Annotated in this window: 54 protein-coding genes, 1 tRNA gene and 3 pseudogenes (2 of these 58 running past the window's edge); 22 read left to right on the top strand and 36 right to left on the bottom strand. The window is 61.3% G+C overall.

Annotated elements, in window-relative coordinates:
- Both ggt and N1937_RS10295 read left to right on the top strand, forming a co-directional pair.
- A protein-coding gene (gene ggt, locus N1937_RS10290) for a gamma-glutamyltransferase (RefSeq protein WP_222291162.1) crosses the window boundary here: on the top strand, positions 1–169 show its final stretch. It extends 1,424 nt beyond the left edge of the window; only the last 169 of its 1,593 coding nucleotides appear in the window; its start codon lies beyond the left edge, outside the window; it ends in the stop codon at positions 167–169.
- 17 nt (positions 170–186) lie between these two features.
- Complete coding sequence (locus tag N1937_RS10295) at positions 187–1,623, top strand: NAD-dependent succinate-semialdehyde dehydrogenase (protein WP_222291164.1); 1,437 nt, start codon at positions 187–189, stop codon at positions 1,621–1,623.
- A gap of 182 nt (positions 1,624–1,805) precedes the next feature.
- On the opposite strand, the gene ilvB is transcribed toward N1937_RS10295, so the two are convergent.
- Both ilvB and N1937_RS10305 read right to left on the bottom strand, forming a co-directional pair.
- Positions 1,806–3,512, bottom strand: a complete 1,707-nt coding sequence (gene ilvB, locus N1937_RS10300; RefSeq protein WP_222291167.1) for a biosynthetic-type acetolactate synthase large subunit — start codon at positions 3,510–3,512, stop codon at positions 1,806–1,808.
- A 425-nt stretch (positions 3,513–3,937) separates the two neighbouring features.
- Positions 3,938–5,026 (bottom strand): LacI family DNA-binding transcriptional regulator, encoded by a 1,089-nt coding sequence (locus tag N1937_RS10305; protein WP_222291170.1) that lies wholly within the window; start codon positions 5,024–5,026, stop codon positions 3,938–3,940.
- Between the two features lie 348 nt (positions 5,027–5,374).
- Between N1937_RS10305 and N1937_RS10310 the strand changes: the two genes are divergently transcribed.
- The 5 genes and pseudogenes from N1937_RS10310 to N1937_RS10330 all read left to right on the top strand — a co-directional run.
- Positions 5,375–6,337 (top strand): sugar-binding protein, encoded by a 963-nt coding sequence (locus tag N1937_RS10310; RefSeq protein ID WP_017964330.1) that lies wholly within the window; start codon positions 5,375–5,377, stop codon positions 6,335–6,337.
- Between the two features lie 79 nt (positions 6,338–6,416).
- Positions 6,417–7,958 carry a sugar ABC transporter ATP-binding protein gene (locus N1937_RS10315; RefSeq protein WP_162117160.1) on the top strand — a complete coding sequence of 514 codons (1,542 nt, stop codon included), beginning with the start codon at positions 6,417–6,419 and terminating at the stop codon, positions 7,956–7,958.
- Between the two features lie 42 nt (positions 7,959–8,000).
- Positions 8,001–9,026, top strand: a complete 1,026-nt coding sequence (locus tag N1937_RS10320) for an ABC transporter permease (RefSeq protein ID WP_162117159.1) — start codon at positions 8,001–8,003, stop codon at positions 9,024–9,026.
- Positions 9,027–9,169: 143 nt separating this feature from the next.
- Positions 9,170–9,532: a hypothetical protein gene (locus tag N1937_RS10325; RefSeq protein ID WP_162117033.1), complete on the top strand. Its 363-nt coding sequence runs from the start codon at positions 9,170–9,172 to the stop codon at positions 9,530–9,532.
- Positions 9,533–9,550: 18 nt separating this feature from the next.
- Positions 9,551–9,862 (top strand): annotated as a pseudogene (locus N1937_RS10330) (OB-fold nucleic acid binding domain-containing protein); the annotation flags it as partial.
- Between the two features lie 60 nt (positions 9,863–9,922).
- Here the strand turns inward: N1937_RS10330 and N1937_RS10335 are convergent.
- The 8 genes and pseudogenes from N1937_RS10335 to N1937_RS10370 all read right to left on the bottom strand — a co-directional run.
- Positions 9,923–10,090 (bottom strand): annotated as a pseudogene (locus tag N1937_RS10335) (ISNCY family transposase); the annotation flags it as partial.
- Between the two features lie 438 nt (positions 10,091–10,528).
- On the bottom strand, positions 10,529–11,902 hold the full coding sequence (locus N1937_RS10340; RefSeq protein ID WP_260058593.1) for an ISNCY family transposase: 1,374 nt from the start codon (positions 11,900–11,902) through the stop codon (positions 10,529–10,531).
- A gap of 366 nt (positions 11,903–12,268) precedes the next feature.
- Entirely contained in the window at positions 12,269–14,419 is a 2,151-nt protein-coding gene (locus N1937_RS10345) for a mechanosensitive ion channel family protein (protein WP_260058595.1), read from the bottom strand.
- Positions 14,420–14,522: 103 nt separating this feature from the next.
- A pseudogene (locus N1937_RS10350) lies at positions 14,523–14,690 on the bottom strand (DUF599 family protein); the annotation flags it as partial.
- Between the two features lie 56 nt (positions 14,691–14,746).
- Positions 14,747–15,703 (bottom strand): biotin-dependent carboxyltransferase family protein, encoded by a 957-nt coding sequence (locus N1937_RS10355; RefSeq protein WP_222279488.1) that lies wholly within the window; start codon positions 15,701–15,703, stop codon positions 14,747–14,749.
- On the bottom strand, positions 15,691–16,398 hold the full coding sequence (locus N1937_RS10360) for a 5-oxoprolinase subunit B family protein (RefSeq protein WP_260058597.1): 708 nt from the start codon (positions 16,396–16,398) through the stop codon (positions 15,691–15,693). Before N1937_RS10360 ends, N1937_RS10355 begins: the two co-directional genes overlap by 13 nt.
- Before the next feature lies 1 nt (position 16,399).
- On the bottom strand, positions 16,400–16,510 hold the full coding sequence (locus N1937_RS10365; protein ID WP_260058599.1) for a DUF1330 domain-containing protein: 111 nt from the start codon (positions 16,508–16,510) through the stop codon (positions 16,400–16,402).
- Entirely contained in the window at positions 16,510–17,289 is a 780-nt protein-coding gene (locus N1937_RS10370; RefSeq protein ID WP_260058601.1) for a LamB/YcsF family protein, read from the bottom strand. Before N1937_RS10370 ends, N1937_RS10365 begins: the two co-directional genes overlap by 1 nt.
- 367 nt (positions 17,290–17,656) lie before the next feature.
- Here N1937_RS10370 and N1937_RS10375 point away from each other — a divergent pair, with 367 nt between their 5' ends.
- Positions 17,657–18,178 (top strand): PAS domain-containing protein, encoded by a 522-nt coding sequence (locus N1937_RS10375; RefSeq protein WP_222385034.1) that lies wholly within the window; start codon positions 17,657–17,659, stop codon positions 18,176–18,178.
- Between the two features lie 76 nt (positions 18,179–18,254).
- On the opposite strand, the gene N1937_RS10380 is transcribed toward N1937_RS10375, so the two are convergent.
- Both N1937_RS10380 and N1937_RS10385 read right to left on the bottom strand, forming a co-directional pair.
- Complete coding sequence (locus N1937_RS10380) at positions 18,255–18,632, bottom strand: hypothetical protein (RefSeq protein WP_222385035.1); 378 nt, start codon at positions 18,630–18,632, stop codon at positions 18,255–18,257.
- A 64-nt stretch (positions 18,633–18,696) separates the two neighbouring features.
- Positions 18,697–19,362, bottom strand: a complete 666-nt coding sequence (locus tag N1937_RS10385; protein WP_222385036.1) for a hypothetical protein — start codon at positions 19,360–19,362, stop codon at positions 18,697–18,699.
- A 281-nt stretch (positions 19,363–19,643) separates the two neighbouring features.
- Between N1937_RS10385 and N1937_RS10390 the strand changes: the two genes are divergently transcribed.
- On the top strand, positions 19,644–20,252 hold the full coding sequence (locus N1937_RS10390; protein ID WP_017964345.1) for a TerC family protein: 609 nt from the start codon (positions 19,644–19,646) through the stop codon (positions 20,250–20,252).
- Between the two features lie 21 nt (positions 20,253–20,273).
- Here N1937_RS10390 and N1937_RS10395 read toward each other — a convergent pair whose 3' ends face one another.
- From N1937_RS10395 to metG, 3 genes are read right to left on the bottom strand one after another with little or no spacing between them, the layout of a single operon-like run.
- On the bottom strand, positions 20,274–21,098 hold the full coding sequence (locus N1937_RS10395) for an MBL fold metallo-hydrolase (RefSeq protein ID WP_260058604.1): 825 nt from the start codon (positions 21,096–21,098) through the stop codon (positions 20,274–20,276).
- Between the two features lie 4 nt (positions 21,099–21,102).
- Complete coding sequence (locus N1937_RS10400; RefSeq protein ID WP_017964347.1) at positions 21,103–21,885, bottom strand: TatD family hydrolase; 783 nt, start codon at positions 21,883–21,885, stop codon at positions 21,103–21,105.
- Between the two features lie 4 nt (positions 21,886–21,889).
- Positions 21,890–23,440 (bottom strand): methionine--tRNA ligase, encoded by a 1,551-nt coding sequence (gene metG / locus N1937_RS10405; protein ID WP_017964348.1) that lies wholly within the window; start codon positions 23,438–23,440, stop codon positions 21,890–21,892.
- Between the two features lie 234 nt (positions 23,441–23,674).
- On the opposite strand from metG, the gene N1937_RS10410 reads away from it, so the two are divergent.
- Entirely contained in the window at positions 23,675–24,463 is a 789-nt protein-coding gene (locus N1937_RS10410; protein WP_017964350.1) for a sulfite exporter TauE/SafE family protein, read from the top strand.
- A gap of 80 nt (positions 24,464–24,543) precedes the next feature.
- On the opposite strand, the gene N1937_RS10415 is transcribed toward N1937_RS10410, so the two are convergent.
- From N1937_RS10415 to N1937_RS10430, 4 genes are all read right to left on the bottom strand, one after another.
- Positions 24,544–25,569, bottom strand: a complete 1,026-nt coding sequence (locus N1937_RS10415; RefSeq protein WP_260058605.1) for a DNA polymerase III subunit delta' — start codon at positions 25,567–25,569, stop codon at positions 24,544–24,546.
- 8 nt (positions 25,570–25,577) lie between these two features.
- Positions 25,578–26,258 carry a dTMP kinase gene (tmk, locus tag N1937_RS10420; RefSeq protein WP_170263107.1) on the bottom strand — a complete coding sequence of 227 codons (681 nt, stop codon included), beginning with the start codon at positions 26,256–26,258 and terminating at the stop codon, positions 25,578–25,580.
- Positions 26,259–26,390: 132 nt separating this feature from the next.
- Entirely contained in the window at positions 26,391–27,584 is a 1,194-nt protein-coding gene (locus tag N1937_RS10425) for a D-alanyl-D-alanine carboxypeptidase family protein (protein WP_162117147.1), read from the bottom strand.
- Between the two features lie 71 nt (positions 27,585–27,655).
- Positions 27,656–28,738 (bottom strand): septal ring lytic transglycosylase RlpA family protein, encoded by a 1,083-nt coding sequence (locus N1937_RS10430; RefSeq protein WP_162117146.1) that lies wholly within the window; start codon positions 28,736–28,738, stop codon positions 27,656–27,658.
- Between the two features lie 405 nt (positions 28,739–29,143).
- Between N1937_RS10430 and N1937_RS10435 the strand changes: the two genes are divergently transcribed.
- Positions 29,144–29,653 (top strand): hypothetical protein, encoded by a 510-nt coding sequence (locus tag N1937_RS10435; protein WP_162117145.1) that lies wholly within the window; start codon positions 29,144–29,146, stop codon positions 29,651–29,653.
- Positions 29,654–29,768: 115 nt separating this feature from the next.
- A complete protein-coding gene (locus N1937_RS10440) occupies positions 29,769–29,972 on the top strand; it encodes a hypothetical protein (protein ID WP_017964356.1) in 204 nt (67 codons plus the stop codon).
- 107 nt (positions 29,973–30,079) lie between these two features.
- On the opposite strand, the gene N1937_RS10445 is transcribed toward N1937_RS10440, so the two are convergent.
- Complete coding sequence (locus tag N1937_RS10445) at positions 30,080–30,406, bottom strand: GYD domain-containing protein (RefSeq protein WP_260058608.1); 327 nt, start codon at positions 30,404–30,406, stop codon at positions 30,080–30,082.
- Between the two features lie 271 nt (positions 30,407–30,677).
- Here N1937_RS10445 and N1937_RS10450 point away from each other — a divergent pair.
- A tRNA-Ser gene (locus tag N1937_RS10450) sits at positions 30,678–30,767 on the top strand.
- A 506-nt stretch (positions 30,768–31,273) separates the two neighbouring features.
- On the opposite strand, the gene N1937_RS10455 is transcribed toward N1937_RS10450, so the two are convergent.
- On the bottom strand, positions 31,274–31,588 hold the full coding sequence (locus N1937_RS10455; RefSeq protein WP_017964360.1) for a hypothetical protein: 315 nt from the start codon (positions 31,586–31,588) through the stop codon (positions 31,274–31,276).
- Between the two features lie 335 nt (positions 31,589–31,923).
- Entirely contained in the window at positions 31,924–32,577 is a 654-nt protein-coding gene (locus N1937_RS10460; protein WP_260058610.1) for a hydrolase, read from the bottom strand.
- A gap of 153 nt (positions 32,578–32,730) precedes the next feature.
- Between N1937_RS10460 and N1937_RS10465 the strand changes: the two genes are divergently transcribed.
- On the top strand, positions 32,731–33,627 hold the full coding sequence (locus tag N1937_RS10465) for a LysR family transcriptional regulator (protein ID WP_260058611.1): 897 nt from the start codon (positions 32,731–32,733) through the stop codon (positions 33,625–33,627).
- Positions 33,628–34,102: 475 nt separating this feature from the next.
- Here the strand turns inward: N1937_RS10465 and N1937_RS10470 are convergent, their stop codons facing one another.
- Both N1937_RS10470 and N1937_RS10475 read right to left on the bottom strand, forming a co-directional pair.
- Positions 34,103–35,245 carry a hypothetical protein gene (locus N1937_RS10470; RefSeq protein WP_260058612.1) on the bottom strand — a complete coding sequence of 381 codons (1,143 nt, stop codon included), beginning with the start codon at positions 35,243–35,245 and terminating at the stop codon, positions 34,103–34,105.
- 67 nt (positions 35,246–35,312) lie between these two features.
- Positions 35,313–35,720 (bottom strand): DUF3024 domain-containing protein, encoded by a 408-nt coding sequence (locus tag N1937_RS10475; RefSeq protein ID WP_260058613.1) that lies wholly within the window; start codon positions 35,718–35,720, stop codon positions 35,313–35,315.
- Positions 35,721–35,812: 92 nt separating this feature from the next.
- Between N1937_RS10475 and N1937_RS10480 the strand changes: the two genes are divergently transcribed.
- Positions 35,813–36,202 carry a hypothetical protein gene (locus N1937_RS10480; protein ID WP_260058614.1) on the top strand — a complete coding sequence of 130 codons (390 nt, stop codon included), beginning with the start codon at positions 35,813–35,815 and terminating at the stop codon, positions 36,200–36,202.
- A gap of 120 nt (positions 36,203–36,322) precedes the next feature.
- Here N1937_RS10480 and N1937_RS10485 read toward each other — a convergent pair whose 3' ends face one another.
- The 3 genes from N1937_RS10485 to N1937_RS10495 form a co-directional block, all read right to left on the bottom strand.
- Positions 36,323–37,150 carry a transglutaminase-like domain-containing protein gene (locus N1937_RS10485; RefSeq protein ID WP_170255853.1) on the bottom strand — a complete coding sequence of 276 codons (828 nt, stop codon included), beginning with the start codon at positions 37,148–37,150 and terminating at the stop codon, positions 36,323–36,325.
- Between the two features lie 98 nt (positions 37,151–37,248).
- Positions 37,249–38,130, bottom strand: a complete 882-nt coding sequence (locus N1937_RS10490) for a transglutaminase family protein (protein ID WP_026154157.1) — start codon at positions 38,128–38,130, stop codon at positions 37,249–37,251.
- A 515-nt stretch (positions 38,131–38,645) separates the two neighbouring features.
- Complete coding sequence (locus tag N1937_RS10495; protein ID WP_017964370.1) at positions 38,646–38,801, bottom strand: hypothetical protein; 156 nt, start codon at positions 38,799–38,801, stop codon at positions 38,646–38,648.
- An 888-nt stretch (positions 38,802–39,689) separates the two neighbouring features.
- Here N1937_RS10495 and N1937_RS10500 point away from each other — a divergent pair.
- Positions 39,690–39,944, top strand: coding sequence for a GlsB/YeaQ/YmgE family stress response membrane protein (locus tag N1937_RS10500; protein WP_162117140.1), 255 nt, complete (start codon positions 39,690–39,692; stop codon positions 39,942–39,944).
- 100 nt (positions 39,945–40,044) lie between these two features.
- Here the strand turns inward: N1937_RS10500 and N1937_RS10505 are convergent, their stop codons facing one another.
- Positions 40,045–40,326 carry a hypothetical protein gene (locus tag N1937_RS10505; RefSeq protein ID WP_026154158.1) on the bottom strand — a complete coding sequence of 94 codons (282 nt, stop codon included), beginning with the start codon at positions 40,324–40,326 and terminating at the stop codon, positions 40,045–40,047.
- 219 nt (positions 40,327–40,545) lie between these two features.
- Between N1937_RS10505 and N1937_RS10510 the strand changes: the two genes are divergently transcribed.
- From N1937_RS10510 to N1937_RS10530, 5 genes are read left to right on the top strand one after another with little or no spacing between them, the layout of a single operon-like run.
- Positions 40,546–42,438, top strand: coding sequence for a peptidylprolyl isomerase (locus tag N1937_RS10510; protein ID WP_260058616.1), 1,893 nt, complete (start codon positions 40,546–40,548; stop codon positions 42,436–42,438).
- An 8-nt stretch (positions 42,439–42,446) separates the two neighbouring features.
- The gene (trpD, locus tag N1937_RS10515; protein WP_162117138.1) at positions 42,447–43,463 is read left to right on the top strand and encodes an anthranilate phosphoribosyltransferase; all 1,017 of its coding nucleotides are present in this window, start codon (positions 42,447–42,449) and stop codon (positions 43,461–43,463) included.
- Positions 43,464–43,472: 9 nt separating this feature from the next.
- The gene (trpC, locus tag N1937_RS10520) at positions 43,473–44,285 is read left to right on the top strand and encodes an indole-3-glycerol phosphate synthase TrpC (RefSeq protein ID WP_260058618.1); all 813 of its coding nucleotides are present in this window, start codon (positions 43,473–43,475) and stop codon (positions 44,283–44,285) included.
- 1 nt (position 44,286) lies between these two features.
- Positions 44,287–44,784, top strand: a complete 498-nt coding sequence (gene moaC, locus N1937_RS10525) for a cyclic pyranopterin monophosphate synthase MoaC (RefSeq protein WP_260058619.1) — start codon at positions 44,287–44,289, stop codon at positions 44,782–44,784.
- Positions 44,781–46,004 (top strand): molybdopterin molybdotransferase MoeA, encoded by a 1,224-nt coding sequence (locus N1937_RS10530; RefSeq protein ID WP_260058621.1) that lies wholly within the window; start codon positions 44,781–44,783, stop codon positions 46,002–46,004. Before moaC ends, N1937_RS10530 begins: the two co-directional genes overlap by 4 nt.
- On the opposite strand, the gene N1937_RS10535 is transcribed toward N1937_RS10530, so the two are convergent.
- From N1937_RS10535 to N1937_RS10560, 6 genes are all read right to left on the bottom strand, one after another.
- Positions 45,973–46,680, bottom strand: coding sequence for a class I SAM-dependent methyltransferase (locus N1937_RS10535; RefSeq protein WP_260058622.1), 708 nt, complete (start codon positions 46,678–46,680; stop codon positions 45,973–45,975). The two genes, N1937_RS10530 and N1937_RS10535, sit on opposite strands and share 32 nt — an antisense overlap.
- A 25-nt stretch (positions 46,681–46,705) precedes the next feature.
- Positions 46,706–47,140: a GNAT family N-acetyltransferase gene (locus N1937_RS10540; protein ID WP_017964381.1), complete on the bottom strand. Its 435-nt coding sequence runs from the start codon at positions 47,138–47,140 to the stop codon at positions 46,706–46,708.
- Between the two features lie 65 nt (positions 47,141–47,205).
- Positions 47,206–49,176, bottom strand: coding sequence for a DEAD/DEAH box helicase (locus N1937_RS10545; RefSeq protein ID WP_260058625.1), 1,971 nt, complete (start codon positions 49,174–49,176; stop codon positions 47,206–47,208).
- A gap of 99 nt (positions 49,177–49,275) precedes the next feature.
- A complete protein-coding gene (locus tag N1937_RS10550) occupies positions 49,276–51,132 on the bottom strand; it encodes a CHASE2 domain-containing protein (RefSeq protein WP_260058626.1) in 1,857 nt (618 codons plus the stop codon).
- 5 nt (positions 51,133–51,137) lie between these two features.
- The gene (locus N1937_RS10555) at positions 51,138–51,656 is read right to left on the bottom strand and encodes a FecR domain-containing protein (RefSeq protein ID WP_260058627.1); all 519 of its coding nucleotides are present in this window, start codon (positions 51,654–51,656) and stop codon (positions 51,138–51,140) included.
- A gap of 138 nt (positions 51,657–51,794) precedes the next feature.
- Positions 51,795–52,940, bottom strand: coding sequence for a citrate synthase (locus N1937_RS10560; protein WP_017964385.1), 1,146 nt, complete (start codon positions 52,938–52,940; stop codon positions 51,795–51,797).
- Positions 52,941–53,023: 83 nt separating this feature from the next.
- Between N1937_RS10560 and N1937_RS10565 the strand changes: the two genes are divergently transcribed.
- Complete coding sequence (locus N1937_RS10565; protein ID WP_260058628.1) at positions 53,024–54,112, top strand: citrate synthase/methylcitrate synthase; 1,089 nt, start codon at positions 53,024–53,026, stop codon at positions 54,110–54,112.
- A 42-nt stretch (positions 54,113–54,154) separates the two neighbouring features.
- Here the strand turns inward: N1937_RS10565 and N1937_RS10570 are convergent, their stop codons facing one another.
- Entirely contained in the window at positions 54,155–54,625 is a 471-nt protein-coding gene (locus tag N1937_RS10570) for an SRPBCC family protein (RefSeq protein WP_170278047.1), read from the bottom strand.
- Between the two features lie 71 nt (positions 54,626–54,696).
- A protein-coding gene (locus N1937_RS10575; RefSeq protein ID WP_017964388.1) for a CTP synthase crosses the window boundary here: on the bottom strand, positions 54,697–56,253 show its 3' portion. It continues 72 nt past the right edge of the window; 1,557 of the gene's 1,629 nt are visible here — the last part of the coding sequence; its start codon lies off the right edge, out of view; its stop codon occupies positions 54,697–54,699.

Consider the following 56,253-nt stretch of genomic DNA (forward strand, 5'->3'; position numbering starts at 1 on the left):
AGCACGTCTTCGCACCTCGATCGGCGATGATCTCGAAGCACGCGGCTTCAAGGTTGTCGCTCCGAACTGGGCGATTGGCGGTGCCCAGGCGATCTGGATTGACGATCAACACCACACGCTGTTGGGCGCTTCTGATCATCGAAAAGATGGTTGCGCACTCGGCTACTGACGGCAATGGAGAGCGATGTGTCGGGATATCCGGATACCCAACTTTACATCAATGGCCTTTGGAGGGACGGCTCGAACGCCCGTCTCTCCATCGTCAATCCTACTTCGGGCGAGGTCATCGGTAGCGTTTCGAATGCCAGCAAGAGTGATCTCGATGAAGCGCTTGCAGCCGCTGCCGCCGGCTTTGAACAATGGCGGCGCGTAAGTGCGTTCGACCGGTCAAAGCTTATGCGCCAAGCCGCCAAGATCTTGCGCGACCGTTCCGCGGCGATCTCGAGAATAATGACGTTGGAGCAGGGCAAGCCGCTGGCCGAATCCAAAGCGGAAACGGCGGGGGCTGCCGACACCATCGATTGGTTTGCCGAGGAGGCTCGCCGTGCCTACGGCCGTTTGGTTCCACCCAGGGCGACCAACATCAGGCAAATGGTTATCAAGGAGCCTGTCGGTCCGGTGGCCGCCTTCAGTCCCTGGAATTTCCCGTTGAATCAAGCCGTACGGAAAGTTTCGGCGGCCCTTGCCGCCGGTTGTTCGATTATTTTGAAGGGGCCGGAGGAGACGCCGGCAAGCTGCGCCGAGCTTGTTCGCGCCTTTGCTGACGCAGGCCTGCCGGCGGGAGTGCTCAATCTCGTTTTCGGAGTTCCAGCCGATATTTCAAATCACCTCATCCCCCACCCTGTTATCCGCAAAATCTCCTTCACCGGATCGACTGTCGTTGGAAAGCAGCTGGCCTCACTGGCCGGCGCCCACATGAAGCGGGTGACGATGGAACTCGGCGGCCATGCGCCAGCTCTCGTTTTCGAAGATGCCGATATCGATCTTGCGGTCAGACTGTTGGCTGGTGCGAAGTTTCGAAATGCCGGCCAGGTCTGCGTGGCTCCGACGCGGTTCCTCATCCAGGAACGCGTCTTCGAAAAGTTCCTCGATGGCTTCGTGAGAGCGGCCGAGGCAATCGATGTCGGCGATGGATTGCGCGACGGCGTAACCATGGGGCCGCTTGCCAATCCGCGAAGGGTCGAAGCCATGGAGTCGCTGACGGCCGACGCGGTGATGCGTGGCGCAAAGATCGCAACCGGCGGCAAAAGAATCGGCAATCTCGGCAACTTCTTTCAGCCGACAATTCTGACCGATGTTCCACAAGATGCGCGCGTGCTGAACGAAGAACCCTTCGGTCCGATGGCGATCGTCAGTGCATTTTCGGATTACGGTTCTGCCATTGCGGAAGCCAACCGCCTGCCATACGGGCTGGCGGCATATGCCTACACGACATCTGCGAAGACGAGCGCCGACCTTGCCCGTGACATCGAAAGTGGCATGCTGTCGATCAATCATCATGGGCTGGCGCTGCCAGAGCTACCCTTCGGCGGCATAAAAGATTCTGGCTACGGGTCGGAAGGCGGCAGCGAAGCGATGGAAGCTTATTTCAATGCGAAGCTTGTAACCGAGACGGTTAATTAGCAGACCGAATCCCCGCTCACCTGCGCGCTTTCACTCGTGGGCGACATGCCTGTGGTATCGCTCAGCCATGCCAGAACCGCCCGTTCTAAGGAGACGGACCAGGCGCCGCCTGTGTACCGTCAAATCCTCAGGCCCCCAGAGGGGCCTGATCAAGCACATTCAACGGATGGGAGCTGCTACCATCACTGCGGGCGGGTGCCGACGAACCTCGCGACCCGGCAGTGAAGGAGCACCGGCCGGTCCGCGTCGATCATCACCTCGATCCTGGCGTCGAGTTCGCTCGGGCTCTCGCAACGAAGGCCGACGGCGCCATAGGCTTCCGCGAGCTTGGTGAAATCGGGCAGTGAGGCCGAATAAGAGCGCGCTCGACTGTTGCCATCCGGCATGGGATCCCATTCTTGCGCCATGCCCGGATGCTCATCGCTCAAGACGAAAATCTTGATCGGCGCTTGATGCTGTATGGCCGTCGACAGCTCTTTCATCGTCGTTTGCACCGACGCGTCGCCGGCAATGTCGATGACAAGGCGCCCGGGATGTGCGAGCTGCGCGCCCAGCGCGGCAGGAAGGCCGAAGCCCATCGTCCCCAATCCCCCCGAGGTAATCCAGCGATTGGGTTTGTCGAAACCGAAGAACTGCGCCACCCACATCTGCTGACCGATCTCCGTGGCGATGATTGGGTCGTGCGGCTTTGTCAGTGCATGCAGGCGCTCCAGGGCATGTTGCGGCATGATTGCATGGTCCAGCCGCTTGTAGGGAAACGAATGGTGGGTTCGCCAATGATCGATCTGCAACCACCACGCCCGCAACCGCTTCTGGTCGGGCATAGTGGAGAGCAACCGCCAAGCATGGATCATATCCGCCAGCACATGCGCGGCGTCGCCCTGAATGCCGATGTCAACGAGAACGCGTTTGTTGATCGACGAGGCATCGATATCGATCTGGATTTTCTTCGAGCGAGGTGAAAACTCCTGGGCACGCGAGATCGCAAGATCGTCAAACCGCGCGCCGATGGCGACCATCAGATCGCAATCGCCAATTGCCATATTCGCTTCGTGCGATCCGTCCTGTCCGGCGACCCGTAGCCAGTTCGGCCCGGTAGCCGGATAGGCCCCAAGCCCCATGATGGTGGACGTTACCGGAAAGCCGGTGAGGTTGACGAACTCACGCAACAATCTGGACGCCTCCGGTCCGGCGTTGATGATGCCGCCGCCGGTATAGATGATGGGGCGTCGGGCTTCAGCCATCAATGCGACAGCTGCCCGGATCGCGTTCTGATCGCCATGCATTGCCGGCTGATAGCTCGGCAGCGGAGCTACCTTGTCAGGTGCGACGTAGGTTCCGCTGGCAAACAGCACGTCCTTCGGCATGTCGACGAGAACAGGGCCGGGCCGACCGGCCGCCGCGATCCGGAAAGCCAGATGGATCGTTTTGGCGAGATCGTCGACGTGTTTGACCAGGAAATTGTGCTTTGTGCAGGGGCGGGTGATGCCGACGGTGTCGCATTCCTGAAAAGCATCCGTGCCGATCAGACTTGTCGGTACCTGGCCGGCGAGGCAGACGAGGGGAACGGAGTCCATAAGGGCATTCTGCAGTGCGGTAACCGCATTTGTAACGCCCGGTCCCGATGTCACCAGCATGACGCCAACTCTACCGGTCGAGCGGGCATAGCCTTCGGCCGCGTGTCCGGCGCCTTGTTCATGGCGTACCAGGAAATGTTTGATGTCCTCCTGTTGGAAGATTTCGTCATAGATCGGCAGCACCGCTGCGCCGGGATAACCGAAAATGTGTTCGACACCGTTGTCGCGCAGTGCCTGCAGAACGATCTCGCCGCCGTTCATGCGACGATCAGAGGGGCTGTTGAGGGAAGAGTTGGCTGTCTCGCCGGGCATATCTGGGTTCCGTCGTGAGTGAGGTGATAGGTGCGACGGGGCATAAAAAAAGGCCCCGTCAGGGACCTGTTTTCGGCGCATGGGTGGCTATTGCCGGACGATCAGACCGTCCTGCCCATGCGCGATATCACCACTACGAGAACCATTGCGATTTTCATGGGCGATAGAGCTAGCTCCAAATCCACACGTCGTCAACGTCGCCTCTGCGTAGATTGTATCTGTGGTTGAGATTATTTGAGATCGGTGGTTCGGTCAGTGACGACGCAAGGGCAGGGCGATCCGTTCGCAAGCCTCTTGACCAAAGGGCAAGCTCTGCCCGTTCTATCGCTCGGGAAGTGATTTCGACCACTTCCTCCAATGTGCGCCGGTCAGGGGTTCCGAGCGAGTTGGGCTCCACTCAGCGGATGAGTGGCCCGGCGCGAACGCTATGGCGACGTATATGCGCCATCGAGGATCTGCCGCGCCTCGGCCCGCGGTGCGGCGACGGAATTACGCTTAACGAGCGAGCATTCGAGCTTCGCAATGGGATAGCGCTTGCCGGGCGCACTTTCCGGGTTGAGATGTTCGATCGCCCATTGCCCCATGGCAAGATGTGGAAGGACCGAGGTCGTCAGAGGGGGTACGAGATGTCGTGCAATTTCTTCGTCGTCATAACCCACCACCGACATGTCCTGGGGAATGCGAAGCCCTGCATCCTTGAGCGCTTCGTAACACCCGATGGCAGTGCGGTCGTTCTGGCAGAAGATCGCGGTGGGCGGCTCTTTCAGAGCAAGCAGTTTCATCGTGGAGGCATAGCCGGCACCGGCCGACCAGTCGCCTTCAATGACCAATTCCGGATCGAAAGGTATATCGGCGGTCGCCAGCGCGCGGCGATATCCCGTCAGCCGGTCCTGCGCCGCCTGCATCCAGATTTCGCCGGTGATCGTCGCGATACGATGGTGTCCGTGCATGATCAGATGGCGGGTGGAGCTCTGCCCCCCCGCGATCTCGCTCGGCACCACGGCGGGAAAGGCATGGTCCGCCGTATAACAGTTCAGCAGGACCGTCGGGATATTAAGCTTGCGGACATAGGAAGGAAGCTCCACCTGACGGGTATAGATTGTCATATATATGAGCGCCGATATGCCTCCGTTCGTCAACGCCTCGATTGCCTTCGGCTCCATGACGGGGTCACTGAGCGTTTGGGTTACCAGAAGGACATTGCCGGCGTTCCAGGAGGCTTGCCGCGCGCCTTCGATCGCAACGATCGCTTCCGGGCTGGTGGCGAGTTGATCCACGGCGAATCCGATGACGTTGTCCAGTCCCGAATAAGAGGCCTTCGTCGTATAGGTCTTCTCCATATAGCCGAGCGCGCGCGCCGCCTCCAATACGCGATCACGCGTCTGCTGTGAGATGCGGGTGCCGGGCGTGTCGTTGAGGACGAAGGAGACGGCCGCCTGCGAGCAGCCAGCCGCCGCGGCGATGTCCATCATCGTCACGCGCACAGGCCTATTTTCGGTCTTGGGTTTTTGCATTCGTGGAAACTGTCTCTGCTTGGGATAACCGTTCAGGGTTGTTGATCGTCGTTTTTGCTAATTAATATTAGCATCTATCTGAAAGCGCTGGCAATTGCATGAATTGTTGCAACACTATCGATTGTTGGCAATGCCAGTACAAAATTACCATCCCAGCCATTGCCCGATGAAATGTTTTGATCTGCATTGATAATACTATTTACTAATTAAATTTCTTGTATACCGTCAGGGAGCGATCGGAACCTATGCCACTCGTCGCTTTGCGACGGCCCTGGGAGGGGGCGCGCATCCGGCCGGCCGTAAATCGGAAACGGGCCCGTGCAACTGCGGCCCCTCGGGAGGTGTATTATGAAACAGCTGAAACGCAATGCAGCCTTGTTTTTCGCCGGGTTGATGCTGAGCGCGGCGCCGATTGCCGTATCGCATGCTGCCGACAAGCCGACACTCGCATTTGTCGTCAACGGTGCATCCGACTTCTGGAAAGCCGCAGAGGCGGGCGTGAAGAAGGCGCAGGGCGAGATGCCCGACTACCAGATGGAGCTGAAGTACCCTGAGCAGGCATCTGTCGCCGTTCAGCAACGGCTTATGGAAGACTTGGTCAGTGCCGGCGTCAAGGGGATCATGGTTTCCGCAGTCGATCCCAAGACCCAGACGGACGGCTTGAACAAGATCGGATCGCAGACTGCTCTCTTCACCACAGATAGCGACGCGCCGCAGACCAACCGCGTCGCCTATATCGGCTCATCGAATATCGACGCCGGCATGCAGGCCGCCGAAATCGCCAAGAAAGCGATGCCGGACGGCGGCAAATGCATCGGCTTCGTTGGCCTGCTCGGCGCCGACAATGCCAAGGAACGCATCCAGGGCATGAAGGACGGCCTGAAGGGCACGAAGATCGAGCTGACAGATGTACGCGGCGACGATATCGACCAGACCCGCGCAAAGAAGAACGTCGAGGACGCGCTGGTGGCCAGCCCCGACGTCACCTGCATGGTCGGTTTCTACTCCTACAATACGCCGCGCATCTATGAGGCGTTGCGCGACGCCGGCAAACTTGGCCAGATCACCGTCGTCGGCTTTGATGACGATCCGATCACGCTCGGCGGCGTCAAGGAAGGCACGGTCGCAGCGACCGTCGTGCAACAGCCGTTCGAATGGGCCTATCAGGGCATGAAGCTGATGGCGGCCTACCTCAAGGGCGACAAGTCAGGCGTTCCTAGCAACGGCTTGATCATCATACCGACGGTAATCATCGGCAAGGATGACGTTGACAAATATGCCGCCAGCCTGAAGGCCATGGCTGGAAAATAACTCTCCGTCGCGGCGGCGGCACTCGCCGCTGCCGCGAGGGACGTCCCATGCCGACAGCATTAGCAGCTATGGACAGGCGATGAACCACAGCTCCGACTTCCCATCACCGGACGCGCTTGCAACGCCGTTCCTCTCGCTTTCCGGCGTTGGCAAGACCTATCCGGGCGTCGTTGCGCTTGAGGGCCTGTCGATCGACATCATACCGGGCGAGGTCATCGGCCTCGTCGGCGAGAACGGAGCTGGAAAATCGACGTTGATGAAGATTCTCGGCGGCGTGATAGCACCCGACCGAGGCGCGATTCTGCTCGACGGAGCAGAGCTTCGTTTCCTCACTGTGGAATCGAGCATCGCATCCGGCATCGCCTTCGTTCACCAAGAACTCAATCTCTTTGAGAATCTCGACGTTGCTGCCAATATCTTCCTGGGCCGCGAGCCGCTGAAGGCCGGACCTTTCAAGCTCGTCGATCGCAATCGGCTGCGAGACATGGTGAAGCCGCTCTTGAAGCGGGTAGGGGCTCATTTTTCCGCCGACACACCCGTGGCATCGCTTTCCCTTGCCGAGCAGCAGATGGTGGAAATCGCCAAGGCGCTGTCCATCAACGCCAGGCTCGTCATCTTCGATGAACCCACGTCCAGCCTGCCGCTGGCCGAAACCGAGCGTCTCCTGAGCATTATCAAATCACTGAAAGCCGATGGCATCAGTGTGGTTTTCATTTCGCATCGCCTCCACGAGGTTGAGCGCGTCGCAGACCGGGTCGTAGTCCTGCGCGACGGCACGCTTGTGGGCACGCTTGCCAAGAAAGACATCGGTCACGACCAGATGGTCAAGCTGATGATCGGCCGGGTGCTTGCGGCCCGGACCGCAAAACCGCAGCGCTCGCCCGGCTCGGTTGCGCTGAAGGCTAGCGGCGTGCGCACCGAGGCCTATCCCGGCCGTCCCGTTGATCTGGAAATCCGGTATGGAGAAATCATGGGACTTGCAGGGCTCGTGGGGTCGGGCCGCACCGAGCTTGCAAGGGTACTCTTCGGCATTGACCGTAGCTACGGCGGAGCCATTCTGCAGGACGGGCGGCAAATTGCGATCAGGTCTGCCCGGGACGCCGTTGCTCGTGGCATTTTCCTGGTACCGGAGGATCGCAAGCGCAACGGCATTCTTCTTGATTTCCCGATCGCCCAGAACATAACCCTTGCCGATCTCCCCAAGCTCTCCAGCCGCTTCATGCTTTCTGCCGAGCGGGAGAGGGCGGCGGCCGAAAAACAACGCGTTCGCCTCGGTATCAAGGCGCCTTCCGTTTCGTCGCGAACCGGCACTCTGTCCGGCGGCAACCAGCAGAAGGTGGTGCTTGCCAAATGGTTGTCGATGAGCCCGAAGGTGATGATCTTCGACGAGCCGACACGCGGCATCGATATCGGCGCGAAGAATGAGATCTACGGCCTGATGCGAGCGCTTGCCGATGCCGGCGTCGCAGTCCTGATGATCTCCAGCGACATGGAAGAGGTGATCGGCGTTTCCGACCGCATCGCCGTCATGCACGAGGGCCAGATCGCCGGCATTTTGGAAGAGGACGAAATCAGCCAGGAAAGCGTCCTTTTGCTTGCCGTCGGCAAAAGGGTAAAATAGCGGCTGCGGCCAATAGAAATAAGTATCGGGGATGGATTTCGAATGATCAAAAAAGATCTAGGACTGCTGCTTTTGATCGTCGTCGTCGGCATCGTCGTCGCCATCATCAACCCGCGTTTCCTGCTGCCGATCAACCTGGCCAACACTGCCAACCTGATCGGCCTGTTCGGCATCCTGTCGATCGGCCAAGCCTTTGTCATCATCACCGGCGGTATCGAGCTTTCCGTGGGTTCGCTCGTCGCACTTCTCGGCGTGCTGTTCGTCGATTTCATCGCGGTCCAGGATATGTCATGGATGCTGGCGCTGCCGCTCATTCTCGCGCTCGGCGCCGTCATCGGTGCCGTCCACGGCTGGCTGATCACCCGGCTCAACCTGCAACCCTTCGTCGTCACCCTCTGCGGCCTCCTGATCTATCGTGGGGCAGCGCGCTTCTATACGGCCGACGGAACGGCGGGCTTTGCTTTCGGCCAAAATTTCCCTGACCTCGAATTCCTGACCGCGGGACGGTTTTACGGCGTTCCCAACACCTTCACCGCACTCGTCATCATTGCCGTGGTCATGTGGGTCATGCTGCATCGCTCTGTCTTCGGGCGTTATCTTTACGCGATCGGGAAGAACGAGGAGGCGGCCCGCTATTCCGGTATCCGTACCGGCCGCATGGTGATGTCGGCCTATGTCATCTGCGGGCTGCTGACGGCGCTATCGGCAATTTATTTCGCCATGTACACGCGCTCGATCTCGCCGGCGAGCCATGGCCAGTTCTACGAACTCTACGCGATTGCCGCTGCCGTGCTCGGCGGCTTTTCGCTCCGCGGCGGCGAGGGATCGATCGTCGGCGTCGTGCTGGGAACGGTCCTGCTCCAGGAGTTGCAGAATCTCGTGAATCTCCTTGGTATACCCTCGTCGCTGAATTTCGCTGTCATGGGTGGCGTGATCCTCATCGGCGTCCTGATCGACCAACAATGGCACGCGATCCGCGCAAAGCGCCGCCTCGTCTTCGCCGCCCGACAGACCGAATCCCGTCTTTCGAAGGAAGGCAGTTTGCCAGCGGTTGCCAATCAGGACTAGGTCAGTGGATGGCGGCCATGCGTGTCGTGACCTTGCCCCGTTGAAATAATCCGATTTGCAAGATCAGATCGAGCGGGTGAGGGGCACTGCCGCTTTCACGGACATGAATCCGTGATCGGCCGCAAAGGAAAAGGCCTTTTTTTATGAGCGATAACGGACAAAAAATGCGAAGATATCTACTTAGCTTGATAAAAATCCTTATGATAAATGAGAAGAAATATGGATTTTATGCCATTCTATCCGGGCTTTTAATTTCCTTATTTGCGTGGATTCCTCTTGTAATTGTGGCGACAACTTTGACCTCTGAGTTCGCAATTGGGCCAGTGCTTGCGAATTTGTGTGTCATTCTTGTATTTTCGCCTGTTGTTATATTATTTTATGTTTCATTTGCTTTGTTAGTTGATGAGGTTTCCGGATATTTAACGAGGCGAACCGTGATTGGAAAAGAACATGGTTCTCTTAAACGCAAAATTCGGCAGATTGTGGGGTCGGAAAGAGATGCGTAAAGCAGACGGCAAAAGCAGAAACGGAACATCGTCACCTGCCAGGAAGCGATGAACGCCCGCGACGGCCGCTGGCTCATGACGGCCGGCCTCGTCCTTGTCCGCCAGAAGCCCGGCTCCGCCAAGGGCGTCATGTTCCTGACGATCGAGGACGAAACCGGCCCGGCGAATGTCGTCGTCTGGCCATCGCTTTTGGAAAAGAGACGCTGCGCTGTGCTCGGCTCGTCGATGATCGCGATCAACGGAAAGATTCAACGAGAAGGCGACGTCGTTCATCTGGTCGCTCAGCAGTTCTTCGATCTGAGCGGTGACCTATCGGGTTTGGCGGATCGCGGCATCGCGCCGGCCGAGTGGCTGGAAAACCCGCTTCTTGCGCTCGCGTCGCGAGACTCAGATGCCGGCCTCGGTCATCCATTGCCGCAGCGTCTCCTTGGCGACCGAGATCTAATGCGGCTCGATCAGCTTCTCGCGCGCCAGCGCCGGACCGAAATCCAGATAGCGTTCGCGGATGAGATCCAGCGCCGCATTGCGAAACTCCTCGCTTGGATGACTTCGAGGCGATGCAGTTCTTTCTGCGACATGGTGATCATAAAGGACATGACGACTCCGACCGCTCATGGTCTCGACCAGGCTGAAGGTCGTCATCCTTGCTCCCGACGTTGGCATTGACCAGAGCGTCGAGAAGAGGCGAGACTGTCGCATCTCTAACTGGCCCAACTGCCGCATTACTAAATAGCCGCTACAAGTCTTACATACTTGTGGCGGCAGGGTTGGAATGTCCGTTTGCATTGTGGCGGCAGGGTTGGAATGTCCGTTTGTGTGCAAAGTAGAAGTGTCACTTCGGACGCGTCTTCAGCTATTTAGAAATGCGACACTCGGCATGTCCACTTGCGCTGAGGCAAGCCCCCGACCGGACCGGCTGGACCGGGTTGCAAGGGAAGGGCGGGGGCGGGTGAGATGCTCCCCTTCGGCTTTAGCTTTGACAATTGGAGCAGCCAGTCATTCCGCCGCATCGAGGTCAGAGAGCGCTTGTCGCCGTCGGGCAATGACGGCGGGATCGTTCATGAAATCCTTCCGCCGTCCCGGACCGCGAGCACGTCGCACATAGCCGTTCTTCTCGCTGTTGGTCTTTACATCAGGCTGCGACTGCCGCTCCTGGCGCTCCTTGATATAGGCCAGCACGTCTCCGAGTCGCTTGTTCTCGATGATCGCCGCATGCGTCACCCGCTGGTCCTTGTCGAACACCTTGTAGGGCAGGGAGTATCCCTTCCACCGCACATCGAGCCGGCCGTCCGCATAGGCATAGGTCTCGACATAGCGGCCAGCCAATCCACGCGTCACCTCGTTCTCCTCGAGCATGATCCGCTTGCGTTCAAACGAAAACGTCAGCTGCGCCCCGACATAGCGCTGCTCGCGCTTGCACAGGATCTCCTTCAACCGATCTGGGGCGAGATTCATCGGCCGGTGCAGGTCACCGGATCGGGCAGGGGCGAGCGCAAACCGCGCATTGTAATGCTCTATGAAGTCAGGCAGGTACGCATTGCCTGCCTCCATGTCGCAGATATCGGCCAGCCGCAATTCCTTGACCAGCCGATCCTGCAGCGTCCGGTTCATCCGCTCGACGCGGCCCTTGGCCTGACTGGAATTTGCACAAAGAATCTCGATGTTTAGCTCTGAGAGCGCACGGCCGAACTGGGTCATGCCCTGGCCACCCTTGGCGTCTTTCTTCGCCACCCGGAACACAGAATGCTTGTCCGAGTAGAAGGCCACAGGCGCGCCGTGATCGCGCAGGTAAAGCGCCAGCGCCTCGAAATAGCTGAAGGCGCTTTCCGAGCGCACGAACCGCAACTGCATCAGCTTGCCCGTCGCATCATCGACGAACACCAGCAGCGAGCATGGATCACCGCGGTCCTCAAACCAGCGATGTTCGGACCCGTCGATCTGTATCAGCTCGCCATAGGCTTCACGCCGCAAGCGCGGCTGATGAAACGTCCGCCGCTGCTTGCGCGAGAGCCACAGGCCCGCATCCACCATCCAGCTGCGCAACGTCTCGCGCGACACCCGCAACCCATCGCGCTCGGCAAGCTTCTCGGCCGCCAAGGTTGGTCCGAAGTCTGCATAGCGTTCGCCAACCAGCGTCACGGCGTAATTCCGAACACCGTCGCTGATCCGGTTGTTCGACGGTCGACCGATCGCCTTGTGCCGGATCGACGCCGCACCACCCGTGTTGATCCGCTCCAGCAGACGACGCACCTGGCGCGTACTCAGATCAAGCACATGTGCCGCCGACACCATCGTCATCCGGCCGGCGATGACCTTCGATAGAATCTCGATCCGTTGCAGGTCGCGCTCGCTCATCGCAATCAGTCCCATCCGCAATCTCCACCGTCATCAAACAAGGGGAGAGTGACATTCCAACTTTGCAGAAACAGGACACTTCAACTTTGCGGCTACATGCATATATCGCATAAGATAGATTATGGAACCATTCTTATGATTACAATGTCATACCTTCGTCATCCATCTTATGGACCCACTCTTTTGAAATCGGCCTGCTCTAATTTGCGTCTGGACAATCCAGCACATCGACGAGTTCACCTGCGGACGTGCCCTCATAGAACAGCTGATTTCAGCCAACGGACTCTTTCGCAACCCGTGTCTCGGACGACGCCCACTTGGCGACAACGTCCGGGTCAGACTGTTGAGCATTGACGGGATTCGACGGAAAGCTCGCCGTTGCTACTCCTCAAGTGTCGGGATGGCTTTCGATGGTCTTTGCAGCTCCGAGGCGGCAGCGGTTGCCACTGCATCGGCGGGACCGCCGGAAACATGGACGGTCGGCGTTGCAAACTGGATGCCTTTTTCTGCGAATGTCTTCTTGAGCATGGCGAGCGCCTTTCGGCGAACGCCGAACTGTTCGCCGGGTTTCGTCATGAACTTCAGCCGTATCTGCACACCATAATCCACCATCTGCTCGATTCCCTGCATTTTCAAGGGCTCGATGATGTTGGGGCCGAGTTCGGCATCCTCCAGAAGCTCAACGCCGATGCGTTTGATGGTCTTGCGGACCTCCTCAAGGTCGCTGTCATAATTCAGGGTGAGCGTGATGATGTCGATGACCCAGTCACGGCTGAGGTTTTGCACCGCTCCGAGTTCGCCGAAGGGAACGATGGTGACCGGACCGCGGTGATGGCGCAAGCGGATCGATCGCAGCGAGAAACCTTCGACCGTGCCTTTATATTTCGCCGCCTGGATGTATTCGCCGATGCGGAAGGCATCGTCGAACAGATAAAAGACGCCGGAGATGATGTCCTTGACGAGTGTCTGCGCACCGAAGCCGACGGCTATACCGACGACGCCAGCGCCCGCCAGCAGTGGTCCGATCTGGATGCCAATTGCATCCAGGATCATCAGGAAGCCGACAGCGCCGATCGCCAGGAACAGCACATTGCGAAGAATGGGAAGGAGGGTATTCAACCGCTGACGCCGGCGCGCGTCGGGTCCGTCCTGATGTCCCCCCTGCTCGCTTCGCGACGCCACCGCCATCTGGCTGTCGATCAGCGTGCTTGCGAGCTTCCAGATAACGTCGGTCACCAGCAGCACGATAACAATGCGGATTCCGGCTCGGATCAAACGCGTGGTCACCGTTTCGGCTGCGGCGAGATCACTGAGATTGACATTCCACGCCCGGGCAATGAGCAGCGCGGCGACCACAATGAGGCCGTTCCGCAGCGTTTGCATGATGACAGCAGACCATCCGACGATGGCCGGATCTTCCACCGCCTGCTCGTCGCCGGATTGTATGATGCGACGAATGATATCATGAGCCACCGAAACGGTGAGCGGCAGAAGCGTGACGACGACCACTGTCCAGAATGCCCCGCGGAGCCCGGATACCCATAACAGCCACGATAGCAGGATGCTCGCGCTGAAGCCGACACAGACCAGCCGGCTGACGGGCGGCCCGTCAGAACGAAAGTGCCGCAGCCAGATCATAACCATCAAAGCGATTGAAACGACACCAAGCCAAGCTGCGGTAAAGAGATCGGCCAAGATCGGTGAAGCCCCGATCGTCCCGATCACTTCAATGGTGGCCCAGCCAGCCGCCAGCACTGCGACGATTCCGAGGAGCCAATAGTACCAGAACCAGGCAAGCGAGGTGACAAGCGTCAGAAGCCGCATATGCGGCAGGCGGGCGCCTGGCGCGATGACAATGCGGCCCACAAGCACGCCAAGGCGCACCATGAGCGCGGCTGATAGCAGAATCAGTGCGATATCGCGAAATACGGCAGGCCATGGAAAGAGGATAAACGCGCCGAGGCTTCCGATCAGGTAACCGACCAAGGCGAGAAGACCCATTGAAAGCCGGGCGGCGTGGAGCTTGATCCGCTGCCGAACGGTGCCGGCGGGTGCGTTCAGCACAAAATGGAGCAGCCCTCGCCCTGACCACCAGGCAAGGCGCTGGGCTACGAACCCGCCCGCGACGAAGAGTATGACCGCCAAGATCAGGCCGACAGGTTCGATACGATCATCCGTTTGGAAGACCCGGATCGCCGACTGTATCTGCCCGGGAAGGGTCGGAACGGCATCGACGAGTGTGATCAACCTCTGGCGCAAATCCTGTAACGATGTTGCAATCGACGTCGGTGCCGCCTCTTGCGAGACTGCTACCGACTGCGCCGGTTCCTGATTGCCCGGAACGATCCGATTGACCAGCGCTCGTCCGGAATCATCATTCGGCAATTCGATAATAACCCGGATTGGCGCCGAGGAATTGGTCGGCTCAGCCGCCGAGGCGGGGTTTGCGCTCGCGAGCAGAAGCGTTGAAAGTACCAGCGTCAGAAACGCGCACACTCTGCGGAGGGGATGACGGTCGTCGATGATGCGCATGTGGCCGTGGTCCCCGCGACGGTATCGTCGCTTTTGCCGGGTTGGTCGAAACTTCGGACTTTGTGAAGCGTTGCACGACCAACGTCAATCGACGAACCGGTCTCTAATCAAGCAGCTTCCGTATGGCCATGATCCCTTTTGCAGCATCCGACCAAGATTGACGCCAGATCAACACGCCGACGCTGAGGATGGTGGCAACAGCGAAGGGGATTGGCCCGAGAAACCAGAAGGCGGCTGCGATGGTGAAATAATAAGACCGGACACCGGCAGCTCCAAGTGTCTATCGCCGCCCTGCCCGTCAGATCGACAGGCCTATGTTCGGTCGTCCTATGGTCCGTCGTGGATTGCCGCGAGGTAACGGGACATAGTCGAAGCCCGAAGCCGAATGTGCTCGATCGCCTGCTGCGGCGTCACGGCCAGGAAACCGACATGGTCGCGTGGGCGCAGCTGAACGAAGGCGTCCAGATCGCAATCCACCACCGTGGCGATCTTGGGATATCCTCCGGTCGTCTGGTGGTCGGCCAGCAGAACGGTGGGAACACCGTCTCCGGCGACCTGTACCGAGCCCCGCACGATCGCTTCCGATGGCATGTCCAGCGCCGCACTTGGCGCAAGCGACGGACCTTGGAGGCGTACGCCCATGCGGTCATAGGCGTCGCTCAGGCGGAAAGGCGACGAAAGGAAATTCGACAAGGTTTCTTTCGAGAAGAACCGATCCTGCGGACCGACCACCACATGCAGCTCGGATCGCGGTCTTGCGATGACCGGACATGTGATCGGACCATGTCGATCATCCCGCACGTCCGGATCGGCTATAGTGAGCGTCTGTCCGGCTGCAAGGCGCCCGCCGCCGAGCCCGGACAGGCTGTGCGTCGACATGCTGCCCAGCCAGGTCTTCGCCTCGATATGACCGGCGAAGGCCAGATACGTCCAGCTTCCCCAGTATCCCGGACGGATCGCCAGCCGCTCCCCTGCCCTCAAGGTGGCGACCATCCATGCGCCGCGCTTGTCGCCGGCATGCTCGACGATGAAGCCTCCTCCGGCGACGGCGAATGTAACCTCCCCCGACAGGCAGTCGAGAACCAGGCCGCCCATGGAGACTTCGATTGCCGGCTGACCGGCAGGATTGCCGACGGCGGCGTTGGCGGCGGCAAACGAGGTCCTGTCCATCGGACCGGAGGCCGGGACGCCATAGCGCATCAATCCGTGACGTCCTTCGTCCTGGACAGCGACGTGAGGACCCGCGAAGTTGATTGCAAGGACAGCTTCGCTCATGCGGGGCACCTCGCGTCGAATTCGGCCCTCGATATGCGGCGGAAACGCACCGCGTCGCCGACGTCGAAAAGGAACGGACGGTCGTCGGAAGCGGCGTCGAGAATCTTCGTCGGAGAGCGGCCGATGATCCACCAGCCGGTCGGCATGGTGAGCGTGCTCACCAGGCATTGCGGACCGGCGATCAGCACGCTTCCGGCGGCGATGCCGCGAATAGGCGCAGGCTTCCTCGGCTGCTGAATGGCTTTGGGCACGCCTGCGAGGTAGGCGTATCCTGGAGCGAAGCCGTACATGAAGACGCTGTAGTCGCCAGAGAGATGGGCGGATATGACGTCTTCCAGCGATAATCCGCTCGCCTCGGCGACGGCGGCAAGATCGGGCGCAAGATCAGGATCGTAGCAGACTTCGATTTCGCGCATCGCTCCGATCGTCTCTGGAACCTCAGCCGGCAGAAGCTCGGCAATGGCCGCTTCCGTCGTCCGGTGATCGGCCACGAGCGGATCGAAGCATACGAGAATGCTGGCATAGGCCGGAACGGCTTCGACGAATCCTTCAAAGGGTGCCGCCTTCAAGGCGGCATCCAGCTTGACGACCTGATCGTGGATCCGCTTATCGATGGTCGCGCCGAATTCGACGAGCACCGCGTGGCCGCCCACAGGACGATAGTTCGGAACGCTGGAGGGGGATGCGGACGGCTCCTGTGACAAATCAGCCGGCGCCTTCGATCAGAATGAAATCCGCATCCGCTGCCTGCGTGCAGGTCCCATAGGCGTCCGGATCGGTGACGGTAACCTCGGCAATAAGATAGCCTTTTGCCATCACCTGTTTTCCTTTGTCGGTTGGAGGAATGGTGCCACCTCGATGCCAGCCTTTTGCAATTCCCTGCGCACGTGGACGGCCATGGCGAGCGCTCCTGGGCTGTCCCCGTGAACGCAGATCGAGTGCGCATCGAGAGTGATCGGAACGCCGTCGACCGTCGGCATGAGGCCGCTGGACAGGTACTCGATCAATCTCGAAGCTGCCTCCGCGGGATCATGGATCATCGCTCCCGGCAAGTTGCGCGGGACGAGCCGACCGGTGGAGAGGTAGCCGCGGTCGGCAAAAATCTCGCTGAACACGGTCATTCCTGCATCGCGGGCCGCATGCTCAAGCTCTGTCCCGGAGATCGCCAGTATAGCAAGTTCCGGCGAAATCGCTCGGGTTGCGCGGATGATGGCGTCGGCGACCGGCCGTTCGTCGGCCGCCCAATTGGCGAGTGCCCCGTGCGCCTTGATGTAACGGACTCGGGCGCCTGCCAGAGCCGCAGCTCCCATCAGCGCCCCTATCTGCGTCGCCACAAGCTGCTCCACTTCCCGGATGCTCAAGGGGATGAGGCGTCGTCCGAAACCTTCGCGATCTGCAAAGCCCGGATGAGCACCGGCGACGACACCCCGCTCGCTTGCAAGGGTAAGCGTCTCCACCATGGTTGCCGGATCTCCTGCGTGCCCGCCACAGGCGATGTTCGCACTGGTGACGACGTCAAGGATCGCCTTGTCGTCGCCCATGCGCCAGGGTCCAAATCCCTCCCCCAGATCAGAATTGAGATCGATCTTCGTCATGATTTCCGTCAACCCTTCGCGCCGGTCTTGTCAGCTTCGTCGCATTCTGGAGCGTCGAAGCCGAGGTGGAGCACACCTTCGCCCTGCGCGTCAAGAAAACGACGGCTGCTGACTGCGCGCGGCGAGCTTATGTGGCGGTCTCGGGCCGTCTTTCGCGCGGGGCTTCGGTGGCAAGCTTACCATTGATCCGGCACAGATCGAATCCATCAGGCGTGGGTTACTGCCAGGCGAGGAATCCTTAAATCGATTCCGATTTGAGGAATTATGCAGTAAGATCGGAGGCGTAATCGTCGAGCACGTCGTATTCTCTCAAGAGTCAGGTGACTTGATCGACCAGCAGCAGTGGCGCGCAGAATGTGGATGTGGAATGAACCTTGTCGACAGCATCGGCACGTCCGAATTTTCCGTTGCCGAAGAGCCTGGCATTTTCACCTGGGAATTGGCGACCGACAAGGTTTATGCGGATTCGGCGCTGGCAAACCTCTTTGGGCTTGATCCGGAACAGACCCTGACGGGGCTGCCGGTCATACGATACCTCGACCGGATTCACCCGGACGACAAGCCATCTGTGGCCAAGGCGATTTCAGAATCGGTGATCACAGGAAATCCGTATCGCTGTGATTATCGTGTATTTGATCGAAGCGGGCAAATAGTAGCCGTGGCTGCCTTCGGCCGCTGCTTCAGGGATGAAGCCGGAAACCCGTCGCAATATGCGGGCATCGTATTTCCGACGAATGATCACGTCCAGCAGGACGAATTATCTGCTCACTGCAGGGCGGCACTGAAAATTGCGCGGTCATCCGGCCTGCAGGCGACAGCCGATGCGCTTGAAGCGATTCTCAAAGAGCTTGCCAAGCCGATGCCTTCGGAAACCGTGCAGGTTCATTGATACCGTCGGCGCACTGGTAGCTCTCAAGGCATGTCACGTTAAAGGGGCGGCGTTGGCAATCAGGCACTCACCTCCGTCACTGCCGTCTTACCTCCTGGATATGACCGGCAAATCCTGCAAGCAGCGCGCCGAGCGGAAGACGCCGAACCAGCCTGGCGGCAATGAAGGTTGCGCCGATCGCTGCGACAAGTTTCAGCCAGGGATAATCGCCGAGCTGGACATGGGCGCTTGCATCGACCGATGCCGCCTTGGCTTTCAGCGCCGCTTCTGCATCCTCGCGCAGCACGCCGATGCGAGCATTCAGCAGCCTGACCTCATGCTGCAGGGCGTTCAGGCTCTCGTCGGCCTTTTCGCGCGCCGTCTGCTCCGCGGCATCGGCAAAGGGCGGATCGCCTTCCTCGATCAGTTCATCGGGGTCAGGCGGAAGGCCGTGGCGGTTGATGGATGATTGCATCGACATGTCCTCGAATAGGTGAGCGAGGGAAATGAGGCCCGGCGTTGCAGCCGGGCCCCTGATATCAATGGTCGCGCCGGAAACCCTGGCTCTGGTGAGATCCGCCTTGCGATTGAGTTTGGGATTGGCGATTGGTTTCGTCCGTTGACGTGGTGCCAGGGTCGGGGAAGGTATAGGCACGCACCTTGGCACTTCCATGCGCGGTGTCCCGCATTGCCACCGGGCGCGCATCGTCGAATGCGCTCTCGGACACGGCGAGGTCTTCCGAGGCTTTGCCGCCATGCGCCGATCCGGCAAAGCCGGTATTGGACGCGCCTTGCTGTCTGTCCTCCAACGACCAGAGATCTGCCCGCTCATCCATGTCGATGCTGCCTTCGTCGTCCAGAATATCGTGGACGGTTTCATAAAGTGCGTCATCGACATCATTGACCTGGACGAGGAAGCCGCCGCGCCGCAGCCCTTCTGCATAGACCGCACGATCCTCATCGGGGAAGAAGAAGTCTGCCAGTGCATCGAAGAAGCCGCTGCGGTCGTCGCTCATGACGCCGGCATTTTTTCTGTCCGCCTCATATCCGGGCATCAGCCTTATTCTCGCAACCGGCACGCCCGCGTCTTCAAGACGGGAGACGGCGGATTCAGCCTCCGATCGGCTGTCGAAGAATGCAGCAAGACTGCTGCCCCCCGTCGGGCCTGAGAAGGCCGGATTGGTATCGTTGTAAATGCTGCCCATTTGGCTCTCCTGTCGGTGTGCAGATCCAGCCGCCAATCCGAAGTCTGGCCAATATCTGGCCGAAGGCTGGCTGACGCCTGGTTTCCTGACCTGAAGAACCGGTGGCTGAGGTGAATGTTCCACGGGAATTGCGATGCTCTGCCATATCGCCTGCGGTTCCATTACGTCGCCTGCCATCAGATGCGCAGAGCCATAAATTGCGCCGGCTGCGAAATCCCTCAGCGGTTGACGTCAAACCTTCGAAACGCTAGCACGGCTTTGACGCATTGGGGACAATTCATATGGATATCTTTACGGCAGCCGGTCTGACGGCTTTGCTGCAGGTCATCGCTATCGACCTCGTTCTCGCCGGCGACAACGCCGTGGTTATCGGCCTTGCCGCTGCCGGCCTGGAGGCCACGCAACGCCGCAAGGCGATCATCGTCGGCATTTTGGCCGCGACCGTACTGCGTATTCTCTTTGCCAGCGTTGCTGTCTATCTGCTGGCGATCGTCGGTCTGCTGCTGGCCGGCGGCCTGCTGCTGCTCTGGGTCTGCTGGAAGATGTGGCGCGAACTTCGCGCCGGTCACGGCGAGAACCACGAAGCGGCGGGTGCCGAAGGCGCGCCGAGAAAGACCTTCTTGCAGGCGGCGACCCAGATCGTCATCGCCGATGTCTCGATGTCGCTCGACAACGTTCTGGCCGTTGCGGGTGCTGCACGCGAACATCCGAGCGTGCTGGTCATCGGTCTTGCCCTGTCGATCGCGCTGATGGGTATCGCCGCAAACCTGATCGCCCGCTTGCTCAACAACCATCGCTGGATCGCCTATGTCGGTCTGCTGATCATCCTCTATGTCTCGCTTGACATGATCCACCGCGGCGCGGTCGAGGTTCTGCCTTATATGCAGTGACCCTGCACTCAGTGCCGGGGCTCAGGCCCTGGCTCTGCCCTCGATCTCGAAGCTCATCTGGTCATACGCCGGCACCACATGATCCGGCGTCTCAACCATCACCGCGTCGTAATCGAGCGGCGTGTGCATATGGGTGAGGATCGCCTGTTTCGGCTTCAGCCGGCCGATCCAGTCGAGCGACTGTTCCAGCGACAGATGGCTCGGATGATAGCTATATTGCAGCGCGTCGATGATCAGCACGTCGAGATCTTTAAGCTTCTCGACAGTTTGCGGCGGGAAGTCACTGATATCGCTGCAATAAGCCACATCGCCGATGCGGAAGCCGAGAGAGTGGATATCCCCGTGCTGCTGGATATGCGGATGAAACGGGATCGTGCCTCCAGGGCCGTGGATTTCCAGAGGTTCATCGAGATTTTCGATGACGATCGGCAGCACGATCGGCGGATAATTGCTGCCCGGCGGCGTCTCCAAACAATAGCCGAAGGCTTCCCGCAGCCTGTCCATCGTAAATTGGTCGGCAAAGATCGGCACCCGGCGGCGCGTATTGTGAAAATAACCGCGCAAATCGTCGATGCCATGAATATGGTCGGCGTGCGGATGGGTGTAGAGCACCGCATCGACATGATCGACACCTGCCCTGATCATCTGCTCGCGGAAATCCGGCCCTGTATCGATGACGACGGTCGTCACCTCGCCATCCGGTGCGAATTGCTGCACCATGAAGGCGGCGCGCGTGCGCCGGTTCTTCGGATTGTTGGGATTGCAGGCGCCCCAGTCGCCGGTGATGCGCGGCACGCCCGGTGACGACGAACAGCCGAGAATGGTGAAACGCCGCCGGTAGAGCACGCCGCTAGATCCTCGGCATCTTCGAGAACAGGCGGAAAGCGTTCTCCGTCGTAATCCGCGCGACCTCTTCATGGGAAAGGCCGATCGTATCGGCGAGCACCTCGGCCGTGTTAACAACATAGGACGGCTCATTGCGCTTGCCGCGCCAGCGCTTCGGCGCCAGATAGGGCGCGTCCGTTTCCACAAGCAGCCGCTCATGCGGGAGCGTCTTGGCGATCTCTCGCAGCTCTTCCGATTTCGGGAAGGTCAAAATGCCGGAGAAGGAGATGTATCCGCCGAGCGCGACTCCGGTCTTGGCAAGTTCGGGGCCTGCCGAGAAGCAGTGCAGGATAAAGGGGAAGGCCCCCTTCCCGCTTTCCTCGGTCAGGATCTCAGCCATGTCCTCGTCGGCGCTGCGGCTGTGGATGACGAGCGGCAGCTGAGTCTCGCGCGCCGCCGCAATATGGCGCCGAAAGCCGGTCTGCTGGTCCTCAGGCTTTTGCGTGTCATAGAAATAGTCGAGACCGGCCTCGCCGATCGCCACCACCTTTTGATGGGCATTGGCGAGACGCACCAGCTCTTCCGTCTGGATATCCAGCTCTTCGTCGGCATTGTTCGGATGCGTGCCCACGGAGCAGAATACCGAGGGATATTTCTCCGTGATGGCAAGCAATGTCTCGAGCTTTCGCACCCGCGTCGAGATCGTCACCATCTGTGCAACACCAGCCGAATGGGCGCGCGCGACGATCTCGTCCCGCTCCGCCTCGAAGTCGGCGAAATCAAGATGGCAATGCGTGTCGATCAGCACGGCCTTAAGCCTCCGGAGCCACGTGGCGCGGGAAGACCGGCGTCGGCGCTTCGAGGGCCGTTCCGGCAACCAGACGACCGGCTTCGCCGAGGGCAGCAAAATCGCGCTTGTCTGCAGCTGCCGCGACAAGATCGAGCAGCTTGGCCGAGGATTCAGGCATGAAGGGCTGAAGCAGGATGGCGATCTGGCGCACGACTTCGGCGGTGACGTAAAGCACGGTGCCCATACGCTCCGGATCGGTCTTCTTCAGCGCCCACGGCGCCTGGCCGGCGAAATAACGATCGGTCTCGGAAACGACCGAAATGATCGAGGCAAGCGCCCGATGGATCTGCTGCTTGCCCATGTCTTCGCGGGTCGAAGCGTGCAGCGCGTCGACCTCAGCCAGCATCGCTCTGTCCTCGTCGCTGAGCGCGCCGCATTGCGGGATCTTGCTGTCGCAATTCTTGACGATCATCGACAGCGACCGGCTGGCGAGATTGCCGATGCCGTTGGCGAGGTCGGAGTTGATGCGGGTGCCGATCGCCTCTTCGCTATAGCTGCCGTCCTGGCCGAAGGAGACTTCGCGCAGGAAGAAGTAACGCACCTGGTCGAGGCCGAAATGGTTCACCAGATTGACCGGATCGACGACGTTGCCGAGCGACTTCGACATCTTCTCGCCCTTGTTGAGCAGGAAGCCGTGGGCAAAGACCCGCTTCGGCAGCGGCAGCTTCGCCGACATCAGGAAAGCCGGCCAGTAGACGGCGTGGAAGCGGATGATGTCCTTGCCGATGATGTGCACGTCGGCCGGCCAGTATTTCGCCCGAGGGCCGTTCCTGTCCTCGATATAGCCGGTCGCGGTGATGTAGTTGGTCAGCGCGTCGACCCAGACATACATGACATGGGCCGGATCGTTCGGCACCTTGATGCCCCAGTCGAAGGTCGTGCGTGAGACCGAGAGGTCCTTGAGGCCCGACTTGACGAAGGAGATCACCTCGTTGCGGCGCTCGGCCGGACCGATGAAATCGGGGTTCGCCTCGTAATGCGCAAGCAGCTTCTCCTGGTATTCGGAGAGCTTGAAGAAATAGCTTGCCTCTTCCACCCACTCGACAGGCGTGCCCTGCGGCCCGTAGCGCACGCCGTCGGCGCGCTGCTCCGTCTCGTTTTCCTGGTAATAGGCCTCGTCGCGCACCGAATACCAGCCGGCATAGCTGTCCTTGTAAATGTCGCCATTGTCGGCCATCAGCTTCCAGATGTTGCGCGACGTCTCGTGATGGCGCTCCTGCGTGGTGCGGATGAAATCATCGTTCGAAGCGTTGAGCAGCGTCGCCATCGCCTGGAATTCGCCAGAGTTGCGGTCGGCGAGCGCCTGCGCGCTGATGCCCTCGGCGCGTGCCGTCTGCTGCATCTTCTGGCCGTGTTCGTCGGTGCCTGTGAGGAAAAACACATCCTTGCCGTCGAGGCGCTGGTAGCGTGCCATCGCATCCGTCGCGATCAGCTCATAGGCATGACCGATATGCGGCTTGCCGTTAGGGTAGGAAATCGCGGTGGTGATGTAGAAGGGTGTCTTGTCTGTCATGGCGGCCAATGTCCGGCTAACTCTATAAAAATGGTCAGCCGCTCTTAGCGCATGTCACCGTCAAGCGAAACCTCAACTTTCCAGTTGCCGATGTTTTCCGGGACGGCGAGGGCATGAACTTGACTCAGCTTCTCACCCAATCTACCCGTCATAAGACAGAGGGCGGGACAAGAACGAAGTGCCAGTTTTCATTTGCCGGGTTTGTGGTGGCCGCGCGCCGTCAGGGGCGCTTGTTTGACATTCGAGCCGCTCTATTCGCTGTCAGGTCTGTTCGTGGGCGCGCTCGTCGGCATCACCGGCGTTGGTGGCGGTTCGCTGATGACGCCCCTGCTGGTGCTGCTCTTCGGCGTCCATCCCGCCACCGCCGTCGGCACCGATCTTCTTTATGCGGCGATCACCAAGACGGCCGGCACCGCCGTTCACGGCATGCATGGGCGCGTCAACTGGAAGATCGTCGGCAGCCTCGCAGCCGGCAGCCTGCCGGCCGCCCTGCTGATGCTATGGCTGCTGGCTGGCGTCGATCGCAAAAGCATCGGCGTAACCAATACCATCACCACCGCGCTCGGCTGGCTTCTGGTCATGACCGCGATCATGCTGGTCTTCCGGGGCCCGATCCTCGAATTGGCGCGCCGCGCCATCGGCGATCGCACGCCGCCGAAGCCGACGACCATCCTCGTCCTCACCGTCGTTCTCGGATCCGTTCTCGGCGTCCTCGTCACCTTGACCTCTGTCGGCGCCGGCGCGTTGGGGGTGACGATCCTGCTGATCCTTTATCCCAGGCTCGATGTGCGCGAGATCGTCGGTTCCGATATCGTCCATGCAGTACCGCTGACCTTGATCGGCGGCACGGGCTATTGGCTGATCGGCGAGATCGACTGGCCGATGCTGCTTGCCCTGTTGATCGGCTCTATCCCCGGCATCATCATCGGAAGCCTTCTGGCGCCGAGGCTGCACGAACGCACCATCCGCATCGTCCTTGCCGCCACCCTTGCCGTCGTCGCATTAAAGCTGCTGACCGGCTGACGATGCATGTCGCCCAAAAAGTGTGCAGCGGTTTTGGGATAACGACATGCATAAATCAGAGAATTAAAGCGCTTCGCGCTTTAAACGCCCGGCTGCTTGATATCGGCGAGAATGCTGATGATCGTCTGCTTGCGGTCGAGATTGTAGCCATCTGAAATGGTGAGCCGCTCGGTGATCTCGGAATAGAGCCGCGCCAGCCGCTCTGCCGCGGCGATCTGCCCCGCGCCTGCCGCCGCGCGCGCGCGGTTCATGATGTCGTCGCCGACATGGCTGACGAAGAAATCGAAGATCGTGTCGCTTTCCCGACCCGAAAGTGCGTCGGCCAGCCGATGCATCGCCTTGCGAGCCGTCGGCCCTTCGGCGGCAAGCATCTCGTCATAGGCGGCGATGATGTCGCCGCCGCCATAGTTCAACAGTTTCAGCGCCTCGCCGACGCTGCCTTTGGCGGCCGAAAGCACCGTTCCGCCCTCGCCTGATATGCCGAGATGGGCAAGGGCCGCGACGAGTGCTTCGTCGGTAAGCGGCGCCAGTTTCAGCGGCAGGCACCGCGAGCGGATCGTCGGCAGCAGCCGTCCCGGCGCGTGCGAGAGCACCAGGAACAGCGCCCGCTTCGGCGGTTCTTCCAGGATCTTCAGGATGGCGTTGGCTGCATTGCGGTTCATGTCGTCGGCAGGATCGATGATGACGATCCGCCAGTTGCCGGTGCCAGACGTCTGCGAGAAGAACTTGCCGGCGCGGCGCACCTCGTCGACGGTGATTGCCGATTTCACCTTGCCGGTCTTTTCGTCTACCGGCCGAGCAAGGTGTAGCAGATTATGCGAGGCACCGGAGGCGATCTGCCGGCTGATGGGAGAGGCAGGATCGGGATCGCCGATCGTCTTCGGCGCTGTCTCGGGATCGGGATGCGAGAGCACGTGATTGGCGAAACGGAAGGCTAGCGTCGCCTTGCCGATGCCTTCCGGCCCCTCGATCAGGATGGCGTGGTGGCCCTTGCCGGACCGGTAGGACTGGGCAAGGAACGCCTCCGCCTCTTCATGGCCGAACAGTCTGGTATTTTCCCCCGGCCAGATGGCGCCGTCGAGCAGTCCGGGCCTTTCCTCACTCATAATGGGCTTCACTCATGATGGGCGGCTTCCGGCATTCGCAAACGGCCCGCGGGCGACAGCAGCTGTTTGACGATCGCCAGGATCTCGGCGGCGATCGCCTCCTCCGTCTGCATGGCGTTGACCACGTGGCAGCGCTCGGGCTCGCGGGCGGCGATATCGAGAAAGGCCTCGCGCCGTTTCTCGTGCGTTTCCAGCCGCTCTTTTTCGTAGCGATCGGGACCGTCAGCGGCAGCGCGCTTCTGCGCCCGCTCCAGCCCGACCCTGGCGGGGATGTCGAGGATCACCGTACAATCCGGCATGACGCCGTTGATGGCGATACGCTGCAGCGTCTCGATGAAATCGGGCTCGAGATTGCCGGTGATGCCCTGGTAAACGCGGGAGGAATCCATGAAGCGGTCGCAGAGCACGACCTTGCCTGATGCAAGGGCTGGCCGGATCACCTCTTCGACATGGTCGTTGCGTGCCGCCGCAAAGAGGATCGCCTCCATCCGCGTGCCGAAGGCCTCGGCAGCGCCCGACAGCAGCACGTGGCGCACGGCCTCGGCACCCGGCGAACCGCCGGGTTCGCGCGTCACCAGCACGTCGTGACCTTCGCCCTTCAGCGCCTCGGCGAGGCGACGGATTTGCGTGGATTTCCCAGCGCCTTCCCCGCCTTCAAACGTAACGAACAATCCCGTACCGGATGACAATGACAACTTCCCGCATTCCAGGCGCCGCACGCGCCCCGCTCCTTCTATCTATCCGAAGATATCATGGAGGAAAACCTTTCGCCGCGGCGACATATTCACCTTTCCCGGCAAATTGCATTGGAAACCGAATGTTCAGCCGGGCGCGGACTTGTCCCAGAGCCAGGAGAAGAACAGCGATTCGCCGAGTTCCAGCATGGCGTCGACCGCCCGGCTGCTGAGCGAGCCCTCGCCGACTGCCTGCACCGTATAAAGCGGCACCTCCCTGAGTAGCCGGCTGCCGGCGAAAATCCTCAGCGTGCCCGCCTGGGTATCCGGCATGACCGGCGCCGTCAGCGGCCAGTGATAGATGATGCGCGCCGACAGCCGGTCGGGATTGCTGATCGGAATATAGACGCTGACCGGCGCCTTGGCGACGAGATCGACGGTGCGCGACGTGCCACCATAGACGCTGGCGGCACCGATCACTTCCTTCTCGGCGAAGATCTGCCGGTTCTCGAAGGCCGTCAGTCCCCACTCGAGCACCCGCTTGGTCTCCTCCGTCCGCTCCTTGTCGGAGGCGATGCCTGCGAGTGCCAGAAACAGCCGCCTGCCGTCGCGCTCGACCGAAGCGACGATCGAATAGCCCTCGCCCTCGGTAAAACCGGTTGCCAGCCCGTCGGCGCCGAGATCAAGCCCGAGCAGCGGGTTGCGGTTACGCTGGAAGATCTTGTTCCACTCGAAATCCGGTTGCGCAAAATAGGGATAGAGATTCGGATAGGATTGCTGAAGGGCGGCAGCGAGCGTCACCATCTCGCGTGCGGTCACCTTGCTCTTGCCATCGGGAAGGCCGGTGGAATTGCCGAACTCGGCCTTCTCCATGCCGAGTTCGCGGGCACGCCGCGTCATCGACGCGGCAAATTGCTGCTCGCTTCCTGCCATGCCCTCGGCGAGGATGATGCAGCTATCATTGGCGCCCTGGATGGCGACGCCCTTGATCAGGTCCTCGACGCGCACGTGTGATTTGAGGCTGGCAAACATCGTTGCCGTCCGCGACGGCGCGCCGCCCGTCCGCCAGGCATATTCGGATACGGGATATTCGGTATCGAGCGTGATCTGGCCCTTGGTCACCGCCTCGAAAACCAGATCCATCGTCATCAGCTTGGCGAGCGAAGCCGGCGAAAAGCCCTGGTCCTCGTTCTTGGCGAGAAGCACCGTGCCGGTGGCGGCCTCGATCATATAGGCCTGCGCCGCCTTGGTGGCGAAGCCGGAGGCACCGCCATCGGCTGCAAAGGCGCCGGTGGCGAACGGCATCAGGCATGCAAGCAGGCGAAGCACGGGCTTCAGCATCGCAATTTCCATTGATCGAGCGGCGTATTTCAGGAGGTTAGAACGCGAGGAAATCCGATGCAATTGCCAGTTCAGCGCGCGGCGAACTTTGCCTGATGACGCTTGGCCGCGGCAAGGATGGACTCTTGCGTCAGCCCGTCATTGCGCACCATCACCGCATCGAAGGCGAGATCGACGGTCACCGTCTTCACCTCTTCGTTCTGATAGCCGAGCGCCAGCGAATTCTCGGGCCGCTCGTAGGGCATCGGACCGATCTCCGGCAGCACGACCAACTGGTCCATCGCCTGAGCGCCATTGTTGAACGACGGCGCTGATGGCGCCACCAGAACATGGGCAGCCGGTGCCGCATTGTAGCGTGCGCTCGGCGTCGAACCGGCATAAGAGGTCGCCGACATCGGCACCGGCACGTTGGCCGGCGTCTCGTAGTCTTCCGAACTCTGCAACTGGTCGCGGGTGATCTTGCGGCTGTTGGAGGCGACCATCACGCCGGTTGCGATCTGCCCTTCCGGATTGACGCCGGGAATGCGGCTGCCCTTCGGCGAATATGAGGCCATCAGATAGGGCATGTCGTGGCCGTCCATGCGGGCGCGGCCGACATATTGCACGCGCACCTTACCGGTGCCGCTGTGCTGCAGGTCGAGCATGTCGGCCGTCTTGTTGGAAAGATCGATGATGCGGCCCTCGTGATAGGGGCCGCGATCGTTGACACGCACGATGACCGAGGAACCGCTTTCGAGATTGGTAACGCGCGCATAGCTCGGCAGCGGGAAGGTCGGATGGGCAGCGGAAAGATGCATCTGGTCGTAGACTTCGCCATTCGCCGTCAAGCGCCCGTGAAAGGCCGAACCATACCAGGAGGCGACGCCGACCTTGTTATAGGCGAAGTCTTCCTTCGGATAATACCACTTGCCCTTCACCTCGTAAGGGTTGCCGACGAGGTAGCGGCCGCCGCCCTTGGGGATGTTGTTGCCGGTGGCGACCCGCGGGCTCGCCTTGACGCCATATTCGGATTCAGAGAAATATTCTTTGCCGTGGGCTTTTTTCTTCGGCACCGCCTGCGTCGTGCCACACGCCGCAACCGTCGCACACATCGCCGAGATCGCCAGCCACCGTGCTGTCGTTGCGAAAGACGCCGCCCCGTATTCCAGTTTCATGTGCCCCACGCCGCTCAAAGATCGTTATGGTTAAGGAACCTTGCCCTATCTTGGGCCAACAACGCCTTATTCCCGCCCGCCTAATGAGGCTTTAATCTTGCTAGGTTCGTGGCAATTTTACGAACAATTTCGCGGCGATAGCGACAATTCTAATGATTATGGTTTACAAATTGCTAACGCGAACCCTCCCTGCCCACCATTCCATCGCCGTAATGGGGCCAGAAATGAACGTGCCGATGCGGGGCATATGGTGAACATCCCGGCGCTTCCGAACGCCCCAACAGCTCCATATTGAAACAAGGCCTGTGCGTACTTGACGAGCGGCAGCGGGTCGGCGCGGCACCACCTTGCCTATCCCCGTGATATGACGCTATGCACTCTCGACGCCGGTTGGGGGACGTAGGAATGGGCCGAATTTTCAAAAACTTGATGTTGCTGGTGGTGATGACCGGCTCATCGGCCGTCGGCGCCGCCGCGGAGGATTTCCCCGCCTATTGGCGCAAGACGATGACCAACGATCCCCAGACGAATTTTTATCTTGCTGAGGCCCTGAAACCCTTACCGAACAAGAATGCCGAAACTATCAAGGTGGTCCGGCTGTCACTGATCGCCGGCAACCTATGCCTCGGCGCCGCCGTCGATAGGAGAACAGGCGAAGCCTTTCTGCAGCGGGCCGGATATAACCGCCTTCGTGGAAAGACGTGGGACGAAGCCGTCTTCCTCGCCGACGATTGGTTCAAATATTTCAACTACCGCTCCCTCGCCCATCTCTGCGCCGGCATCGACTATATTTTCGGGCCTGAGGGAAAACTGGTGCGCAATCTGGTAAAGCCCGGCAAGGGTGAGCCGAAGGGATCCTACGATCCCCAAAATCCCTACCTGCGGCTTCCGCCCTTGCGCAAGCCGAATGGGTAAGCAGCGTCGCCGATTGGATGCGATGTAACGCAGATCGCGTGTTTGACGCTTCCTTCGGTATGGGAACGAATTGTCCGCCGCGGGCTTTGAAGGTGTAGACCTTTGGAGGATCACCATGCACGATGAAACCGTGACGCAGCTCGACAGGGTCAGCCAGCAGTTGCATGCCCGATCTCGCGCGCTTTCCCAGCCGAATAAAGACAACGACATCGCAATCCTGATGTCGGCACTCGCCGTGACGATGGAGGCGGTTCGATCTCTCGGCGAGGATATGAACCAACTCAACGGCCCGAAGGGCCTTGGATCTGACGGAAGCTAGATGTTTGATCTCATGTCTCCGGCGCAATTTGCAGAGAGCTTGCGCCGGGAACGAGATACGCGCGAAGCGCTCATCTTCAGTATGGATGGAAACGGTGGGCACACCACCTATGCCGCCGGTGAACGATACCGAATCGACTTCGCCTTTTCCAAGGCTTCGATCGTATCCTCGACGCTGAGGAGGACGGTGGTCTCCATAGAACTGAGCGCGCCTCCTGCGCCGATCGCAAGTGCGACGGCCGCCATCGATACGTTATCAGGCGCCTCCCACAGATTCCAACCATCGTGCTCGCCGAAGGCGTACCAGAACCCATGCAGCTTTCCGCCGACGGATTCCATGTAACTGCGTGCCGCCTCTCGGCGATCCTCAGGGTTTTCGATCATTCGCGCCCAGATTTCGGGCGTGTAGCTGAAGCGTGTGAGATACATGGCCATGGCTTGTTTCCTCCGCCAGAACGATACAGTTAACGCTCAAGCCTTGGAGAACGCGATTCATTTCCAATATGCGGAATAGGCCTGCCTCGGCTCACGCTCGAATTTGTTCGCACGTCGCGCCAGGGATGCCGGCAAATGCTGCAGAGCAAGTTGACGCTGCTTTCAAAGCTGCTAGAAAGCCAGCCATCGAATGATTGGGTAGCAAATCGGCAGCAACGGCCGGTTCACAGACATCAACAGAATGTTGGTGTCTCGACCTTTTCAATCAGATGGAAGAGTGTCCGAGTGGTTTAAGGAACCGGTCTTGAAAACCGGCGTGCGGGAAACCGTACCGTGGGTTCGAATCCCACCTCTTCCGCCACATCACATTGAGTTGTTGAGTAATTTCCGATTTCTGCCCGGAAACTACAGCTTATCATAACGGCAGGTTCCATCTCAGTGGCATCGCGGCGATGTGGTAGGGCTTCCGTTTTGCTGTCGCCCCGATGATCGACTGGACGGATCGGCATTGAAGCTGGAGCCCTCAGAGCGCGTGTCGTACTCCTCGTCGTCCCGTGGTTATTGCGCCTCCCTCATCTAGCCCTAATTCAGCACCCCCTAATCCTTGCGAAAATTCACGAGGCGCATAAATTCAATCTATCAGATGGCTTTTGCTGGTGACCACGGATGTACTGGCACCGTGCTGACGTAATCAAAGAAGGGTCGGCGCGAGCATTCGCCCGGCCCTTCTTTTATGCAAGACCGTTCTGTGGCTACTGTCGATAATGCCCATCCCTGCCCGACGCCCGTTCATCTCATGGCAGCGGAACTCGTGAAGGCCGAAGGCGCGCTGTGGGGCGCCAACGTTGGTGTCCGTGGCACTGCCGACTAAAAATCGAAGTACACGGTCACACCTGACCGACGACGATAGGGGTAATCGTCGCGATAGCCGTAATAGTCGCGGCTGCCGTAATACCGCGGACGATAGCACGAGCCGTAATACCGGCAGTCGCGGTAAGCGTATCGCTGTTTCTTCCAGTGGCCATACGCATGTCCATTATCGTGGCGACGGTGTTTGATCTGCTCGACGTCCGGGGTATGTATATGTACTGCGTTCGGCACGACGATCGGCGCGGCGCTTAGCGGCAGGGCGAAAGATGCAGCCAATACCGTGGCTGCAAGTGAGGCAAAAAGCATCTTCATCGGCGCATCCTTTCTGGCTGCGATTCTGGGTTAATCCGCATTAACCTGCGATGAACATCTGCGCGCTCCAGAATAACCGCCGGCGCCGCTGGTATGGTTGCGGGTGGTCATTCCTTCAGGATTCATAAGCCCGACACCTTCGAATGCGTTCGCAAGTTCTGCTCCAAACACAAGAGGGGCTGGAAGGGACTGCAAAGCCCTAGTTCTTGAGTCGATCATGCCCGCCGCGAGCATCCAGGGACGGACGGCCTTCCGATTGAGAGGGGATGAAGAGGCTCGATAAGCAATCAGCCTTCGCAACGCGTCGCTCGAAAATCTCTGCATCCCCGCTTAGATCAGCCTGCGTTGCCAGGCACAGGCGTGTTGAGCAGCTGCTGCTCCCACAGGCACGCGATACCGCTACCAGCGGCATGCTGCTTGAGCACCTCCGTCAACTCTGCGGCGTGCTCGGTCCGGGCCCAGTCGCGCTGCCATTCGGACGCCAACGCCAGCCAGGTCATCATGTTCGCGCCGGCCGCGGTCATGCGCTGGATGGCGACCTCATGGGCTTCGACCGAAGTCCCTCCCGATGCGTCAGCGATAACAGTCACATCCCAGCCTTCGCCGAGCGCCTGGATCACCGGCATTGCGACGCAGACCTCGGTCCACAGGCCGGCGATGATCAGCTGCTTGCGGCCGGTCGCCTTGACTGCGTCCACGACCTTCCGATCCTCCCAGGTATTGATGAACGTCCGGTCGATCACCTCCCGGCCGGGGAACACATCGGTGATTTGCGGAAAGATCAGACCGCCCCGATCGGCGATCACGCTCGTCAGGATGGTGGGGACACCGAAGGCCTTGGCGGCCTTCGCCAGGGCGGTCGAGTTGTTGACCACTGCGTGCGGATCGTGGCTGTTCAGGTTCGCGAGCTGGTATGGCTGGTGGTCGATCAGAACGAGTACCGAATCTTCGGGGCGAAGAAGCGAAGCAAGGCCATTACGAAAGGTCATTATTACATCCTTTGCTGCCGCCCACGAGCGGCATTGGTTTTGCGGGAGACATGCGCCGGGGGCGGCGTTGCCTGGAAGCAGTATTGCCGTTCCTATTCGAGATGCGGTAGCACCCTCCTATGGCAAGCTGTGTCGCGGAAAGGGGAACGCTATATGGACATCGAAGAACTGCAGACCTTCGTCGAAGTGGCTGATGCCGGGGGTGTTTCGCCAGCTGCGCTCCGGCTCGGCGTCTCCAAGTCAATCGTCAGTCGGCGGCTCTTCCGGCTTGAAGCGGAACTTGGTGTCCAGCTTCTTGCACGGACCACCCGGGGCGCCGCTCTCACGGAAGCAGGGGCCACGTTCCGAGATTATGCCGCGAGAGTCTACGCCGAGATCGACGTGGCCAGGGAAACGATCCTACCCGCCGGTGACCTTCGCGGCCGCTTGCGAGTTGCCGTGCCACTTTCCTTCGGCCAGAGTCACTTCGCGCCTATCCTCGCGGAAATGGCGCGCCGCCACCCCCAGCTCCACATCCATACCTGCTACAGTGATCGCTTCGTCGATCTCATCACAGAGGGTTATGATTGTGCGATCCGGGTTGGCTATCTTCAGGACTCCAACTTGATCGCAAGACGCGTCGGACCGATCTATGGGAAGCTCGTCGCGAGCCCGGACTACATCAAGGTGCATGGGTCGCCCGAGACGCCGGAGGAACTCGTCGCTCATGAGGCCCTCATGCAGGGCACCGAAGCCTGGCAACTCATGGATGGCGACAAGATCATCACGGTTCGTCCGCAGGGGCGATTTAAGGCCGACAACGGCCCTGCTCTGGTCGCTGCCGCGGCAGCAGGACTAGGGATCGCTTACCTGCCTGATTGCCTTACCCATGAATTTATAGCCTCCGGCGCGCTTGTGCCGGTCATGACGCATTATCCACCACCCCCGGCGGCTGCATATGTCATCCGCCCGCCAGGTCAGCATCCTGCACGGAAGATACGGGTCCTCACCGAATTGCTGATTGAGTATTGCGAACCGGCTCCGCACCTCACGCCTGCTCCTTTCCGTTGACAACGAGATGATATACAGGCTGAAGCAGGACGCGACCGCCATTAACTTAAGAATGGGGTCGGGCGGCAGATTGACGTCACGTCGCTGCCACGAGATCACGTGGCCGTCCTCTGGTCGGCGTCGCGAAGACGTCCCGGTGTCGTTCCTGGCGGGGATGAAGTCTGGTGTTATCCTTGCGGGAAACAGCGCGCGTCCTCAGCGCCGTCACTCAGATAGGCAGATAAGCAGGACGCGGCCGACCTCAGTCGATGATTCGCCGGGCAGCCCTCACGAGAAGTATGCGTAGATCAGGACGCCAATAGAACCCCAGAAGATAAGCGGCGTCAGTATCATCCCCGCAACGATTATTTTAGTCATAGCAAAAACTCCGAACACCTCCGCACATGGCGCAGGAAGCTATCGCATTAACCGAGAGTCGCTATGGGCATGAAGTCCGGGATGGATCGGACCTTGGTCTGAGCTGCGCTCGCGCGGGCTAGCCGAAAGCGTTCAGCCGCTCGATGAAGCGCCCCTTCTGAGCGTGGCGTTCACGGATCGAATGTAGGCGGCGGGTGAAATCGGCAGTGCCGCCATTTTGTTCGGCGATCGTCTTCAGGTCGGCGAGCAGGCTGGCGGCGTTGTCATAGCCGGAGGCGTTGCGGCGCTCGATCTCGGTCTCAATCTCGCGCCAGACTGCATCGCCCCGTTGGATGATCGCGTTGAGCCGCGCGCGGCGGGCGCGGGCCTCTTCTGCCTCCCGCTTTTTTCGTTCCGCCGCCAGCCGCTCCTTTTCCTTGCGCTCGCGGATATGGCGAATCTCGCCGGCATGGGCTCGCAGTTCCGCGACCGTGGGCGGGGCGGCGTCCGGTTTGGCTGCGGAGGCCGCGGCGAAGAAGCTGCGGGCGCTTTTCTGCAACTCGCTTGCCACATACGGATCGCCCTCGATCAGACGGACGAGCATCATCGTCTTCTCTTTGTCGGGCAAGGCGGCGACAAAGCTTTGGACGGCATCCGATGCCTTGGAGCCGGCCAATGTCGTCTCGGCCGCGCGTTCGGCGGCCGCGGCAACGAGGTCGGCATCGAGACCGAAGAATTGCGCGAAGGCTTCAAGCGCATCGGTCATCGGGCCTAGCCCCGGCAGTGGCGCCACCTCCTCCGGCCCGAGCGTCCCCGCCTGAACAGCCATCAGCCACAAGAGATAGAAAAGCCTGAGATCACCGCTCAGCACCGCCGCGCGCAATGGCGCCAGCGCCGTGAGCCAGCCCGGCCCCTCTTCCCAATCAGCGTCGGATTCCACTTCCTCGCATATTATGTCGAGGATCAGGTTTCCGCCTGAGGTCGCGAGATCGGCGCCATCGACCGCGCTGAGAAATCCGTCGAGGCGTTGCTGGTCGACAAGCCGCTTTGGCAAGCGGATCATCAGGCGCCTCGTACCCCAATTGGCGAGATAGAGGTGCAAGTCGAACCAGCGCTCCATGAGGTTGGCCGGGTCACCCTTGAAGTCGCCCCATTCGTAGGAATTGGTGAAGCTCGTGGAGGTGATCCGCGCCCGGGTCGATAGCTCCCGGAGAGAGTGGCGATCCGCGCCGCTGAGGGGGCGGTCGATCGTTTGGAATTCGTAATATTGATATTCGCTCATGGCCGTGGTGGTCGAGATTTCATCGTGGACGAAGGCGGTTCCAGTCTGCGGCGCCGTTCTGTCTTGATCAGACCGGATGCAGCACGCCGTCAGTTTCGAGGATTCGCAGAGCCTCGGCAAGCGTTACGCCGGAATGAAGCCGCCACCATTTGCCTGTGTGCCGCATCCAATAGATATCGAACCGATCGGGTCCCATGCGGTCGATGCGGGCGAAGGGAGCATCGAACTCCTCGCCGCGATTGTTCTCAAAGCCGGATCTGTAGCGCTGCATGAACCGATACCGATTTCCCGCCCACGAGCCTCTGATATCGACGACGTAGTTCCATTCGGTTGGCCGGATCTCAGGCAGGAAACGCGGCTTCAGAACAGCTCGAATGAAGGCCTCGCAGGCCGCGATAACCGCCAGCTTCTCAAGATTGTCGGCCGGAGCCGGCTTCTCGCTCCGTGTCCTGATCCATTGTCTCTTGCCCGCCATATCCTCGGCCCATTTTCATTGCGACCGAACTTTACCCTGCGAATTAGGATGGATAATAGAATAACAAACCACTGAAAAAGCGAGCAGCGACGATGAAATTAGGCTGGCAACCACGGAAATGGCTCGAGAAAAAGAGCAAGCGCGGTAACCGCGGTTACCCCATGGGCACGATCGCCTTTTATGGGCCCGACAACCGCCGCGCCAGCAAGGCCGCCGTCAGCATCATGCCGGCGCTGCATGCGGATCCCCTCGATCTGCGCCGATGGCTTGCCGAAACCGGCGATCTCAGGATGGACGAGACTGTTATCGCCGAGATCGCGGCATTCCTGCGCGAGAATGAGGTGAAATCGGTGGTGATGGCGGAAGGAATCATCGGGTGCCCCCACGAGGAGGGAATCGACTATCCGGTCGGCGAGCCCTGCCCGGAATGCTCATATTGGAAGGGGCGAAACCGCTGGACCGGCAAGCTCGAGTCCAATTGACTTCCGGGCATCTGGTGCTCGCATGTTCATACCGGGCGCCGATCATGCGCCTTCAGAATTGGTTCGGCGGCCCGCCTGCTTGAAGAAGGCATAGAATTTCCCTCGCCCGCGATCCCGCGATCAGTCGGCCTTCACCGCCTCCTGCGGTACTTCCTCGGTGATCACCTCGAAACGGGAGAGGGTTGCCGGGCCGAAGGCCGTCGACATGGCGACGTCGGTGGCGTCGCGGCCGGTCGCCATCAGGATCCGGCCGATCCGCGGCGTGTTGTGGCGGGCATCGACCGTATGCCAGTGACCGCCGAGAAACACCTCGAACCATGCGCTGAAATCCATCGGATTGGGATCGATCGGAACGCCGATATCGCCGAGATAGCCCGTGCAATATCGGGCCGGGATATTCATGCATCGGCAAAGCGCGATGGCGAGATGGGCAAAGTCGCGGCAGACGCCCGCCTTGTCGGTGAAGCCGCCATGCGCGGTCCTGAGGACGTCGGCCTTCAGGTAATCGAAGGTGATATGGTCATGGACGAAATCGCAGATCGCCTGGACGCGCGCCCAGCCAAGCGGCGTTGACGAGAACCTGGCCCAGGCGAAATCCGCAAGCCTGTCGGTGTCGCAATAGCGGCTGCCGAGCAGGAAGACCAGCACATCGTCGGGCAGGTCATTGATTGCGTGCTGGACAGCATCGTCGGGAACGATGTCGGGTTGGCCGCTGTCGTAGATCTCGAATTCCGTAGAGATCGTTGTCAGTCCCGGCGGGGCGACGATCCGGCTGCAGGCATTGCCGAACACATCGGTATAGCTCCAGGCCTCGATCGGCCGGTCGAATGTCAGGATCTGGTCGCTGAGAAGATCGGCACGACGGGAGGGGTGAATATTGAGGACGAGCAGCATCGGCGTTGGCTGCATGCATTCGTAGCCCAGATGAAACCCGGCGCGTATCTTCATTGTGGCTTCCTTGTCGCGTCTCTGCTTTGGTAGAGGTGAGCAGGGAACGCTGATCGCGCGGCCCCGGTTCCCGCAAGCCCGGGACCGTCACCGCATGGCTAGCCATATGGCCTTGTGGTGACGTTCACCTGCACCGTCATGCTGTCGAAATCCTTCCCATGCCCGTCATAACTGCCGCTCAACGGGACTGCCTGGCGCGGATCGCGGGCAACGGCGACACGAATGAGATCGCGGTTGCCGACGATCCCGTTGGTCGGATCGAACTCCGTCCAGCCGGCGCCTGGAAGATAAATCTGGCACCACGCATGCGTGGAGCCGCCGCCGAGCACGGTGGAGCCGTCCCGGTCGGGAACATAAACATAGCCCGTGACGAACCGTGCCGCGAGGCCGAGGACGCGTGCGGCCTCCATCATCAGAAGCGCGAAATCCCGGCAGGTGCCGGAACGAAGCCGCAAGGTCTGGACCGGCGTCTGCGTCCCATGTTCCTGGCGCCGCGCATAGACGAAGCTTTCCCGAATGGCGTAACAGAGCGTCATCAGCAGATGCCCGGTCTCGGTTGGACGCCCAAGGCGCACGAACTGGCGCGCCCAGCGTCCGACCTCGTCGTTCGGATCTGGATAATGGCGCTGCATCGCCGGCGTCAGATCGGCAATCTCATCCTTGTCGTATGAGAATGGATAGGTCAGCGCCTCGTCATCCACCTTAAGATCCAGTGCGACCTGGGGCGTATGATCAAGCGTGATCCAGGTTTCGAAACGAAGCTCGGACGCCGGCCTCGAAATATCGACGAGCGCCACGCAATTGCCGAAAACATCGTGGATCCAGCGCACATGACTTTCCTCAGGATAGATCGTCAACGACGCTTCGATCAGCCGCTGGTCGAAACTGTCGCGCGGTCGGAACATCAAGCGATGCTCGCCGAAGCCGACCTCCCTGACGTAACGATAGGACGTGATGTGGCGGACGGTGAAAATCGTCATGAGCCGCCGTCCGGTAATCTGTTCACTTTGCTGCTCCAAGACGGCGATGCCGCCTCTCCCTTGCGGAAGCGCCCTGCCCGCTTCTCCGCTCATCCCGATTTCTTGTCATATAAGCACATCCGAAAGATTGCTATTGTATCTTCACCGATCGGCGGCGGGACCGTCCAACCTTAAGAGGGCACCATGCATATCTTCTGGGACGTCCTGACACTTCTGCTGACAATCGGCTCGCTCTATGGCGGTCGCGAATACCGGATTATCCGCGCCCGTGCCCGCGCCCAAAACTGGGGCAACTTCTGATCCGATCCAATATCATTGATTCGGTCCTGGCATCTCTGATTCGATTCCGAATCATGGTCGCATCGGATCGTTGCCGGTCGCAGTTACGTCGAATGACGTAAAGCCACACGATTAAGGAAGTGCTTTATTAGTGGAGGCGGAGTCTATCCGTCCATTCTCCCTGTTATCCTAAGCCCGCCTCACCCCAGGCGGGCTTTTTTATTCCGTCGCCTGCATCACTTCTTGGCGCCGGCGGAAAGCACCCGATGTGTCGCGTCGTCCATTGCGTGGCTCGCTTCCTGTCCATCCTTCTTCAGCCCGTATGCGGTATTGCCGCAGCCCGAAAGTGTCAGCAGGCAGATGCAGGCGATGGCGATTGCAGCTTTTGACATCAAATGTTTTCCCCGGATTGGATGGCGTTTCAGAGCATGATGCCAAAAGTGTCAGCCGTTTCGGACGACATCATGCTCTAACTCTCAATTTAGATCAGGATTTTAGACTGACTGGACCTAAAATCATCCTGTTCTAGGGAAGATGACGCATTCTTCGGCAAAATCAATCCGCAGGTAACAGGCGCGAACTGGCGGCATGGAACCCCGCGACGCCGCAGGCGTTAACGGGAGCTGTCCAAGCCGGGGTTAATGACATGGATTATCAGATTGCCTTCGCCGCAACGGTCGCAACGGCATCTTTCCTCTTCTTCATGCTGATCGTTCACCGAACCTGATTGCCCGCCGGCGGCGTGTGATCACCGGAACAGCGCCGGCTGTTTCCGGCCCGCTTGCCTGCGATCCGCAGAAGCAGTTGCATCTTCGGGTGCAACTGTTTTTGTAGTCAATGTCGACGAGCCGTCGCAGACCGGAAGGCCTGGAGCGCAAAGATCGCAGATGATCGTCAGCTGACACTGCAAGGCTGCAGAAGAAACGTTTCGTCACCCGAAAGTATTACAACAACCGTGAATGTATTGAATATTAATTAATTGCCAGCCTTAACTATCCGTTAACAATATTGTTGCGCTCAGTCAGCTTCCGCTTATGCTTTACGCAAAACGGGAGAGAAAAGATGTTTAGCAAAAGCTTGATTATGCCGTTCAGCTTCGCAATGCTGGCCATTGCCGGCCTCCTGTTCCAGATTGCCGCCCACGCGCTGCACTCTCCGGTCACCCTGCTGCCGTGAGTCACATAAGTTACTAAGCCTGCAAGCGGTCTCAGTAACTGGGAGTGGAACTTCCTGTCGTTTCGTGCATTCTGTGACTCGTTTTTGCCAGGAGGGAGATAACCATGGAAAACGCAGGCGTGGGTTGGATTGCAGCCATCATCATCGGTGGCATCGCCGGATGGCTGGCGGAAAAGGTCATGAGCAGCAGCATGGGCTTGCTGATGAACATATTGCTCGGCATCGTCGGCGCCATCGTCGCCAACTGGGTCCTGGGCCTGTTGCACATCCAGCCGCTTGCCGGTTGGCTGGGCTATCTGATCACCGGTTTCGTCGGTGCTTGCATCCTGATCGCGATCGGGCGCGTCATCCGCCGTTGAACCGGTCGCAAAAGCTGGCCTCTGTGGCTTTTGCTGTCCTCGGAAATATTGAAAGCCGGGCGTCCATGACGTCCGGCCTTTCTTCATCCTGAATTCCCGTTCAGCGGCGGCTGAGCATGCCGAACACGTAGGCAATGCCTGCCGTCACCGCGAGTGCCATGAGCGGTTCTTCGCGCACCTTATCGCGCAGCCGTTCCGTCATCAGCGAAGCCTCGTCGGTCACGGCCGACTTCGCCCCCTGTCCCAGCGCCACCACGCTTTCCGTCAGGCGTGAAAGATCGTTGCGAAGGGCTGCGACCTGCGCCGACAGATCGTCTGCTGCTATGTCAGCCTTGACGCGCGCGGCGGTGGATTCGGCGGAAGCGGTTTTCAATTCTGCCATGGTCTGCTCCTGTTTCATGGGATGCCGCTTCAACGAAATGGTGGCCCGAAAGGTTCCGTCGGAGCCGATCTTTTGTTCGCCGCAACGCCGCGGCGGCGGAGCGGCCGCCTTGTGCAGCTTTTCGCGCGACAAACCCTTCATTTCCTGTCGGGTTTGTTTTAAGGAACGTCGAATGTCCGCCCGCGCGCGGGTCAATGATACTGCGAGGTTTGCGTTTCTATGTTCCACATCCTGAGAAGAGCCGCTCAGACCTGGGTCGCCAAGCTGCTGATGCTTCTGCTGGTCGCGTCCTTCGGCATCTGGGGCGTCTCCCGGTCGCTGATCACGGGCAGCAACAGCACCACGGTCGTGACCGTCGGCGATCAGCATGTGGACGTCAACGAATTCCACCTCGCCTATCAGCGCCAGGTGGCAAGCGTCAGCCAGCAGTTCGGCACCCGCCTCACCCCCGAGCAGGCCCGCGCCTTCGGCATCGAGCAGCAGGTGCTCGCCCAGCTCGTCGCCGGCGCCTCGCTCGACCAACTCGCCGAAGACATGAACCTCGGCCTGTCGCAGGATCGCCTCGCCCAGCTGATCGCCGACGATCCGGCTTTCAAGGCCGTCAACGGCCAGTTCGACCGCGAACTCTTCGTCTCGCGTCTTCGCAATGCCGGCATCCGCCAGGACGAATACATCAAGGAGCGTAGCAAGGTCGCAGTCCGTAGCCAGGTCGTCGATGCCATCTCCAACGGCTTCACGGCGCCGAAGACGCTGGTCGACGCGCTGAAGCTCTATGGCGATGAAAGCCGCAGTATCGATTACCTGCTGCTCACCAACGCCAATATCGAGCCGATCAAGGCGCCCGCCGACGACGTACTGGCGACGTGGTTCGAGGGTGTCAAGCAGCGCTACCGTGCGCCGGAATACCGCAAGCTCGTCTACCTCAAGCTGCAGCCCGCCGATATCGCCGATGCGGCGACCGTCACCGACGACCAGATCCACGAAGCCTTCGATAAGAGCAAGGATACCTATCGCACGCCGGAAAGCCGCACCATCGAACAGCTGACCTTCGCCAGCAAGGATCTCGCCGCCGCCGCCGAAACGGCACTGAAGAGCGGCACCAGCTTCGACCAACTGGTCTCCGACCAGGGCAAGACGGCAAGCGACGTGCTGCTCGGCGAATTCACCAAAGACAAGGTTCCCGACCAGGCCGTTGCCGATGCCGCCTTTGCGGTTTCGCGCGACGGCGGTACGACGCCTGTCGTCGACGGCTCCTTCGGACCCGTCATCCTGCGCGTCACCAACATCAAGCCTGAAACGACGAAGAATTTCGACGAGGTGAAGGAAGATATCCGCAAACAGCTGGCGCTCTCCAACGCCTCTCAGGAAGTGATCAACGTTCACGATCGCATCGAGGATCTGCGCGCAGGCGGTTCCACGCTCGAGGATATTGCCGGCCAGCTGAAGCTCACCGCAGTGGCCGTCGACGCCGTCGATATGACCGGCGCCGACAAGGACGGCAAGGAGGTCAAGGATCTCCCCGCCAAGCAGCAACTGCTCGGCGAAGCCTTCAAGACCGAGGTCGGCGTCGATGCGCCGCCGCTTTCGATCGGCAATGACGGCTATGTCTGGTTCAATGTCCGCGAAATCACGCCGGATCGCGAGCGCCCGGTGGCCGAGGTGCGCGAAAAAGCCATTGAGGACTGGACGGCGGAGCAGCAGAAGGCCGAACTCGCCAAAAAGGCCGCTGAATTGAAGGCTGAGGCGCAAAAGGGCAAGGCACTTGCAGATATCGCAACGCCGCTCGGTATTGCCGTCGAAAGCAAGAGTGGCATCACCCGCTCCACCGATGATGCGGTCCTCGGCCGCGCCGGCGCCACTGCCGCCTTTTCCGGCCCGGTCGATACGGTCGCAAGTGCTGTCGGCGCCGATCCCTCGACGCAGATCCTGCTGAAGGTCACCGAGGTCAACACCCAGCCGACCGGCGATGTGCTGAACAACCGCGATGCCCAGATCACCGCCATGGCCAATGCCGCCGGCGACGATATTCTCGATCAGATGGTCAACCTGCTGCAGACGCAGTATGGCGCTCAGATCAACCAGACGCTCGCCGAAAAGGCGACGGTCCGCTAGGAGGCTTTATGACCGATCTGAAGCCGTTCCTGGCCAAGGCCGCAAGCCGCGAGCCGCTGACGCGTGACGAGGCCCGTGCCGCCTTCGACATCCTGATGTCGGGCCAGGCGACCCCCTCGCAGATCGGCGGCTTCCTGATGGCGCTGCGTGTGCGCGGCGAAACGGTCGATGAGATCGTCGGCGCGGTGACCGCGATGCGCTCGAAGATGCTGACCGTCGAGGCGCCGGCCGATGCGATCGACATCGTCGGCACCGGCGGCGATGCCAGCGGCACCTACAACATCTCGACGCTGGCGGCACTGATCGTCGCCGGCGCCGGTGTTCCCGTCGCCAAACACGGCAACCGGGCGCTGAGTTCGAAATCGGGCGCGGCCGACAATCTGGCGGCACTCGGCGTCAAGCTCGATGTCGGTCCCGAGATCATCTCCCGTTGTATCGCCGAAGCCGGCGTCGGCTTCATGTTCGCGCAGCTGCATCATTCCGCCATGCGCCATGTCGGCCCCTCGCGGGTGGAGCTTGGCACGCGGACGATCTTCAATCTGCTCGGGCCACTTTCCAGTCCGGCCGGCGTCCGCCGCCAGCTGCTCGGCGTCTTCTCGCCGCAATGGCTGGTGCCGCTTGCCGAAGTCATGCGCGATCTCGGCTCCGAATGCGTCTGGGTGGTCCATGGCGACGGCCTCGACGAGATCACCACGACCGGCATTACAAAAGTCGCGGCACTCGAAGACGGCAAGATCCGCACCTTCGAACTCTCGCCCGCCGATTTCGGCGTCAGCCCTTGCGTGCTCGCCGACATCAAGGGCGGTGATGGTGTCGCCAACGCCGCAGCCCTTCGCGAGGTGCTCGGCGGCGCCAAGAACGCCTATCGCGATATCTCGCTCGCCAATGCCGCCGCCTCGCTCGTCATCGCTGGTAAGGTCGAAACGATCCGCGACGGCATGACGCTGGCCACGCATTCGCTGGATAGCGGTGCCACGGCGCTCGCCCTCGACAAACTCATCGCCGTTTCCAACGATATCGACTAGGATTGCCCGATGACCGATATCCTGAAGAAGATCGAACTCTACAAGCGCGAGGAGATCGCCGCTGCCAAGGCGACAGTGTCGCTTGCCGATCTCAAGGCGATGCAAGCCGGCCAGTCCGCCCCGCGCGGCTTCCACAAGGCGCTCATTTCCAAGCGTGATGCCGGCGGCTTCGGCCTGATCGCCGAGATCAAGAAGGCAAGCCCCTCGAAAGGTCTCATTCGCCCGGACTTCGATCCGCCGTCGCTGGCGAGCGCCTATGAGGCCGGCGGGGCCGCCTGCCTTTCGGTGCTGACCGACACGCCGAGCTTTCAGGGGGCGCCGGAATTTCTGACAGCCGCCCGTGCTGCCTGCGCGCTGCCGGCGCTGCGCAAAGATTTCATGTTCGAAACCTATCAGGTGCACGAGGCCCGCGCCTGGGGCGCAGACTGCATCCTGCTAATCATGGCCTCGCTGTCCGACGATGAAGCCGAACGCCTGCAAGACGAGGCCCTCGGCCTCGGCATGGACGTGCTGGTCGAGGTCCACGACGCCGAGGAGATGGAGCGGGCGCTGAAACTTTCTTCGCCGCTCATCGGCATCAACAACCGCAATCTGCGTACCTTCGAGGTCAGCCTGACGGTCAGCGAGGCGCTTGCGCCCATGGTGCCGGCAGACCGCCTGCTGGTCGGCGAAAGCGGCCTCTTCACCCACGCCGATTGCAAGCGCTTGCAGGCCGTCGGCATTAATACCTTCCTCGTCGGCGAGAGCCTGATGCGCAAGGACGACGTCGCCGCTGCCACCCGCGCGCTGCTCTTTGGCGAAACCGCTATCGCGGCCGAATGATATGAGCGGCCAAAAGCTAGGGCTAACTCATATCGGGGCCTCGGGCGAGGCACATATGGTGGATGTCTCCGAGAAGGCCGAGACGGTGCGCATCGCCACTGCCGAGGGACATGTGAAGATGGCGGCGGAAACGCTTGCTCTCATCGTCCAAGGCAACGCCAAGAAGGGCGATGTCATTGGCACGGCGCGCCTTGCCGGCATGATGGCGGCAAAACGCACCGCCGATCTAATCCCGCTCTGCCATCCGCTGATGCTGACGAAGGTCACGGTCGAGATCGAGGAAGATACCGCCCTGCCCGGCCTGCGCGTTACGGCAACCGCCAAGTTGACCGGCAAGACCGGTGTGGAGATGGAGGCGCTGACAGCCGTCTCGGTCGCTTGTCTGACGATCTACGACATGGCCAAGGCGGCCGATAAGGCAATGGAGATCGGCGGCATCAGACTTCTTGAAAAGTCCGGCGGAAAATCCGGCGATTTCCGTCATCCGGAGGCAAGATGAACCTTCTCCCGGTTGCCGAGGCCCTGAACCGCTTGCTCTCCAGCGCGAAGCCCATTGCTGCGTCCGAGACGCTGCCGCTTGCCGAGGCTGAGGGCCGCGTCCTGGCCGTCGATTTGACGGCCGGCCTGACCCAACCGCCCTTCAATGCCTCCGCCATGGATGGCTATGCGCTGCGCCGCGAAGACGCGCCGGAGCCGGGCGCCGAGCTGAAGGTCATCGGCATGTCTTCCGCCGGCCATGGCTTCGAGGGAAGCGTCAGCCAGGGTGAAGCCGTCCGCATCTTCACCGGCGCGCCTGTTCCGCCGGGCGCCGATAGCGTCTTGCTGCAGGAGGATGCCGAGAAGATCGAAGGCGGCATCAGAACCAATTTCCCTGTGCGGCAGGGCCAGCATGTGCGTCCCAGGGGCCAGGATTTCGCCGAAGGCGAAGCCGTGTTGTCGGCCGGCACCGTGCTTGATTTCTCGCGGCTGACGGTCGCCGCCGGCATGAACCGGCCTGATGCCGAGGTGCTGCGGCGCCCGCGGATCGCCATCCTCGCAACCGGCGACGAGCTGCTGCCGCCTGGAAGCACGCCCGGCCCTTCACAGATCATCGCATCCAACACGTTTGGTATTGCAGCCCTTGCCCGCAAAGCCGGCGCCGATGTACTCGATCTCGGCATCGTGCCTGACGACAAGGCCAAGATCAGCGCGGCGATCGACGCGGCGCGGGACGCCAAGGTCGATGTGATCGTCACGCTCGGCGGCGCTTCGGTCGGCGACCATGATCTGGTGCAGGCGACGCTGATCGAGGCCGGCATGCAGCTCGATTTCTGGCGCATCGCCATGCGCCCCGGCAAACCGCTGATGGTCGGCAGCTTCGGCGAGACGCATGTGCTCGGCCTGCCCGGCAATCCGGTCTCGAGCCTTGTCTGTTCGCTGCTCTTCCTGGAGCCGCTGATCCGCAAGCTTGCCTCCCTGCCGCCGGTGCGGCGCGAGGCAACGGTGGAGGCGGCTGTCACGCTGCGCGCCAACGACCACCGGCAGGACTATATCAGGGCGAAGCTCTCGAAATCCGCCGCCGGCCATTGGCTCGCCGAACCCTTCGGCAAGCAGGATTCCTCGATGATGAAGATCTTCGCCGCAGCCGATTGCCTCGTCATCCGCCCGCCGCATGCGCCGGAATTGCCAGCCGGAGCGCCCTGCCCGGTCATGCTGTTGCGGCCCGACCTCCTGGCATAATCTCGCCTTCAGCTTTGCCACAGAGAGCAAAGACGCCCGCCGGCACGGCACCGCCGCCTGTGCTGCCCCCGCCGAAATCCGCAACCGCATGGGTGGCGATTCGGCTGAGTTCGCCCTGCGGCAGGTAGGCACGCTCGGGATCGCCGATCAGCACCTCGATACCGGCGGCCTGGCAACGCCGCAGGAAGCCCATCACCCGCAAGGCTAGCGCTGGGTCGTAGAACAGGTCGCCGACCACGAGAAGGTCAGTCGCTGGTGGCTGACCCTCGATGATATCGGCGGCGACGGTCGCGATATCCACGCCGTTGATCGCCGCGTTGAGACAGATCGCGGCAATGGCATTGGCATCGATGTCGAGAGCGGTCACCGTGGCTGCGCCGGCCTTGGCCACGGCAATGGCTACGAGCCCGGAGCCGGCGCCGAGATCGAGCACCCGGCGGCCGCGCACAATTTCCGGCCGGTCGAGCAGATGGCGGGCAAGCACCGCGCCGCCGGCCCAGGGATAGGCCCAGTAAGGCGGCGGATCGGCCTCTCCACGACCGGCAAGCCGCCAGAGCCCGCTCGCAGGTCCTGCCGTATGGAGCCGGATCTCGGGGATGGATGGAACGGGTGATATCGGCAGGTTGGCCTGAATGAAGGCGGCGGGATCGGGTTGCGGCGTGCCCGGGCGTTTCATGGTCGTCTGCTCCTGCCGACGAAGCTCAGTAGTTCTTCATGGCAAGATGCGGCATGCCACCGTCAAGAAATTCCGCGCCATAGGCAAAGAAGCCGAAACGCTCGTAAAGCGGCAGCTTGTCTGCCTGCGCTGTGAGATAGAAGCGATTGTCGCGCGCGCCGCGATGCAGTTCCATCGCTCGCCCGATCATTGCGGCTGCAATGCCCTGGCCGCGCCATCGGCCGGCAACCGCAACCCGGCCGATCTTCACATGTTCTTCGGCGTAGATGACTCGCAGCGTGCCGGATACTTCGCCCGCGATGACGGCGACGAGATGATGGGCGCTGAGATCGTCGGCATCGAATTCCTCGGCTTCGGGAACCTTCTGCTCATGCACGAAAACGGCGCGCCGCAGCCGGAAGGCCTCATTGCAGAGCGCACTGAAAACCGGAACGCTGAGAATCGCCGTTTCCATCACCATCCTTGCCTCCCTCAGGGATAAGACCCAAAGCCCTCCGCCGGACCAGCGAAGGGCTGCCGGCAAAATCAGCCGGGCTTCTTCTTTGAAAACTTATTCTTCGGTGCGCCGCCGCCCTTGCCCTCATATTTGGGGCCTTCGGATCTGGGGCCTTCGAATTTCGGCTTGTCGTATTTCGGCTTGTCGGACGTCGGGCCATCGAAGGCGGGCTTGCCTGGCTTCTTGCTCCAGGGCTTGCTATCCCGTTTGTCCCCGCCGCTATTGACGGCTGCAGCATATCCACCGCCCGGACCCTTGCCGAACTTGTTCTTCGGCCGCTCGCCACGGAACGAATCGTCCGGCCGGTCGTCACGGGATGGCTTGCCGGCATAGGGTTTTGACGCAGGCGCCCGGCTGAAATCCGGCGTGCCGGGAAGCCTGGTCACGCGGATGCCGCGCTCGAGCGCTTTGTTCGGTCCGATCGCCGCCAGGAAGCTCTCCGCACTCGCCGCGGCGATCTCCACATAGGTTTCCTCGGGCTGCATCTTGATCGCGCCGATTTCCCGCTTCGTTACATTGCCGTTGCGGCACAGCATCGGAATCAGCCAGCGCGGCTCGGCATTCTGCTTGCGCCCGACCGAGACGGAGAACCAGACGCTGGCGCCGAAATCCTCACGCGGTCCCTTCTGCGCCGGCTCGTATGGCTCGGCATTGTCGCGGCGCTTGCGGCTGCGCTCGTCCTGTACGGTAACCTCGATGAGGTCCTCCGGCGCCGAATGATTGGTGCGGTAAAGACGTAAGAAAGCGGCGGCGAGCTTTTCGGCGCCGTGGCTGGCGAGAAGCTGCTGTACCAGCCCCTGCTCTTCCTCTTGCGGCGTTTCGTTGAAGATCGGATCGGCAAGCAGCCGCTCGTCGTCGCGCTCGCTCACTTCCTCGGCCGAGGGCGGTCGCGCCCAGGCAGCCGAAATACCGGCATTCTCGAGCAGGCGCTCAGCCTTGCGCCGTGCATTCAGCGGCACGATCATGGCGCTGATGCCCTTGCGTCCGGCCCGGCCGGTACGGCCGCTGCGGTGCAGCAGCGTGTCCGGATTCGTCGGCAGGTCGGCATGGATGACGAGATCGAGCCCCGGCAGGTCGATGCCGCGGGCGGCAACGTCGGTCGCGATGCAGACCCGGGCGCGCCCGTCGCGCATCGCCTGCAGCGCGTGGGTGCGCTCGTTCTGCGTCAGCTCGCCGGACAGTGCCACCACGGCGAAATTGCGGTTGTTGAAGCGCGCCGTCAGATGGTTGACGGCAGCACGCGTCGAGCAGAAGACGATGGCATTGGTCGCCTCGTAATAGCGCAGCACGTTGATGATCGCATTCTCGCGGTCGCTCGGGGCGACCATCAGCGCGCGATATTCAATGTCGATATGCTGTTTTTCCTCGGCCGCGGTGCTGATGCGCACGGCATTGCGCTGGTAGCTCTTGGCAAGCTTGGCGATCGCCGCCGGCACCGTTGCCGAAAACATCAGCGTCCGGCGTTCGTCCGGCGCCGCATCGAGAATGAATTCGAGATCCTCGCGGAAGCCGAGATCGAGCATCTCGTCGGCCTCATCGAGCACGGCAGCCTTCAGTTCCGACATGTCGAGCGCCCTGCGGCGAATATGGTCGCAGAGCCGGCCAGGCGTGCCGACGACAATATGGGCGCCGCGTTCGAGCGTGCGGCGCTCGCTGCGGATGTCCATGCCGCCGACGCAGCTGGCGATCACCGCGCCGGTCATCTCAAAGAGCCACTCGAGTTCGCGTTTCACCTGCAGGGCAAGTTCGCGCGTCGGGGCGATGACGAGGGCGAGCGGCGCGCCGGCATTGCCGAAGCGCTCCCTGCCTTCGAGCAGCGTCGGCGCCAGCGCCAAGCCGAAGGCGACGGTCTTGCCGGAGCCGGTCTGGGCCGAGACCAGCGCGTCGGAAGCGGCGAGCGCCGGATCGAGCATCGCCTTCTGCACCGGGGTAAGTTCGGCGTAACCGCGCTTCTGCAACGCCTTGGCGATCGCCGGAACGACGCCGTTGAATTCTGTCATGAGTTCGATCTTTCGGAGCTGTCAGGCGCGTTGCTGCGCCATGGCCGGAGCCAGCCGGCGGGGTATTTGCGCCGTTCCTAGCCCCTCCCGCGGCGATTGTCAAAGTGTGCGGCTGCGCCACAGCCAGGCGTCGATGCGGCTTGCCCGGCCACGCAGCGCCGTTTCCAACGGTCCCTCCATGCGGCCGGACTGCGTGAGCACGCTATCGGGACCGGCGGCGCGGACGATTTCGGCGCTCAGCGCCAGTTCGACGCCATGGCGGGCGGCCACCTCCATCAGCCGGCTGCCGACATTGATGGTGTCGCCTGCCGCCGTGATCTGCTGCCGATCGCCGGTACCGAGACGCGAGGCGACGATCGGGCCGCAATGGGCGCCGACCTTGAAGCCGATCTTCTTCGGGGCAAAACCCGCATGCGCTTGAAGCCAGGCCCTTGTGCGCTCGCAGAGGCTGACCGCGCAGGCAGCGGCGCGGGCGGCATCATCATCGGCAGGCTCCGGCAGGCCGAACAGGATCATCGCCCCGTCGCCCATGAAGCTGGTGATGGCGCCGCCATGGGCGCGCGCCTCCTCGTCGACCAGTTCGAAGAAGCCGCTCAGCATCTCGCTCACCGCTACTGGCCCGACATTTTCGCTGAGGCCGGTGAAACCCGAGAGATCGATGAAGATGACAGCGGCGTTCTGGCGCACAGGCGCGGCGAGGAAATTCGGATCGCGCGCCAACCACTCGCCGAGGCCGGGTGCCTCGATGCGCTGCAGCAGCGCGCTCTGCTCGGCAAAATGGCGGGCGCGGCCGCGGTCGAGCCAGAGTTCGGCCGCCCCGAAGATCAGCGCCGGCGGCAGCGCTGCGGCGATCGGCAGCGCTGCGCTCAGCCAGTAGCCATGTGCATAGGCCGACAGATTGAGCATCGCCCAGAGGACCAGCGTCAGCACAATGATGAGATAGCCTGCCGCACTCCGGCGCCAGGCGACCAGCGACACGAGCACGATCGGCAATCCGACGGCGGTGGCGGCATCGATCAGCCGCATCCTGTGGTCACGCACCATGCCGTCGCCGGTGACGAGATGGGTGATCGCCGTCGACATCACCTCGACGCCGGGCATGACGGGATCGAACGGCGTCGGGTAGACGTCGCCGCCGCCGGTGACAGTCGAACCGATGACGACAATCCGGCCTGCCACCACATCGGCCGAAAGCTTGCCGTCCAGCGCATCGGCGGCGCTGAAGGTGGCGATGCTGCCGTGCCCGCCATAGAAGGTCAGCGGCAGGCGCTGGCCGATATCGGTGGGAATACGCAGCTTTCCGAGCATGATGGCGTCGCGTTCGATCGTGGGATCGACGCCGAGCGCCACCGATGCGGCACGCAGCGGAAAAGCCGGATCCAGCCGGTCTGCGGCACGCGAGATCAGCGGAATGAAGCGCGGTGTGCCGGTCTGGTCGGTTGCCACATTGACGATCCCGACCGCGGCAGCCTCGGCAAAGCGGGGAAGCGGCAATAGCAGCTGGTTTGCCTCCGGGATCGCGGCAAGCGGATCCTCGGCCACATCGGTGACCCGCTGGCTGCTTTGCGCAAAAGTGGCCGCGGCTGCAATCACGCTCGGCCCCTGGCGAAGGGCTGATGTCAGCGCCGCATCACCCGCCTCCGGACCCGGATCGACCAGCAGAATATCGATCGCCAGGACCTTCGGCTTCAACGCGGTGATCGCGTCGGCGAGGCGCGCGAGTGTCGCCCGATCGAGCGGATAGCCGTGCGCCCCAGCGGTGCGGTCGTCGATCGCGACGATCGAGACGACGGGAGGCGGTGTCTTCGCCCCGACAATGGCGCTGCGGATATCGGCAAGCGAGGCCTCCATCCGGTCGAGAAGGCCGCTTCCGGCATCGAGATTGGTATAGCCGAGCGCAGCTCCCCAAAGACCGGCGAGCAGCAGCGCGATCACGGTCAGCAGGCGATGGTTCATGGGATTTATTGGCCGAGCCGGGCAAGAAGGGCGGCGGCGCGCGGCGCTGGCCAGCGACGCACGACGAGAGGTTCCGTCCCGGCAGTAACGTCGACGCCCTCGCCGGGCGACAGCACCACTGCCTCGCCGGCCGGCCGGCGGACTGCGACGCTGCCCCTGACGACCAGCACAGAGGTCTTGCCGCCTGCGACATCGACAGCCCATTGCGTGCCGCGCACGGCGGCGATCGCCTGCGGCGTCACGACCTGGAAACCACCGGCGCGCTGGGTGTTATCGACATCGACGAGGATGGCCTTGCGCCGCAGCGATGCCGAATCGGGGCTGCCGTCACGGTTGCGGTCGACGAGGCTGTAGGCAGCGCCGGCCTCTGCCGTCACAGTGACGCCACCTGGACAACTGAGCACCTGGCGGGCGCCGGCATCACGCGATACCGTGCAGCCGGCAGACTGCGCAAAGGCCGCCCCATGCGGAATGAGGCCGACAGCGAGTATGGCGGCAAGCTGGCTGCGAAACGTCATATTCATGGAAAGTCCCCTTGACCGTGCGGACGGCTCTTGTCGAAAGCGTCCGCCAACCGTCTTCTTCCATGAGAAGCATGATAGCCGAATTCGGATATTTCCCTAGGCAAAAAAAGCTAACCAGCGCAATCGGAGGCGGAATTCTTAAGTTCTGGTGCCCGTTTCAGGCGCCGGTCCTGCATAACGCGCCCGCGGCCGGATCAATTCGCCGCTGTCGATCTGCTCCATAGCATGCGCCAGCCAACCCACGGAACGGGCGAGCGAAAAGATGATGATCGGCGCCTCCCTCGGGAGATCGAAGGCGGCGGCCATTGCGGCAAGCGCAAAATCGACGTTGACCTTCTCGCCGACCATCTCCTCGCCCACTTTCCGGACCTCGGCAAATTGCGGCGGCAGGGGGAAGTGCGACAGCAGCGCCAAGGCCCTGGCATCGCCGTCCGGATAGAGCGGATGGCCGAAGGCCGAAAGGCGATTGCCCTGGGCAAGCGTGCGGCGGATCGCCTGCTCCGCCCCAAGGGTGGAAGCGGTCTCTATCAAGGCGTCGACGGCTTGCCAGGCGGCACCATGCAGCGGCCCTGTCAGCGTCGCCAGACCGGACAGCACGGCGGCCGAAAGGGCCGCCCCCGCCGATGCCGTGACCCGCGCCGCAAAGGTCGAGGCGTTGAGTTCGTGATCGGCAAGCAGCACCAGCGCGCGGCGCAGGCAATCGGCAGCATCCGGCCGCTGCCAGCTTGTCGCAAGCCTGAGATGCAGCGGCTGGTCGAAAGGCCCCGGCGCCAGTGCATCGGCGATGGTGCGGAGGACGCCGCTTGCTTCGCGGCGAAGTGCTGCCTGCGAGCGGCCGAGCGATGGCAGATCCGATGTCACCCGCCCTGCCAGCGCCCGGAATGCCGCCTGAAGCGACGGAGAGGCATGGCGGGTCTCGTTGCCACCAGGGAGTGTTTCCGCGCCGTTCCAGAGCAGTTCCGCCGTCTGCTCGAGCGTCGCGGCTTCCGCGAAACCGGCCGCATCCTTTCCGCGATAGAAAAGCCGTCCGCCGATGATGGTGGAGATTGCCGAGGACAGAACCGGATCGCCCCAGCGGATCGCCTCGGCGGCGACCGTTTCGGTCTTGCGGCGGCCGGCATGGCGTTCGGCAAGCCGCTGTACGTCAGTAGCTTGATAGAGGCTGCGACGCGGGTCGGCGGGATCGGGCTTGGCGCGGATGCGTCCGCGGCTGACATTGGCATAGAGCGTCTGCGGCTTGGTCTTCAGTGCCTGCAGCGCCTCCTCGGCGGTCAGCCACGACATCGGAGCCTCACATTGATCAATTGCGTCAAGATTGACGTCAATGAAACTAGGTCGGATCATCCGGACCGTAAAGGAGAAACAACATGAAAAACGGCTTGGAAGATGTCATTGCTGCCGAAACGCAGCTTTCGGATGTCGATGGCGAAGCGGGACGACTGATCATCCGTGGCGTATCGCTGGATCACCTGGTTGCAAACGGCACCTATGAAGGCGTCGCCGCCCTATTGCTCGATGGGCTGATGGAAAAAAGCTTCGACGAAGCGGAATTGCGCGACTGGTTGGCGCAGGCGCGAACGAGGATTTTCGGCCACATCAAGGCCGCTGACGCCGCCCTGCTCGCTTTGCCTCCGGTCGATGCGATGCGGGCGCTGATCGCCCGCCTTCCCGACGGCGAGGATTTCGATACCGCTCTCAGCCTTCTGGCTGCGCCCGCAGTTTTCCTGCCGGCGATCCTTCGCAAGCAACGCGGCAAAAGACCGATCGCGCCCGACGCCTCGCTGCCGCAGGCGGCCGATATCCTGCGCATGCTGACTGGAAAATTGCCGACCAGGGAGCAGACAGCGGCACTCGACATCTATCTCGTAACGATATCGGACCATGGCCTCAATGCCTCGACCTTCGCATCGCGCGTTATTGCTTCCACGCAGGCCGGCCTTACCTCTTCCGTACTCGCGGCGGTGAGCGCGCTGAAAGGGCCGCTGCATGGCGGCGCGCCCGGTCCCGTGCTCGACATGCTGGATGCGATCGGAACGGCGGAGAATGCTTACCCGTGGATCGAGGAAGCGCTCGACCGCGGCGAAAGGCTGATGGGCTTCGGCCACCGCATCTATCGCGTCCGCGATCCGCGCGCCGATGCGCTGAAGGGCGCGCTGAAGCCGTTGATCTCAACGGGCCAGGTGAACAGCGCCCGCGGCGCCCTGGCGGAAGCCGTGGAAACCGCTGCATTGGCGATCCTGAAGGCGCGCAAGCCGAACCGGCCGCTCGACGTCAATGTCGAGTTTTATACCGCGCTGCTGCTGGAAGCGCTCGGCTTTCCCCGCCAGGCCTTCACCGGCGTCTTCGCGATCGGCCGCACTGTCGGATGGCTGGCGCATGCGCGCGAACAGGCGCTCGAAGGCAGGCTGATCCGCCCGCGTTCGGTCTATATCGGGCCGCTGCCGGCCGCTGCGTAAGCGCTGAATTCGCCAGTTGGGGTATGTCTTCGCCGGCGATCGTCAACCGCCGACGAAGGCGGCGAGGTTGTCGAGTGTCGAGCGGCAGCCTTCTTCATTGTCTTCCAGGCGAATGCCGGAGGGGATGTTGTCGCAGACCATCGTCACATCGGTGCCTCCATCGGCGGGCGACAATGTCGTGCTGACCGTCATCTCGCCGGAAAAATCTTCATCCTCGGAATCGAAGACCGTCGCCCAGACGATGTTCTCGTCAGGCACGAGCCGTGCAAAACGGCCCTGGAACGTGTCGATCTTGTCAGAGCTCTTGCCCGGCTGCGACACCTCGTCATCGGGATAGACGAGCGACATGCTGAAGGCGCCGCCTTCCCTGCCCTCGAAGGCATGGACGATGCCCCTCATCGAACCGGGCGGAAGCCAGATGGCGACCGCCTCTGCATCGAGGAAGGCGCGGTAGATGCACTCGCGTGGTGCCGCGATGAAGCGTGAGACGGTCGTGCTGCGTGAAGAGGTCATGCCGGCAAGTTAGCGCAGGCACGGATGTTATCCAGATCGCGCCTGAAACAACGCGATCTGGTTTGCATGCATCAGACGAGGCGGCTCTGTTCCGTTGCCGCTTCGATGAAGCTGGCAAACAGCGGATGCGGGTCGAGCGGCCGGCTCTTCAGTTCCGGATGGTACTGCACGCCGATGAACCACGGATGATCCGGATATTCGATCGTCTCCGGCAGCACGCCGTCCGGTGACATGCCGGAGAAGACGAGGCCGCAGTTCTCGAGCCGGTCCTTGTAGTCGATATTCACCTCGTAGCGGTGGCGGTGACGCTCGGAAATATCGGTGGAACCGTAGATATCCGAGATCTTCGTGCCCTTCTTCAGCGCCGCCTTGTAGGCGCCGAGGCGCATCGTACCGCCGAGATCCCCGGCTGCCGTGCGCTTCTGCAATTCGTTGCCCTTGACCCATTCGGTCATCAGGCCGACCACCGGTTCTTTCGTCGCGCCGAATTCGGTCGAGGAGGCACCGGACACGTCGGCGAGATTGCGCGCCGCCTCGATGACCGCCATCTGCATGCCGAAGCAGATGCCGAAATACGGCACCTTGCGCTCCCGGGCAAAGCGGGCAGCGTGGATCTTGCCTTCCGAACCGCGTTCGCCGAAGCCGCCGGGCACGAGGATGCCGTGCACCTTTTCGAGATAGGGCGCCGGATCTTCCTTTTCGAAGACCTCGGATTCGATCCATTCGAGGTTGACCTTGACGCGATTGGCGATGCCGCCGTGATGCAGCGCCTCGATCAATGACTTATAGGCATCCTTGAGGCCGGTATATTTGCCGACGATCGCGATGGTCACCTCGCCCTCCGGCGTGCGGATGCGATTGCAGACCTCTTCCCAAGGGTCGAGCCGCGGCTTTGGCGCCGGCTCGATGCCGAAGGCGGCAAGGACTTCGTCGTCCAGGCCTTCCTTGTGGTAGGCGATCGGCACGTCATAGATGTTGGCGACGTCGAGCGCCTGGATGACGGCGGACGGGCGAACGTTGCAGAATAGCGAGAGCTTGCGGCGTTCGGCTTCCGGAATTTCGCGGTCGGCGCGCACCAGCAGGATATCGGGATGAATGCCGAGCGCCTGCAGTTCCTTGACCGAATGCTGCGTCGGCTTGGTCTTGAGCTCGCCGGCCGCCGGAATGTAGGGCATCAGCGTCAGGTGGACGTAGACGGCAGTGCCGCGCGGCAGGTCGTTGCCGAGTTGGCGGATCGCCTCCATGAACGGCATCGCCTCGATGTCGCCGACCGTGCCGCCGATCTCGCAGATGACGAAGTCGTAATCGCCATTACCCTCGGTGACGAAATCCTTGATCTCGTTGGTAACGTGCGGGATGACCTGCACCGTCGCGCCGAGATAATCGCCGCGCCGTTCCTTGTCGATGATGTTCTTGTAGATGCGGCCGGTGGTGATGTTGTCGGTCTTGGTCGCCGAACGCCCCGTGAAACGTTCGTAATGACCGAGATCGAGATCGGTTTCCGCGCCGTCGTCGGTGACGAAGACCTCGCCGTGCTGGGTCGGGCTCATCGTGCCCGGGTCCACGTTCAGATAGGGGTCGAGCTTGCGAAGCCGGACCCGATATCCACGGGCCTGCAGCAACGCTCC

It is taken from the genome of Rhizobium sp. WSM4643 (genome assembly GCF_025152745.1).
GTDB lineage: Bacteria > Pseudomonadota > Alphaproteobacteria > Rhizobiales > Rhizobiaceae > Rhizobium > Rhizobium leguminosarum_I.

Bases quoted from the DNA above. Each gene is read 5' to 3' on its own strand.
- ilvB (WP_222291167.1), bottom strand. From the start codon at position 3,512: ATGCCCGGCGAGACAGCCAACTCTTCCCTCAACAGCCCCTCTGATCGT.
- N1937_RS10305 (WP_222291170.1), bottom strand. From the start codon at position 5,026: ATGCAAAAACCCAAGACCGAAAATAGGCCTGTGCGCGTGACGATGATG.
- N1937_RS10310 (WP_017964330.1), top strand. From the start codon at position 5,375: ATGAAACAGCTGAAACGCAATGCAGCCTTGTTTTTCGCCGGGTTGATG.
- N1937_RS10315 (WP_162117160.1), top strand. From the start codon at position 6,417: ATGAACCACAGCTCCGACTTCCCATCACCGGACGCGCTTGCAACGCCG.
- N1937_RS10320 (WP_162117159.1), top strand. From the start codon at position 8,001: ATGATCAAAAAAGATCTAGGACTGCTGCTTTTGATCGTCGTCGTCGGC.
- N1937_RS10325 (WP_162117033.1), top strand. From the start codon at position 9,170: ATGAGCGATAACGGACAAAAAATGCGAAGATATCTACTTAGCTTGATA.
- N1937_RS10340 (WP_260058593.1), bottom strand. From the start codon at position 11,902: ATGGGACTGATTGCGATGAGCGAGCGCGACCTGCAACGGATCGAGATT.
- N1937_RS10345 (WP_260058595.1), bottom strand. From the start codon at position 14,419: ATGCGCATCATCGACGACCGTCATCCCCTCCGCAGAGTGTGCGCGTTT.
- N1937_RS10365 (WP_260058599.1), bottom strand. From the start codon at position 16,510: ATGGCAAAAGGCTATCTTATTGCCGAGGTTACCGTCACCGATCCGGAC.
- N1937_RS10370 (WP_260058601.1), bottom strand. From the start codon at position 17,289: ATGACGAAGATCGATCTCAATTCTGATCTGGGGGAGGGATTTGGACCC.
- N1937_RS10375 (WP_222385034.1), top strand. From the start codon at position 17,657: ATGAACCTTGTCGACAGCATCGGCACGTCCGAATTTTCCGTTGCCGAA.
- N1937_RS10380 (WP_222385035.1), bottom strand. From the start codon at position 18,632: ATGCAATCATCCATCAACCGCCACGGCCTTCCGCCTGACCCCGATGAA.
- N1937_RS10385 (WP_222385036.1), bottom strand. From the start codon at position 19,362: ATGGGCAGCATTTACAACGATACCAATCCGGCCTTCTCAGGCCCGACG.
- N1937_RS10390 (WP_017964345.1), top strand. From the start codon at position 19,644: ATGGATATCTTTACGGCAGCCGGTCTGACGGCTTTGCTGCAGGTCATC.
- metG (WP_017964348.1), bottom strand. From the start codon at position 23,440: ATGACAGACAAGACACCCTTCTACATCACCACCGCGATTTCCTACCCT.
- N1937_RS10415 (WP_260058605.1), bottom strand. From the start codon at position 25,569: ATGAGTGAGGAAAGGCCCGGACTGCTCGACGGCGCCATCTGGCCGGGG.
- N1937_RS10425 (WP_162117147.1), bottom strand. From the start codon at position 27,584: ATGCTGAAGCCCGTGCTTCGCCTGCTTGCATGCCTGATGCCGTTCGCC.
- N1937_RS10430 (WP_162117146.1), bottom strand. From the start codon at position 28,738: ATGAAACTGGAATACGGGGCGGCGTCTTTCGCAACGACAGCACGGTGG.
- N1937_RS10435 (WP_162117145.1), top strand. From the start codon at position 29,144: ATGGGCCGAATTTTCAAAAACTTGATGTTGCTGGTGGTGATGACCGGC.
- N1937_RS10440 (WP_017964356.1), top strand. From the start codon at position 29,769: ATGCACGATGAAACCGTGACGCAGCTCGACAGGGTCAGCCAGCAGTTG.
- N1937_RS10445 (WP_260058608.1), bottom strand. From the start codon at position 30,406: ATGGCCATGTATCTCACACGCTTCAGCTACACGCCCGAAATCTGGGCG.
- N1937_RS10455 (WP_017964360.1), bottom strand. From the start codon at position 31,588: ATGAAGATGCTTTTTGCCTCACTTGCAGCCACGGTATTGGCTGCATCT.
- N1937_RS10460 (WP_260058610.1), bottom strand. From the start codon at position 32,577: ATGACCTTTCGTAATGGCCTTGCTTCGCTTCTTCGCCCCGAAGATTCG.
- N1937_RS10465 (WP_260058611.1), top strand. From the start codon at position 32,731: ATGGACATCGAAGAACTGCAGACCTTCGTCGAAGTGGCTGATGCCGGG.
- N1937_RS10470 (WP_260058612.1), bottom strand. From the start codon at position 35,245: ATGAGCGAATATCAATATTACGAATTCCAAACGATCGACCGCCCCCTC.
- N1937_RS10475 (WP_260058613.1), bottom strand. From the start codon at position 35,720: ATGGCGGGCAAGAGACAATGGATCAGGACACGGAGCGAGAAGCCGGCT.
- N1937_RS10480 (WP_260058614.1), top strand. From the start codon at position 35,813: ATGAAATTAGGCTGGCAACCACGGAAATGGCTCGAGAAAAAGAGCAAG.
- N1937_RS10485 (WP_170255853.1), bottom strand. From the start codon at position 37,150: ATGAAGATACGCGCCGGGTTTCATCTGGGCTACGAATGCATGCAGCCA.
- N1937_RS10490 (WP_026154157.1), bottom strand. From the start codon at position 38,130: ATGACGATTTTCACCGTCCGCCACATCACGTCCTATCGTTACGTCAGG.
- N1937_RS10495 (WP_017964370.1), bottom strand. From the start codon at position 38,801: ATGTCAAAAGCTGCAATCGCCATCGCCTGCATCTGCCTGCTGACACTT.
- N1937_RS10500 (WP_162117140.1), top strand. From the start codon at position 39,690: ATGGAAAACGCAGGCGTGGGTTGGATTGCAGCCATCATCATCGGTGGC.
- N1937_RS10505 (WP_026154158.1), bottom strand. From the start codon at position 40,326: ATGGCAGAATTGAAAACCGCTTCCGCCGAATCCACCGCCGCGCGCGTC.
- N1937_RS10510 (WP_260058616.1), top strand. From the start codon at position 40,546: ATGTTCCACATCCTGAGAAGAGCCGCTCAGACCTGGGTCGCCAAGCTG.
- trpD (WP_162117138.1), top strand. From the start codon at position 42,447: ATGACCGATCTGAAGCCGTTCCTGGCCAAGGCCGCAAGCCGCGAGCCG.
- trpC (WP_260058618.1), top strand. From the start codon at position 43,473: ATGACCGATATCCTGAAGAAGATCGAACTCTACAAGCGCGAGGAGATC.
- moaC (WP_260058619.1), top strand. From the start codon at position 44,287: ATGAGCGGCCAAAAGCTAGGGCTAACTCATATCGGGGCCTCGGGCGAG.
- N1937_RS10530 (WP_260058621.1), top strand. From the start codon at position 44,781: ATGAACCTTCTCCCGGTTGCCGAGGCCCTGAACCGCTTGCTCTCCAGC.
- N1937_RS10535 (WP_260058622.1), bottom strand. From the start codon at position 46,680: ATGAAACGCCCGGGCACGCCGCAACCCGATCCCGCCGCCTTCATTCAG.
- N1937_RS10540 (WP_017964381.1), bottom strand. From the start codon at position 47,140: ATGGTGATGGAAACGGCGATTCTCAGCGTTCCGGTTTTCAGTGCGCTC.
- N1937_RS10545 (WP_260058625.1), bottom strand. From the start codon at position 49,176: ATGACAGAATTCAACGGCGTCGTTCCGGCGATCGCCAAGGCGTTGCAG.
- N1937_RS10550 (WP_260058626.1), bottom strand. From the start codon at position 51,132: ATGAACCATCGCCTGCTGACCGTGATCGCGCTGCTGCTCGCCGGTCTT.
- N1937_RS10555 (WP_260058627.1), bottom strand. From the start codon at position 51,656: ATGAATATGACGTTTCGCAGCCAGCTTGCCGCCATACTCGCTGTCGGC.
- N1937_RS10560 (WP_017964385.1), bottom strand. From the start codon at position 52,940: ATGTCGTGGCTGACCGCCGAGGAGGCGCTGCAGGCACTGAAGACCAAG.
- N1937_RS10565 (WP_260058628.1), top strand. From the start codon at position 53,024: ATGAAAAACGGCTTGGAAGATGTCATTGCTGCCGAAACGCAGCTTTCG.
- N1937_RS10570 (WP_170278047.1), bottom strand. From the start codon at position 54,625: ATGACCTCTTCACGCAGCACGACCGTCTCACGCTTCATCGCGGCACCA.